This is a genomic window from Pseudomonas sp. NFIX10 (assembly GCF_900111955.1).
Lineage (GTDB): Bacteria > Pseudomonadota > Gammaproteobacteria > Pseudomonadales > Pseudomonadaceae > Aquipseudomonas > Aquipseudomonas fluorescens_AA.
In genome coordinates, this window is sequence record NZ_FOKH01000003.1 from 223,004 (window position 1) to 280,139 (window position 57,136).

At 60.9% G+C, this 57,136-nt stretch carries 49 protein-coding genes and 3 pseudogenes (2 of these 52 cut by a window edge); 22 read left to right on the forward strand and 30 right to left on the reverse strand.

What is annotated here, in order from left to right; genetic code table 11:
- Both metC and BM321_RS04545 read left to right on the forward strand, forming a co-directional pair.
- Positions 1-392, forward strand: the 3' end of a protein-coding gene (gene metC, locus BM321_RS04540) for a cystathionine beta-lyase (protein ID WP_092441673.1). 2,377 nt of this gene lie to the left of the window's left edge; only the last 392 of its 2,769 coding nucleotides appear in the window; the start codon falls outside the window, past its left edge; it ends in the stop codon at positions 390-392.
- Between the two features lie 261 nt (positions 393-653).
- Entirely contained in the window at positions 654-1,172 is a 519-nt protein-coding gene (locus BM321_RS04545; RefSeq protein ID WP_092441674.1) for a hypothetical protein, read from the forward strand.
- A 28-nt stretch (positions 1,173-1,200) separates the two neighbouring features.
- On the opposite strand, the gene BM321_RS04550 is transcribed toward BM321_RS04545, so the two are convergent.
- Positions 1,201-3,060: an ABC transporter ATP-binding protein gene (locus BM321_RS04550; protein WP_092327693.1), complete on the reverse strand. Its 1,860-nt coding sequence runs from the start codon at positions 3,058-3,060 to the stop codon at positions 1,201-1,203.
- A 145-nt stretch (positions 3,061-3,205) separates the two neighbouring features.
- Positions 3,206-4,090 carry a LysR family transcriptional regulator gene (locus BM321_RS04555; RefSeq protein WP_092441675.1) on the reverse strand — a complete coding sequence of 295 codons (885 nt, stop codon included), beginning with the start codon at positions 4,088-4,090 and terminating at the stop codon, positions 3,206-3,208.
- 115 nt (positions 4,091-4,205) lie between these two features.
- On the opposite strand from BM321_RS04555, the gene argC reads away from it, so the two are divergent.
- Complete coding sequence (argC, locus tag BM321_RS04560; protein WP_092441711.1) at positions 4,206-5,135, forward strand: N-acetyl-gamma-glutamyl-phosphate reductase; 930 nt, start codon at positions 4,206-4,208, stop codon at positions 5,133-5,135.
- A 73-nt stretch (positions 5,136-5,208) separates the two neighbouring features.
- Here argC and BM321_RS04565 read toward each other — a convergent pair whose 3' ends face one another.
- The 4 genes from BM321_RS04565 to BM321_RS04580 all read right to left on the reverse strand — a co-directional run bounded on the left by BM321_RS04565 (position 5,209) and on the right by BM321_RS04580 (position 9,606).
- A complete protein-coding gene (locus tag BM321_RS04565; protein WP_092441676.1) occupies positions 5,209-6,228 on the reverse strand; it encodes an SMP-30/gluconolactonase/LRE family protein in 1,020 nt (339 codons plus the stop codon).
- A 37-nt stretch (positions 6,229-6,265) separates the two neighbouring features.
- On the reverse strand, positions 6,266-7,654 hold the full coding sequence (locus BM321_RS04570) for a tripartite tricarboxylate transporter permease (RefSeq protein WP_218190439.1): 1,389 nt from the start codon (positions 7,652-7,654) through the stop codon (positions 6,266-6,268).
- On the reverse strand, positions 7,651-8,127 hold the full coding sequence (locus BM321_RS04575) for a hypothetical protein (RefSeq protein WP_256573365.1): 477 nt from the start codon (positions 8,125-8,127) through the stop codon (positions 7,651-7,653). Before BM321_RS04575 ends, BM321_RS04570 begins: the two co-directional genes overlap by 4 nt.
- Positions 8,128-8,319: 192 nt before the next feature.
- Positions 8,320-9,606 (reverse strand): hydroxymethylglutaryl-CoA reductase, degradative, encoded by a 1,287-nt coding sequence (locus BM321_RS04580; protein WP_092327697.1) that lies wholly within the window; start codon positions 9,604-9,606, stop codon positions 8,320-8,322.
- Between the two features lie 135 nt (positions 9,607-9,741).
- On the opposite strand from BM321_RS04580, the gene BM321_RS04585 reads away from it, so the two are divergent.
- Positions 9,742-11,112: an aminotransferase-like domain-containing protein gene (locus BM321_RS04585; protein WP_092327699.1), complete on the forward strand. Its 1,371-nt coding sequence runs from the start codon at positions 9,742-9,744 to the stop codon at positions 11,110-11,112.
- Between the two features lie 183 nt (positions 11,113-11,295).
- Positions 11,296-12,642 carry an MFS transporter gene (locus BM321_RS04590; RefSeq protein WP_092441677.1) on the forward strand — a complete coding sequence of 449 codons (1,347 nt, stop codon included), beginning with the start codon at positions 11,296-11,298 and terminating at the stop codon, positions 12,640-12,642.
- A gap of 69 nt (positions 12,643-12,711) precedes the next feature.
- Here BM321_RS04590 and BM321_RS04595 read toward each other — a convergent pair whose 3' ends face one another.
- Positions 12,712-13,617 (reverse strand): LysR family transcriptional regulator, encoded by a 906-nt coding sequence (locus BM321_RS04595; RefSeq protein ID WP_256573363.1) that lies wholly within the window; start codon positions 13,615-13,617, stop codon positions 12,712-12,714.
- 93 nt (positions 13,618-13,710) lie between these two features.
- On the opposite strand from BM321_RS04595, the gene BM321_RS04600 reads away from it, so the two are divergent.
- Together BM321_RS04600 and BM321_RS04605 are read left to right on the forward strand one after the other, a co-directional pair.
- Positions 13,711-14,337 (forward strand): RraA family protein, encoded by a 627-nt coding sequence (locus BM321_RS04600; protein WP_218189369.1) that lies wholly within the window; start codon positions 13,711-13,713, stop codon positions 14,335-14,337.
- 16 nt (positions 14,338-14,353) lie between these two features.
- Positions 14,354-15,223, forward strand: coding sequence for an NAD(P)-binding domain-containing protein (locus BM321_RS04605; protein ID WP_158264736.1), 870 nt, complete (start codon positions 14,354-14,356; stop codon positions 15,221-15,223).
- A 61-nt stretch (positions 15,224-15,284) separates the two neighbouring features.
- On the opposite strand, the gene BM321_RS04610 is transcribed toward BM321_RS04605, so the two are convergent.
- The 5 genes from BM321_RS04610 to BM321_RS04630 all read right to left on the reverse strand — a co-directional run bounded on the left by BM321_RS04610 (position 15,285) and on the right by BM321_RS04630 (position 19,323).
- Positions 15,285-17,051, reverse strand: a complete 1,767-nt coding sequence (locus BM321_RS04610) for a S8/S53 family peptidase (RefSeq protein ID WP_092441680.1) — start codon at positions 17,049-17,051, stop codon at positions 15,285-15,287.
- Positions 17,052-17,147: 96 nt separating this feature from the next.
- The gene (locus BM321_RS04615) at positions 17,148-17,531 is read right to left on the reverse strand and encodes a DUF6630 family protein (protein ID WP_371856608.1); all 384 of its coding nucleotides are present in this window, start codon (positions 17,529-17,531) and stop codon (positions 17,148-17,150) included.
- Positions 17,532-17,747: 216 nt separating this feature from the next.
- Positions 17,748-18,041 carry a hypothetical protein gene (locus tag BM321_RS04620; protein ID WP_092198000.1) on the reverse strand — a complete coding sequence of 98 codons (294 nt, stop codon included), beginning with the start codon at positions 18,039-18,041 and terminating at the stop codon, positions 17,748-17,750.
- A 164-nt stretch (positions 18,042-18,205) separates the two neighbouring features.
- Positions 18,206-18,940 (reverse strand): arsenical resistance protein ArsH, encoded by a 735-nt coding sequence (arsH, locus tag BM321_RS04625; RefSeq protein ID WP_092441681.1) that lies wholly within the window; start codon positions 18,938-18,940, stop codon positions 18,206-18,208.
- A gap of 221 nt (positions 18,941-19,161) precedes the next feature.
- Positions 19,162-19,323: a DUF2986 domain-containing protein gene (locus BM321_RS04630; protein ID WP_092441682.1), complete on the reverse strand. Its 162-nt coding sequence runs from the start codon at positions 19,321-19,323 to the stop codon at positions 19,162-19,164.
- A 91-nt stretch (positions 19,324-19,414) separates the two neighbouring features.
- Here BM321_RS04630 and BM321_RS04635 point away from each other — a divergent pair.
- From BM321_RS04635 to treA, 6 genes and pseudogenes are all read left to right on the forward strand, one after another.
- Positions 19,415-19,561 (forward strand): annotated as a pseudogene (locus tag BM321_RS04635) (LysR family transcriptional regulator); the annotation flags it as partial.
- A gap of 308 nt (positions 19,562-19,869) precedes the next feature.
- The gene (locus BM321_RS04640; RefSeq protein ID WP_092441683.1) at positions 19,870-20,352 is read left to right on the forward strand and encodes a formate dehydrogenase subunit gamma; all 483 of its coding nucleotides are present in this window, start codon (positions 19,870-19,872) and stop codon (positions 20,350-20,352) included.
- Entirely contained in the window at positions 20,346-21,905 is a 1,560-nt protein-coding gene (locus BM321_RS04645) for a formate dehydrogenase beta subunit (protein WP_092441684.1), read from the forward strand. Before BM321_RS04640 ends, BM321_RS04645 begins: the two co-directional genes overlap by 7 nt.
- Positions 21,902-24,778, forward strand: coding sequence for a formate dehydrogenase subunit alpha (gene fdhF / locus BM321_RS04650; protein WP_092441685.1), 2,877 nt, complete (start codon positions 21,902-21,904; stop codon positions 24,776-24,778). Before BM321_RS04645 ends, fdhF begins: the two co-directional genes overlap by 4 nt.
- Positions 24,775-24,996: a formate dehydrogenase subunit delta gene (locus BM321_RS04655; protein ID WP_092327716.1), complete on the forward strand. Its 222-nt coding sequence runs from the start codon at positions 24,775-24,777 to the stop codon at positions 24,994-24,996. The genes fdhF and BM321_RS04655 overlap by 4 nt, the downstream gene beginning before the upstream one ends.
- Positions 24,997-25,334: 338 nt before the next feature.
- Complete coding sequence (treA, locus tag BM321_RS04660) at positions 25,335-26,930, forward strand: alpha,alpha-trehalase TreA (protein WP_092441713.1); 1,596 nt, start codon at positions 25,335-25,337, stop codon at positions 26,928-26,930.
- 177 nt (positions 26,931-27,107) lie between these two features.
- Here treA and BM321_RS04665 read toward each other — a convergent pair whose 3' ends face one another.
- Entirely contained in the window at positions 27,108-28,061 is a 954-nt protein-coding gene (locus tag BM321_RS04665) for a sensor domain-containing diguanylate cyclase (RefSeq protein ID WP_092441686.1), read from the reverse strand.
- A gap of 3 nt (positions 28,062-28,064) precedes the next feature.
- Positions 28,065-29,075: a response regulator gene (locus BM321_RS04670; protein ID WP_092441687.1), complete on the reverse strand. Its 1,011-nt coding sequence runs from the start codon at positions 29,073-29,075 to the stop codon at positions 28,065-28,067.
- A 353-nt stretch (positions 29,076-29,428) separates the two neighbouring features.
- Here BM321_RS04670 and BM321_RS30655 point away from each other — a divergent pair, with 353 nt between their 5' ends.
- A complete protein-coding gene (locus BM321_RS30655; protein WP_092441688.1) occupies positions 29,429-31,801 on the forward strand; it encodes a bifunctional diguanylate cyclase/phosphodiesterase in 2,373 nt (790 codons plus the stop codon).
- A 10-nt stretch (positions 31,802-31,811) separates the two neighbouring features.
- Here the strand turns inward: BM321_RS30655 and BM321_RS04680 are convergent, their stop codons facing one another.
- From BM321_RS04680 to BM321_RS04695, 4 genes and pseudogenes are all read right to left on the reverse strand, one after another.
- Positions 31,812-32,249, reverse strand: a complete 438-nt coding sequence (locus BM321_RS04680) for a type 2 periplasmic-binding domain-containing protein (RefSeq protein ID WP_092327722.1) — start codon at positions 32,247-32,249, stop codon at positions 31,812-31,814.
- A gap of 11 nt (positions 32,250-32,260) precedes the next feature.
- The gene (locus BM321_RS04685; protein WP_092441689.1) at positions 32,261-33,493 is read right to left on the reverse strand and encodes a porin; all 1,233 of its coding nucleotides are present in this window, start codon (positions 33,491-33,493) and stop codon (positions 32,261-32,263) included.
- 91 nt (positions 33,494-33,584) lie between these two features.
- A complete protein-coding gene (locus tag BM321_RS04690) occupies positions 33,585-35,447 on the reverse strand; it encodes an ATP-binding protein (protein ID WP_092441690.1) in 1,863 nt (620 codons plus the stop codon).
- Positions 35,448-35,881: 434 nt separating this feature from the next.
- A pseudogene (locus BM321_RS04695) lies at positions 35,882-36,034 on the reverse strand (toxin-antitoxin system YwqK family antitoxin); the annotation flags it as partial.
- Between BM321_RS04695 and BM321_RS04700 the strand changes: the two are divergent.
- Positions 36,021-36,563: pseudogene (locus BM321_RS04700) on the forward strand (type VI secretion system ImpA family N-terminal domain-containing protein); the annotation flags it as partial. The pseudogenes BM321_RS04695 and BM321_RS04700 sit on opposite strands and share 14 nt — an antisense overlap.
- On the opposite strand, the gene BM321_RS04705 reads toward BM321_RS04700, so the two are convergent.
- Complete coding sequence (locus tag BM321_RS04705; RefSeq protein WP_092441691.1) at positions 36,560-37,513, reverse strand: 2-hydroxyacid dehydrogenase; 954 nt, start codon at positions 37,511-37,513, stop codon at positions 36,560-36,562. The pseudogene BM321_RS04700 and the gene BM321_RS04705 sit on opposite strands and share 4 nt — an antisense overlap.
- Positions 37,514-37,963: 450 nt before the next feature.
- On the opposite strand from BM321_RS04705, the gene BM321_RS04710 reads away from it, so the two are divergent.
- Positions 37,964-39,244, forward strand: coding sequence for a serine/threonine transporter (locus BM321_RS04710; protein WP_092441692.1), 1,281 nt, complete (start codon positions 37,964-37,966; stop codon positions 39,242-39,244).
- Between the two features lie 257 nt (positions 39,245-39,501).
- Here the strand turns inward: BM321_RS04710 and acnB are convergent, their stop codons facing one another.
- Positions 39,502-42,111 (reverse strand): bifunctional aconitate hydratase 2/2-methylisocitrate dehydratase, encoded by a 2,610-nt coding sequence (gene acnB / locus BM321_RS04715; protein WP_092441693.1) that lies wholly within the window; start codon positions 42,109-42,111, stop codon positions 39,502-39,504.
- A 407-nt stretch (positions 42,112-42,518) separates the two neighbouring features.
- Between acnB and BM321_RS04720 the strand changes: the two genes are divergently transcribed.
- Positions 42,519-42,989 (forward strand): DUF1289 domain-containing protein, encoded by a 471-nt coding sequence (locus BM321_RS04720; RefSeq protein WP_092327733.1) that lies wholly within the window; start codon positions 42,519-42,521, stop codon positions 42,987-42,989.
- A gap of 26 nt (positions 42,990-43,015) precedes the next feature.
- Here BM321_RS04720 and BM321_RS04725 read toward each other — a convergent pair whose 3' ends face one another.
- A complete protein-coding gene (locus BM321_RS04725; protein WP_092441694.1) occupies positions 43,016-43,879 on the reverse strand; it encodes a universal stress protein in 864 nt (287 codons plus the stop codon).
- Positions 43,880-44,057: 178 nt separating this feature from the next.
- On the opposite strand from BM321_RS04725, the gene BM321_RS04730 reads away from it, so the two are divergent.
- A complete protein-coding gene (locus tag BM321_RS04730) occupies positions 44,058-44,663 on the forward strand; it encodes a MiaE family protein (protein ID WP_092441695.1) in 606 nt (201 codons plus the stop codon).
- Positions 44,664-44,786: 123 nt separating this feature from the next.
- On the opposite strand, the gene BM321_RS04735 is transcribed toward BM321_RS04730, so the two are convergent.
- The 3 genes from BM321_RS04735 to BM321_RS04745 form a co-directional block, all read right to left on the reverse strand.
- Positions 44,787-45,275, reverse strand: coding sequence for a GFA family protein (locus BM321_RS04735; RefSeq protein WP_092441696.1), 489 nt, complete (start codon positions 45,273-45,275; stop codon positions 44,787-44,789).
- 200 nt (positions 45,276-45,475) lie between these two features.
- On the reverse strand, positions 45,476-46,090 hold the full coding sequence (locus BM321_RS04740; protein WP_092441697.1) for a DNA-3-methyladenine glycosylase family protein: 615 nt from the start codon (positions 46,088-46,090) through the stop codon (positions 45,476-45,478).
- A 23-nt stretch (positions 46,091-46,113) separates the two neighbouring features.
- Positions 46,114-47,196, reverse strand: coding sequence for a bifunctional transcriptional activator/DNA repair enzyme AdaA (locus BM321_RS04745; protein WP_092441698.1), 1,083 nt, complete (start codon positions 47,194-47,196; stop codon positions 46,114-46,116).
- 146 nt (positions 47,197-47,342) lie between these two features.
- Here BM321_RS04745 and BM321_RS30435 point away from each other — a divergent pair, with 146 nt between their 5' ends.
- Both BM321_RS30435 and BM321_RS04755 read left to right on the forward strand, forming a co-directional pair.
- Entirely contained in the window at positions 47,343-47,819 is a 477-nt protein-coding gene (locus BM321_RS30435; protein WP_092441699.1) for a hypothetical protein, read from the forward strand.
- A 175-nt stretch (positions 47,820-47,994) separates the two neighbouring features.
- On the forward strand, positions 47,995-48,582 hold the full coding sequence (locus tag BM321_RS04755) for a LysE family translocator (RefSeq protein ID WP_092165353.1): 588 nt from the start codon (positions 47,995-47,997) through the stop codon (positions 48,580-48,582).
- Positions 48,583-48,621: 39 nt separating this feature from the next.
- On the opposite strand, the gene BM321_RS04760 is transcribed toward BM321_RS04755, so the two are convergent.
- The gene (locus BM321_RS04760; protein WP_092441700.1) at positions 48,622-49,446 is read right to left on the reverse strand and encodes a helix-turn-helix transcriptional regulator; all 825 of its coding nucleotides are present in this window, start codon (positions 49,444-49,446) and stop codon (positions 48,622-48,624) included.
- Between the two features lie 414 nt (positions 49,447-49,860).
- Between BM321_RS04760 and BM321_RS04765 the strand changes: the two genes are divergently transcribed.
- Positions 49,861-50,682 carry a lipid II-degrading bacteriocin gene (locus BM321_RS04765; protein ID WP_092441701.1) on the forward strand — a complete coding sequence of 274 codons (822 nt, stop codon included), beginning with the start codon at positions 49,861-49,863 and terminating at the stop codon, positions 50,680-50,682.
- Between the two features lie 6 nt (positions 50,683-50,688).
- Entirely contained in the window at positions 50,689-51,102 is a 414-nt protein-coding gene (locus tag BM321_RS04770; protein WP_092441702.1) for a hypothetical protein, read from the forward strand.
- Between the two features lie 94 nt (positions 51,103-51,196).
- On the opposite strand, the gene fabI is transcribed toward BM321_RS04770, so the two are convergent.
- The 5 genes in view from fabI to BM321_RS04795 are tightly spaced (at most 20 nt apart) and all read right to left on the reverse strand, a layout consistent with a single transcriptional unit that may run on beyond the window.
- A complete protein-coding gene (fabI, locus tag BM321_RS04775) occupies positions 51,197-51,991 on the reverse strand; it encodes an enoyl-ACP reductase FabI (protein ID WP_025213267.1) in 795 nt (264 codons plus the stop codon).
- Positions 51,992-52,011: 20 nt separating this feature from the next.
- Positions 52,012-53,622 carry an ABC transporter ATP-binding protein gene (locus BM321_RS04780; RefSeq protein ID WP_092441703.1) on the reverse strand — a complete coding sequence of 537 codons (1,611 nt, stop codon included), beginning with the start codon at positions 53,620-53,622 and terminating at the stop codon, positions 52,012-52,014.
- Between the two features lies 1 nt (position 53,623).
- Entirely contained in the window at positions 53,624-54,643 is a 1,020-nt protein-coding gene (locus BM321_RS04785; protein ID WP_092198157.1) for an ABC transporter permease, read from the reverse strand.
- Position 54,644: 1 nt separating this feature from the next.
- Positions 54,645-55,718 (reverse strand): microcin C ABC transporter permease YejB, encoded by a 1,074-nt coding sequence (locus BM321_RS04790; protein WP_092198160.1) that lies wholly within the window; start codon positions 55,716-55,718, stop codon positions 54,645-54,647.
- A gap of 4 nt (positions 55,719-55,722) precedes the next feature.
- Positions 55,723-57,136 carry the 3' portion of an extracellular solute-binding protein gene (locus BM321_RS04795; protein ID WP_092327750.1) on the reverse strand. The gene runs 440 nt beyond the window's last position, so the window shows 1,414 of its 1,854 coding nt (coding positions 441-1,854); its start codon lies beyond the right edge, outside the window; it ends in the stop codon at positions 55,723-55,725.

The window sequence follows — 57,136 nt, forward strand, 5'->3', positions numbered from 1 at the left end:
GCCAGGCCCTGGAAATCGCCCATTGGCTGCAGGCGCAACCGCAGGTGAAGCGGGTCTTCCATCCCGCGCTGCCCGAGCATCCTGGCCACGGCTTGTGGCAGCGGGATTTCAAGGGCAGCAATGGGTTGCTGTCCTTTGAACTACGCGAACACGACGACGCTTACCTGGAGCGATTCATCGACGCGTTGCAGGTGTTTGGGTTGGGCGCGTCCTGGGGCGGATTCGAGAGCTTGGTGACCGTTGCTGATACCCAAAATCGGCAACGTGGCGAGGATCGGGCATTGAACCCGGTGGTGCGCTTGCATGTGGGGTTGGAGGATGTCGAGGTGTTGATCGAGGACTTGCGGCGGGGATTTGCGCAGGCTGCTGCCAGTGCATCGATTGCGAACTGACCCAGCGCTATCGCGAGCAAGCTCGCTCCCACAAGGGGCCTGCATAGGTTTCAATACTGTGCAGCACCACAAATCCAGTGTGGGAGCGAGCTTGCTCGCGATGGCGGCAGTACATCCAACCCCAATGCGCACTGACCCACCGCTTTGGCGAGCAGGGTTGTGCACCCCACCACAAAAACCTATCGACACTGGGCTACCAAATCCCTTGGCAACCGCTACCATTGGGCGCAGACCTCCCGACGCCCCTGGACATTCACTTTCATGAAATTGCGCCTGTTGACCGCTGCCCTGTTTTTCACCTGCACCCTGACTCACGCCGCTGAATCGAAACCCGTTCCGAAAGCCCTGGAGGCACAGATCGGGCACTTGGTCGCGCTGATCAAGGACAGCTATGCCACCGGCTACCCGGAAGCGACGCTGGTGCAGACGCTGGACACTGGCGAGGACAGCCAGGTCACCCTCGCGGTCTTCACCATCGAGGGTTTCGGTATGGGCAACAACTACAGCCAATACCTGGCGGCCTTTACGCCCGAAGAGAACGAGGACGGCGTGCCGCACTACAGCCTGTTGGACGTGATGCGCATCGGGGGCGACAGCTGGCGTGCCATCGACAAACTGGATGCCAGGCTGGTCAGCGACCCGACGGGTGAGCAGACGCTGATCGACATTCCTGTGATGGAAAATACCGATGACGATGCGCCGAACTTCCCGAGCAGGGCTGCTGTGATTCACCTATCGCTGGAGGGGGCACAGTCGCTGCGATTGGTAGAAAAAAGGTAAGTCGCGTTGTCCCCCGGGCCATCCATGCTCATACCTGATCCATCGCCTCGCTCACCCACCGGTCCTCACCCAGGAACCCGCCACTCTGATGGTGCCACAGCCGCGCGTAGATGCCGTTCCTGGCGAGCAATTCGGTGTGGGTGCCCTGTTCGATGATGCGTCCATCATCCATGACGATCAGTCGATCCATCGCCGCAATCGTGGACAGCCGATGGGCGATGGCGATGACGGTTTTACCCTGCATCATTTCATCGAGGCTTTCCTGGATGGCCACTTCGACTTCCGAATCCAGCGCGCTGGTCGCCTCGTCAAGGAGCAGGATCGGGGCGTTCTTGAGCATCACTCGGGCAATCGCGATGCGCTGGCGCTGGCCGCCCGACAGCTTGATGCCGCGCTCGCCGACCAAGGTGTCGTAGCCGGTGTGACCCTGGCGGTCGCTCAGTTGGCTGATGAACTCATCGGCCTGGGCATTGGCCGCGGCACGGCGGATTTGTGCGTCGCTCGCATCGGGTCGGCCATAGGCGATGTTGTCGCGAATGGAGCGGTGCAGCAGGGACGTATCCTGGGTGACCATGCCGATGGCGCTGCGCAGGCTGTCTTGCGTCACGTGCGCAATGTCTTGCCCGTCGATGCGGATCTGCCCGCTGTCGACATCATAGAAGCGCAGCAGCAAGTTGATGAGCGTGGATTTGCCCGCGCCGGAGCGGCCCACCAGGCCGATTTTCTCCCCCGGGCGAATGTTCAGGCTCAAGCCATCGAGCACCTGGCGTTCGCCATTGTAGTTGAAGCTCACATTGTCGAAGGTGACCGCTCCGCCTGAGGTCACCAGCACCCCCGCGTCCGGCGCATCCTGCACCTTGGGGCCGCGAGTAAGGGTGGCCATGCCATCCTGCACGGTGCCGATGCTCTCGAACAGCGAGGTCATTTGCCACATGATCCAGTGCGACATGCCGTTGATACGCAACGCCATGGCGGTGATCGCCGCCACGGCACCGGCGCCGACGTCGCCCTGGTGCCACAGCCAGAGGGCATAACCGCCTGCCGCCATGATCAACCCCACCACCAACGCCTGGTTGACGATCTCGAATTGGCTGACCAGACGCATCTGGCGAAAGCCGGTCTGTTTGAAGTCCTCCATGGCCGCGCGGGCGAAGTGCGCTTCACGATTGGAGTGGGAGAACAGCTTCACGGTCGTGATGTTGGTGTAGGCGTCCGAGATACGTCCGGTCATCGAAGAGCGCGCATTGGCCTGTTCCTGTCCGACTTTCCCCAGGCGGGGCACGAAGTAGAGCATGGCCAGCCCGAACAGCACGATCCAGGCCACGAAAGGCAGCATCAGTTTCAGGGCGAAGCCACCGGCCAATGCGATGATCGCGATGAAATACACGCCGATTCCGGGGGCGATCTCGATCAGGGTGAACAGCACGTCACGCACGGCCAGCGCAGTCTGCATCACCTTGGTGGTGACCCGGCCAGAGAACTCGTCGGAAAAAAACGACAGGCTTTGCCGCAGCATCAGGCGGTGAAAGTCCCAACGCAGCCGCAACGGCAGATTGATCGCCAATACCTGGTGCTGCACCATGGTACGCAACGCTACCAGCCCGATGCTGGCCAGCATGACGAGGCCCATGCCCCACAGCACGCGACTTTCCTGCGCCGCCGCCTCACCGCCGGCCTGCCAGGTCGAAAGCAGGTCCACGACCTGGCCGAGGAAGGAAAACAGCCATGCTTCATAGATCGACACACCGGCGCTGAGCAGCGCAAACGCGAGGATGTAACCGCGGGCGCCCCGTGTGCAGGCCCAGAGAAACCGGGCCAGGCCTTCGGGCGGCGGGGGGACCTCGTCGGGCGGGAAAGGGTCGAGCCTTTGTTCAAATACGCGAAGCATGGGGGTCTCCGAAACGATCGATCAGGAGATTCTGCCACTTAAAGGCTGCTTTGAGGGTTCTGTGGCGCTGTGGTCGAATTGAGCGCTCTCAGGGATTGGCCCTCATCCGGCGCCGGATCGCCGTGCGCAGATGCATTCGAGGGCATTACTGCGCACTTAATTCCCACAACACATCCAGTACATGTTGCGTAGACCGCTCGATGTCCAGACTGCGGTGGGCGATACCCAGTTGACGCCACAACAAGGGCTTTAATGGCCGCATGACGATCCGGGTATCGGGCAATGGCGTGGAGGCCTCATGGGGCAACAACGTCGCACCATATCCCGCCGCCACCAGGCTTTTGATCGCATCGTTGTAGTTCAGTTGAATGCGCGGCACCGGCTGTCGGCCGTCACTGGCGAACCACTCCGACGTCAAGCGCGAAAGGCGAGTGGCGGGGTCATTCAAAATCAACGGCTGAGCGGACAGCCAACCGGGTGTCACGGTATCCGGGCATTCCCAGCGAGCCGGCAAGAAGGCCATGACCGGGTCCCGTCGCCACGGCTCGATCCGCAGGCCCTTCATCGGCGACTGCGGCAGCGCGACCAGACCGATCTCCAAGGAGCCCTCGGCAAGCTTCTTCAAGGTTTCCTGGGAGGTGAGCACCGCGACCTGCACATCGATAGCGGGGTGGCGTTGGCTCAACGTTTCCAAAGCGTTTGGCAGCAACTGGGCGATGGCCCCGGTGGAGGCGCCTAGCCGTACACGTCCGACCAATCCCTGTACCTGACGCTCCACGTCCTCGAGCGCCTGCTCCGCATCCGCCAACAGGCGCCGCGCGCGCTCCACCAGGGTATTTCCTATCGCTGAAGGCTGAACGCGCCCACGTGTGCGCGACAAGAGCTTGCCGCCCACCCGCGACTCCAGGTCGGCGATATGCAGGCTGACAGTGGGTGGCGCAAGGTGCAGCACGCGCGCGGCTTCGGCAAACGATCCCAGGTCGGCAATCGCCACCAACGTACGCAGCCGGTCCAGGCTGATTTCCCGCATAAGTGAGCCCTTGTTCAGGAAAACTGAATTCCAGCGTTAATAAATTCAACTTTTCCTATCTTAGCGCCTCGCTGAACATTGGAACTCCTGATTTTCAATGTTCGAGAGCATGGCCATGGCAAGTCCCCTTGTATTCATCGATGGCGACCAAGGCACCACCGGGTTGCAAATCCATCAACGTCTGCGCGACCGGAGCGATCTGCGGCTTATCACCCTCAGCGCCGAATATCGCAAGGATCCGCAACGCCGCGCTGAAATCATCAACGATTGCGACATCGCAATTCTTTGCTTGCCCGACCCGGCTGCGCGCGATGCGGTCGCGAGCATCAAAAACCCGGCGGTACGCGTGATCGATGCAAGTTCCGCGCACCGTACCCATCCAGACTGGGTCTACGGTTTCGCGCAGATGAACTCGCAGCAGGCCGGACGAATCGCCACGGCGCGGCGGGTCAGCAACCCCGGGTGCTATCCCACGGGCGCGATAGGGCTGCTACGTCCACTGCTGGAGGCTGGGCTACTGCCCACGGACTACCCGATGAATATTTACGCCGTGTCGGGCTATTCCGGAAAAGGGCGTGCCGGCGTAGAAGAATATGAGGGGGAGGGCGCATCGCAGGCGCCGGCGTTTCAGGTCTATGGGCTGGAGCTGGCACACAAGCATATTCCGGAGATCCAGCAGCAAAGCGGGCTGACGGAACGGCCGATGTTTGTGCCGGCCTATGGCGCTTTTCGGCAGGGGATCGCGCTGACCATACCTGTGCAAACCCGCTTGTTGGCGCCTGGCGTGAGCGCGGTGCAGTTGCATGCGTGTCTGACCCAGCACTACGCCGATGCGCGCCATGTACACGTGATGTCGACGCAGGAAGCTAAAGAGTTGACGTTCCTCGATCCCCAAGCGCTGAACGGCACAGATGATTTGCGATTGTCGGTGTTCGAGAACGATGAGACCGGGCAGGTTTTGCTGGCCGCGGTGTTTGACAATCTTGGGAAGGGCGCCGCGGGCGCGGCGGTGCAGAATCTGGACCTGATGCTGGCAGGCGCATGACCGCGCCAATCAGTGAAGCCCTCGGTATCGAAAAACCGACACAGCTGCCGTGACGAAGTGCGTCGGGATTTCGCTATTGATGGGAGTACAGTTTCGCAGCATTGGCAAAGCCTTTGGCTCTGAAAATAGCGCTGCCTTCGCCGAGACTGCCGTCATTGCTCACGAGATAAACCTCGTTGGTATCGGGCTTGAGTGCCATGCTCGTTGAGCGAAGAAAGTGGCCCTTTTCGCGCCCAGGAATCAAGATCTGGCCGATGGGCAAACCGTTAGGATTGAGTACCAGCACGCGGCCTTGGCTGTACAGGGCCACGTACAGATTGCCATCTTGATCGACACGCATTGAGTCAGGTGACGGGCCGCTGAACCGGTAGACAACGGCTTCCCCGAAGGGCGCGATTGTCTTGGCATCTTTCAGTTCGATTCGGTGCAACAGTCCCGTCGCGAACTCCGTGACCCAAAGGGTCTTGCCGTCGGGAGAGAGCGCAATGCCGTTGGCGATCGCGAGATTGGGCAGGATCGAGACGATTGTCTTGCCGCCAGCTGGAACGTAATAGACGCCGCCGGTGGGCTGAGTCGATGTGCCCTTGAAGTCGGTGAAATAAAATCCCCCCGTGCTGTCGAACACGAGGTCATCCACCAGATGGTTTTTGCTTGCGGGGATGATGACTTGCTTTCCCGAGCCGTCCGGTTTGTAGGCTGTCAGGTTGCCGGTATTTTTGAAATTACCCAGCCCTGCCACAAACAATCTGCCGTCTTTATGAATAGCCAGTCCCGCACTTCCCAGCGCGTTTTTCGGCACGACGACACTGAGTTTCTTTTCGGGATCGACCTTTAGAACCTGCCCCCCGAACACCTCGACAAGCAGCAGATTGCCGGCCCTGTCGAACGATGGCCCTTCCAGTTGCAGAGGGCCGTCGGACACCTTCAGCCACAGATCGGCTGTCACCGTCGGCAACTCTTTTTCGGGTGACCCAATGGCCTGGAGTTGCTGGCCCTCTGCCGGGTAGTTCAGGGTGGGGATAGCATCCGCGTGGGCTTGTACGATGCCAGCGCTGAAGGCCAGGCACAGGGAAGCCAAGAGGTATTTGCGCATGTTGGTTACCTTCGTGTTGTTGTTATGTTGAAGTGGCTCATACGCTCAATAGGGCGACGATGGCGGGCACCGTCAGTACAGCGGTGTAGTACCCCATGAACTGCACGCCGATGTTGAAGCCAAGGAAGCGCGATAGAAAACCACCCAGCAGGCCGACGGTGACAATGACCAGTAAGCCGAGTGCTCCGCCCTCCCAGATGCCGATCACCAGGATCAGGCCGACAAATGTCGAGATCACCGCTTCGTGACTGATTTTGCGTGAGACGAAGGACGCTGCCCGGTGGGCGTAATTCATCGTGAAGGGATAGGCAATGAGGATCGCCACGATCACCGCCAGCATCCCATAACCCAGAAACTCCCACGTGCTGAGCAGGGTATGGAGGTTGTTGACCTGCCCGGTGGCGGTGTCAACGCTGAAGCGAGGCGGGGCGTTGAACAGCGGTGCGGCCGGCCCTGCGGCGACCGGACTCAACGGCAAGCCAAACGCGATCAACGGGATCAAGGCTTCAGCGATGTAGGTCGCTTCAGTGACACCGTTACGGGCCGTGATCACCGTTGTCAGCCGATGGTAGACATGCTTGACCCGTGACCCGACGAGTTCGCCCATGATCACGGTCATCGCGACGGGGCTGAAGACGAACGTTGCGCTGGAGATAACGGCCGTGATCGCAGTCCACAGGCTTTGTTTGCTGTCCAGCACCTTGAGCGGGTTGGGGAAAAAACCGCCCCAGCCTTTCACATCCGCAGACAGCGAGAAGGTGCGCACTTGCTGGCGTCTCATCGTCTCCCGTTCAGCGGGGGCGAGCATTGAAAATAGCGCGGCAATCAGCGGGCCAATGGCGATACCGAGGAAATAGCTGACGCTCAGCTTGACGCCGTATTGTCCGGTGATGCTTTGCAGGCCGACGATGACCATCACGAAGGGGACAAGCGCGAGCACCGCCGCAAGCCGCCCCTTGGAAAACCATGCAATGGCGATCGCAGCGAGCAGGAACACCCAGGGGGCGGCGCGTTTGATCGTGTCGCCAAAAGGCGCGAGCATCACGGCGAAAAGCACCGCCGTGGGCACTGCGATCAGCGCCGCGATCACAGCGCCTGAAATCATCTTGCGCAGGGCGACGTGGGGTACGCCCAGGTTGCGCAGGAAGTTGGCCTCGCGCATCAGGGGGGTTGCCAGGGTGTCGCCGGGGATGCCCAGTAATGCCGTGGGCACGGCGTGAGTCATGTGTTTGGCCACTGCACCTGCGAGAAAGAACGTCAGGACACCGGGCGCAGGTACACCCAACAGCACCACGAGCAATGTGAGTGGGGCGAGGGTGGTGGTTTCATCGCTGCCCGAGATGAGGCCAATCCCGGCGAAGATCACTGCACCTAATATGCCCATCCCGAACGCAATGAGAATCTGCTCCAACAGGGGTGTCATCATGACCGGCCACCGTTGGCCCGGATCGGAGCGACCGGGGCTATCGTTGCGTCTTTTTGAGCGTTAGCGGCACGCGTGAGGTTTGTCTCGTAATCTGCAAACACCTCATAAAGGTCCATTTCATGCAGTTCAGCGAGTGCTTTTGCGGGTAGATCCGACAGGTTTCCAAGGTCTCCGAACTCGTCCTGCAATTCCGCTAAAACCTTTGCTCGCCACGCAGGATCTGCCTGGTGCTCTACCACATTGCGCTTGGGTTTGAAGAGCTTTGCACTGATGGCTCCCCCCACCAGGCAGCCGACGATGCCCACCAGCATGGCGTAGGCCTTGGCCATTTGGACGTTGTCTACCCAACCCACGAGCAAGTGTTGCGCCAGGAAAAAAGCCCCCAGGCTGACGGCTGCGCCTATGGCAATGGCGTAAATCAGGTGACGACCGTTTACGGTGTCACCCCATAATTCATAGAGATCGGATTTCAAGGATTTCTCCTACTGCCCTTGCGAGCTTTTATTGTTATGAACATCAAGGAACGTAGCGGAGTCAGGCCTCTCGTCGTCGTTTTGCCAAGAGCGCTCGCGCAACCCTGGACGCCGTTTCATGACCCAGATGAGCGTCAATGAACTTCCCGGCATCAACCAGCAATCGAACGGGCAGTTCGAGATGGCTCTTCATCACTCGGCCCGTTTTTGCTTGAGAAGCTCCGCCGCTTTGTCGGAGCGAACGTCCCGTGCATCGACCATCTCTTTGACCAGCCAAGTCACTTCATCGCCTTTCGCGCCGGCTGACAGCGCAATATTGCGTGCATGCAACGCCATGTGGCCACGCTGGATGCCTTCCGTAGAGAGCGCTCGCAATGCGCCGAGGTTTTGGGCCAAGCCGACAGCGACCGCGATTTCGGCGAGTTCCTGAGCGGTTTTCACCCCCAGAATGCGCAAGGAGAGTTGCGCCAGTGGGTGGGTTTTCGTAGCGCCGCCGACCAGCCCGACAGGCATCGGCATTTCGAGAGTGCCCACCAGATTCCCTTCGCTGTCTTTTTCCCACGTTGTCAGCGAGCCGTAGTGCCCATCGCGGCACGCGTAGGCGTGAGCCCCCGCTTCCACTGCGCGCCAGTCGTTACCTGTGGCGACGATCAGCGGGTCAATCCCATTCATGATGCCCTTGTTGTGGGTCGCGGCACGGTAGGGGTCGATGACGGCAAAGTTGTAGGCGTCGAGAATGCCTTCGATCACGTCCTCACCTTTATAAGCGGCAGTGGTGAGCAACGCTGGGGCGATGCGGACCTGGGCGCGGGCCAGGCGCAAGTCGGCGAGGTTCGAGAGAATGCGCAGGCGTACCTTCCCGCCGGTGATTTCCTCCATCAACGGGGCGACCGCTTCCGCCATCGTGTTCACGGTATTGGCACCCATCGCGTCACGCACGTCCACGATCAAGTGAGCCACGAGCATGGGGCCTCTCGGGCTTTGGGCAAAGGTGTGGACTTCGAGGTCCCGGCAACCGCCCCCTAGCTTATTGAGCAATTGATCCTTGCGATTTGCCAATTCAATGATGTCGTCTTTGCGACGCAGGAGGCTGAGCCGGGCATTGAAGGGGTCTTCAATGTCGACGATCTGGACTTGTGCGCGCATCAGCGGTTGCGAACTGGACGTCAGGAATCCACCCGCGTCACGGGCAAGCTTGGCCATGAAAGAGGCTGCGGCAACAACTGAAGGCTCTTCCACGACCAGTGGGACAATGACGTCTCGGCCATTGATCTGGAAATTGCTGGCGACGGCGTACGGTAATTCGAACTTGCCGATCACGTTCTCGATCATGCCATCGGCTATTTCGAGCGGGAGCGCGCCTTCCTCGCTAAGCAGGGCAACGTCAGCGGCCGGGAGGTCGAGCAGGTCTTGAAGGTGATTGAGGCGCTCGGCAGGCGTCAAGCTGCGAAAATTGGGAAGGCGAGAGTCGATGCTCATCTGGGAAAATCCTGTCGCGGTTGTTGTTTTAAGTTGAAGTCACACTATTCCGCTCTGTGCCTATAAAGAAGGTACAGTTTGGACGGACAGTACCTAAGCTGTACCCTTGACGCTGGCCCCGGAAGGATTCTCGACATGAGCAGAATGACCCTGGCTCAGCAGCTCACCGCTTCGTTGGCAGCCCGGATCGACGACGGGACTTATCGTGTGGGCGACCGTTTGCCGTCACTTCGTGAATGCATGCGTTTGTTGGGACATTCAAAAAATACGGTCATCACGGCGTATGAAGCGCTGGCGTCTCAAGGCTTGGTTGAAGCCAGGCATGGGCAGGGCTTTTTCGTCAAACAAGGCACCAGCGGTCACTACGAACCTGAGGAACCACCGCCCTATGCCAGGGCGATGGATACCATTTGGCTAATGCGCCAGCAATTCGTCCGCGAGCCTGGGCATTCGCCCCTTGGGGAAGGATTCCCTCCCGTAGAGTGGTTAATGGACATGCGCCTGGACAAGTTCACCCGGCAAATCATGCGGATGGGGGTTACCACGTTGTTCAGGTACGGAAATCGCCTGGGCAATGCCAGCCTGCGCCAGCATCTGGTGCAAAAATTGGCGTCTTACGCCATTAGCGCGAATCCCCGGCAAATCGTCACGACTCACGGTGCGAATCATGGGCTGGACCTGATCATCCGACGCTTCCTTGCGTCCGGGGACACGGTACTTGTCGAGGATCCAGGCTATTACCCCTTGTTCGGCAAGCTGCAATTGCAGGGGGCTCGAATGCTGTCCGTGCCGCGTTTGCCCGACGGTCCGGATCTTGATGCCCTGGAAGCACACCTGCGCCTGCATAAACCGAAACTGTTTTTCCTGCAGTCCGTTGGCCATAACCCGACAGGGTCTGACATTTCGCCGGGTAAGGCGCATCGACTGGTTCAATTGGCGCAGGAGCATGATTTCATTTTGGTGGACGATGACGCGTTGGCTGATTTCAAGCCCGCCGCAGCCATCAGAGTGTCGGCATTGGACCAACTGAAGCGTTCGCTGTACGTGGGGAGCTTTTCGAAATCCGTTTCCGCAGCCCTGCGAGTAGGGTTCATCGCGGGCAGCAAGGAGGTTATCGACGAGTTGGGCGACCTGAAAATGTTGCTGCACACCAGTTCTTCCGAGCTTTGCGAGCGAACGGTCGATGTGGTGTTAATGGAGGGGCATTTCCTGAGGCACTTGATTCGGCTTCAGGAACGGGTCAAATCGGCTACCGCCGCAGGGTTGGAAATGCTGGACGAGATGGGGGCCGAGGTGTTCTGTCGTCCTGAGCAAAGCCTGTATTTATGGGCTAGGTTTCCTCATTTCGACGATGCCAGGGAGTTGACCCGGCTGCTGTTGCCGAAGGGGTTCATGATCGCTCCCGGGCACATTTTTTCGCCTGAGCAATCACGTATCAATCCATGGACGAGACTCAATGTGGCGTATCTGAACGACCCTGTCTTCAAGTCCACGCTGCAACAATGAGAGGTGGATAGCGGGGGGGGGGGGAGGTCTGCTGCGGTTCTGCTCATGCAGGTGGAGGGGGACCCATGGGATGGGATTAATCATTCTTTTTGGGCATGATTAGGGTTTCTTATTTATCGCTTTTTATCCCTTTGTGGAATGTCGACCATGACACCTCCAATAAGCATAAAAAAAGGAGGCCCCATGACTTCAATCGCCACCACTGACGCTGCCGCGCGAGCGGCACGCTCCAAATATCGTTGGGTTGTTCTCTCGGTCATCGTGGTTGTGTACATGCTGGCGGCTGCGGATCGCGCCAATATCGGTATTGCTCTGCCGTACATCCAGAAGGAGTTCGGCGCGAGTAACGCGCAGGCCGGCCTGCTCGTCAGTGCGTTCTTTCTGTTCTACTCCTTGGGGCAGATTCCCGCTGGCTTCCTGCTCAGTAAGGTCGGTGTTCGTTTGGTGGCGCCGGTGTCGATTGCGCTGACTTCGGTTGTCACCCTGCTCATCGGTACCGCCCATAGCTTCGGTTTGTTGAAAGTCTATCGCTCCGCTCTCGGCGTAGCCGAAGCGGCACTGCCTTTATCGATGCTCAGTACGATCAATCGTTGGTTTCCGGCGCGTGAGAAGGGGCTGGCAACGGGGGCGTTCCTGTCGGCTGCGAAAATGGGCGCAGTCCTGGCTCCGCCCATCGGTGCTGCGCTGATCATGCTCGATGGCTGGCGTACGATGTTTTTTGTCTTCGCCATTCCCGGTTTTCTGCTCGCATTGATCTGGTGGTGGTTAGTGCCCAATGATCCTCGCGCCAGTCAACGGGTCAACGAGGCAGAGGCGAGTCATATCGAGGATCAAAGCAGGAGCGACAATGAGCCTGGGCGCACACAGAAGAGCTTTGGAGCGCTGGACACGTTTCTGCGATACAAGCGCACCGCCCCCCTGGCGACCTCGCGCTCAGTGTTTGCATCGTGGAACATCTGGGGATGCGGTCTGGGTTATCTGCTGATGACCGGCGTGGTCAACGTGCTGCTTGCCTGGTTGCCCAAGTACCTGGGTGAAGTGAAGCATTTCGAACTGATGCAGATCGGCTTCGTGGCGTCGTTGCCCTTCGCTGGCGGCGTATTGGGCAACATAGTCGGCGGCTGGCTTTCCGATACGGTTCTGGATCGCCGTAGAAAACCGACCATGATGATCAGCGCCGTAGCCACCTGCCTGATGATGGTCGCATTGGTCTACGCGCCGAATGATCTGCTCTCCGTCAGTCTGCTGCTGTTTGGTACGGGCTTCCTGCTGAACATCGGCTATTCGTCGTTCTCGGTCTATTCGATGGGCCTGACCACGCGGAGCACTTACCCGGTAGCGGCTTCGCTGGTAAACAGCGCCGGACAGGCAGGCGGGGCCATGGCCCCCCTGATCACCGGCATGCTGCTGGACAGCTACAGTTGGACAGCCGTTTTCGTCTTCCTCGGTGTATGTTCCTTGGCGGCGCTGGTTTTCGTGTTGTCCATTTACGAGCCTGCCGGACTCAGCGAGCAGAACACGACGAACTAGGTTAGCGACCCGTTGGCGATCCTGCTGATCTGGCAAACAAGGAGCATTGAAGCCATTCAGCGCTCCTCCTCAGCTTTGCAGTTGGCGGGAGAAGTCGCACAATTCTGTCGCCCGGGATACCACCTCGGTGACGAAGGCCGAGGGCCGGTCATTTCGGTACATGGCCATATAGGGCACAGTCGGCAGCTCAGGGTCTGTCTTGATGATGAGCAACTTCCCTTCGTCGACCAGTGGGCGAAAGCATTCAAGCGGCAGGTAGGTCACGCCTAGCCCGGCGGCAGTCAAGCCAAGCATTGCAGTGAGGCTGTCGGAGGAAAGTGTCTTGGGAAGGTCGATGCCCAGTGCTCCCAGCCACTTGTTCACGAACAGTCCGGAGCCTGAACGCTTTCCCTGCACCAGTACCGGATATTTGGCGAGTTCGGCCAATGCCATGACCCCTGAATCTGCGATCAGACCGGGCGCAGCCATCCAGGCGTTCTCCACGATGGCCAACTGGACCGCCGTCACTTCTGGTGCTGTGAACGTGTCGGGAATGATGATGAGGTCCACCAGATCGTCCATGAGTTTCTCGTGAAGATTGCGGCTCATGTCTACTTCTGGCTCAACCGTCAGCCCTGGAAAATCCTCCACCAGCCGTGCGATCAATCGGGGCAGCCAAGTGAGAGCGGTGAGTTCCGTTACGCCTAGTCTCAGGCGCCGGGTCATCACATGCGTGCCATCTTTCAATGAAGAGATCCGGTCAGCGAGGCTGAGCATTTCCCGGGCAATGACCAGTAGCTCCTCGCCGGTTGCAGTGAGCCGTGCGCCACGCTGCGTGCGATCGAAAAGTTGAAGACCGGTGGTCGATTCCAACTCCTGCACCCGTTTGGAAATGGCGGACTGGGTGGTATGCAGGTGTTCCGCCGCGCGCTCAAAGGTGCCTAGGCGCTCAATCCAGTGAAGCGCGGTGAGTTGCCGAAGCGTGATCACGTTCATTCCTTTAATGCATGTATGGTCATAGAATAATATCGCTTTTTCTATTTGGCAGCCTCTTTATCCTCGCAGCTATCAGACACCCGAGGAGTCCACATGAACGCTATCGCTCCATCGTCCGACATCAGCACCCTGCTGGCGGCCTATACCCGCACGTCCACTTCCATCATCAGCGATTGCCTGGACCGTTTACCCGGCGCGCTGCTTAAGCCATTCCATCGAATAGAGGGCACTATGGCGGGTATCGCGCTGACGGTGAGAGTCCCTTGCGGGGATAACCGTGCGATTCATCAAGCGCTGGAAATCCTCAGTCCCGGCCAGGTATTGGTGGTCGATGGCGGAGGCGATATCAGCCGGGCCTTGATGGGGGACATCATGGCGGCAATCGCCGAAAAGCGCGGTGCGGCCGGTGTCGTAGTGGACGGTGCCATTCGTGATCTGGCGACGATAGGGAAAGGAACATTCCCAATGTTCGCGCGAGCGGGATTCCATCGTGGCCCGTACAAGAACGGCCCTGGTGAAATCAACGTGCCGGTCAGCATCGCAGGCATGCTCGTTTCACCTGGCGATATCGTGGTGGGTGATCACGATGGCATCGTGGCGTTCCCGGCATCGGAAGCAGAAAGCCTGCTGCAACGGTGCTGGGCGACCGAGCAAAAAGAGGCAGAGATGTTGGCACAAATTGCTGCCGGCACTTACAAAGGCGCCTATGCGGCGCACTGAATCGGAAACCTCAACAATGAAAATCGGAATTATCGGAGCTGGCGAAGTCGGCCTCACCTACGCGCGGCCTTGGTCAAGCGCGGGACATGACATCGTTTTGTGTGATTTGAAGCCGTCCCCTCGTGCCCAGGCGTTCGCAACGCAATTGGGGCTGGATATTTCGACGTCCATCCCCGATGCAGTGCCCGAGTGCGATGTGGTGGTGTCGTGCGTCTTCGGAACGGTCTCCCTGTCGGTTGCCGAACAGGCGCTCGGCAGCATGCGCAAGAACGCGCTGTTCGTGGATATGACCACCGCCGATCCAGCCCAGATCAGAATCGCCGCCGCACACGCCTTGGCGTTGGGCATTGCCTATGTTGACGTCGCCATTCTTGGCGCTATTGCCCTGACCCACGAGAAAACCAATCTGCTCGGTGCGGGGGCGGGGCTGGACCGGGCGATTACGCTGTTCGCGTCCGCTGGAGCCCCACTCAAGGCCGTGGAAGACGGTGTCGCGGGTGACGCGGCGGCGCTGAAGATCCTGCGTAGCGTTTTTACCAAAGGGCTGGAAGCCCTGACGATTGAATGCTTCATGGCTGCTGAAAAACAAGGGGTGACTGGCAAGCTGCACGACGCCTTGAGCGACATTGATCAAGCGAGTCTGCCCGACTTTCTCGGTGCCCTGATCCGCACGCACGTTGTCCATGCTCCGCGCCGCCTGAAAGAGGTCGAAGAGGCCGAGCGTCAGTTGCGTGCCGCCAATATGCCTGTAGCGGTGCTTCCCGGTGTGAGAGACCTGTTTCAACGCACCGCCGGGCAGATCGAATCGAGCCCATCCGATGTCGCTGCCCCAACGGTGCAAGAGGCACTGGATTGGCTCTTTAAGGCGAATGGCATCAGCAGGTAACGGCTTGCAACTTTCCTTCGAGCTCGGTGCGATCCATCCACTGGCCCCATGACCCACTGGTTCAGCGCACGCGGTCACGGCTTTGCGCGGCCAGGTCCAGGGCCTTTTGCATGTCCAGCCGCGCCGAGCGGCCGACGTCCTTGTCGTTGAGTTGGTAGCGACGCTCCGACGGCAGGATGGGAGCGGTGAGGTCTTCGGCGTCCATCTGTTCGAAGTCGTGGTTATCGCCGATGGTCATGGCGCTGCGGCGCAGCAGCATGCGCAACTGCTCGGGTTGCAGTTGCGGGTTGATGGACAGCATCGCCGCCAGCAGGCCCGCGACCATGGGCGTGGCGTAGGACGTGCCGCAATGCACCGCGCTGTCCTGGCCGGCGCTGGTCGTCGAGGCGTGGGCGCAAGCGGCGGCGGTGATGTCGACGCGCATGTCGATGTTCGAGGAGCTGCGCTTGACCGCATAGGCCGGGTCGTCGACGGCGACGCCGGTGCGTTCGCTGCGCTGGTGCCCACCGACCACCAGCAATTGCTCGGTGATGAAGGAGGAGGGCAGGCGGTATTCATCACGGCCCGAGAACGAGGAGCCATTGCCGGCGGAGTTCACCACGATCACGTCGGGATGCGCCTTGCGCAGCCAGAGGAAAAACTCTTCCAGCAGTTCTTCGTAGCCGCCCATGGCCAGGCCCGAGCGCAGCAGCGAGTCGACGTCATCGCCTTTGATATCTTTGGCGCCGACGCGGTGAATGCCCCAACTCCAATTGAGCACGCGCACGCCATCTTCCACGAGGTTGACCGAGGCGGCGATGTTGGCGGTGATCCCAGCATCGGAATTACGTTCGACGATGACCTCGAAGCCCCCGCTGGCCTTGTCCAGGCCACGGAGAAAGCCGGTGTTGCCGCTGTCGTCCCAGCGTGCGGCGAGGATGCCGGCGACAGTTGTGCCGTGGTTGTCCGGCCTGTCCGCATCACGGGCGTAGACGCAGGTGCGCGGTGGCGAGCAAGCGCCGAGGTAGTCCGCGAAATCCGTCGTGTCGAAATCCACATCGCGCTCGATCAGGCCGATGCGCACCGGTTGCGGCTGGATGGGCGGCTGTCGCCCGGGGATGCGTCGTTGGTAATAATTCACCGCGTCGAGAAAACGATTCGCAGCCCATTCGTCGGAGTCCAGGGCCGGTTTCTTCGGTTCTTCAGGCTGGGCAGGGGCCTGCTCGGTTTCTTCGGCCGAGGACTCCTCGGTGACCACGGCATCCACGCTGGTCTCGCTGCCCAAACGCAGGACCAAGGCGTCACGCTGCACCAGATCCTTGGCTGGCAGGCGAAGTTGATACAGGTTCAGCGGCGCGATGCTACCGACCACTTTCGCCCCATATTTCTGGGCCAGACGCTCGGCTTCCTGACGACCATCACGGTCTTCTTCGATCAGCACGCTGACCAGGTCGACGTAGGTGGTCAGGCCGTCCATGTTCTTCGCCACTTCGTCCGGTCCGGCGGCCAGCACATGACTGTTGCGCAAGGTCAGCCAGGCGGCATTGCTGGTGCGGGGGCCGTCTTCCAGCCAGAGCGGGCCACTCTGGTAATCGGCGCTGTCCAGGCGCAAGCGCAGGGTTTCCCCGTCACGCTGGACCGTGTCCGCGGGTAGCGCCTTTGCGCCCAACTTGAGTTGTGGCGTCCGGTCGCCCAACCCGCGTGCTGTCAGGCACCAGTCCTGGTGCTGGCTTTCCAGCAGGTCGCCACAGCGTTTCAGGCTTTCCAGGCGCAGTGGTTCCGGCGCAGCGGTTGCCGTGCCGGCAGCCAGGGTGAACAAGGTCGCGAGGGCAGTGGGGCGTATGAGCATGGGCCAGGTTTCTTTGTCGAGGGTCCTGTTGCTCCGACTGTCATGCTGTTCGCTTCGTTCAGCGGAGAACGATGCTCGGCGAATACATCTTCTGGTTCAGAAGCGCTCGAGGTGCGCTTCAAGACCTGCCTGCCGCGCCAGTTCGATCATGGCTTCGACCTGGTCTGCCTCGGCGATGAACCCGATGTATTCGTCGCCACCGGAGTCCAGGTGCAGGTAGCGTTTATCGAACGCCGCCAGCCATTGGTCGAAATTGGCCAGCGTCTCCAACATCGACAGCGTGCCCTCATGGCGGTAAGGGTAAGTTTCTTTCACCCCGCTGGCGTTGACCAGATAAGGCACCAGATATTCGAAACCATCAAAGCCTTTCCAGTCGACGCCTAGCAAAGCCAAGTGTTCGAGTTTCTGGCCCTTGTCTGCATCCAACAGGCCTTCCACCAGGGCCGTGGCCGGCTCCTGGCCCGTAAATGCGCAGCGCACGCCTGACCAACCGGGCGCGTTCGCCCTCTGGCATGCGAGCCAACAGGGCTTGAGCAAAGGCCTTGAGCCCGGAGCGATAGGGGTGCAACTCCCGCATGATCGCCGCGTCGCTGACAGTCGTTTCTTCCGGTGGCGGCAGGCTGAAGCGGCCGCCGAACAAGCGATCAAGAATGCCCATTTCCTTTCCTCAGGTTGTCCATTTTCCCCTGCCAACCGTTATGCGCATCCCACATGAACGCGATACCTGATATCCCGATCAAAATGGTCTTCCGGATTTTCGTAAGCCTCCAGTGTTTCCAAGAACCCCGTCCGCTCAAGACTGGTCAAATCCTCAAGGGTCCAATCGAAGGGGAAGTCGCTGGAAAAGCTTTCGCCCTGATATTCAACCCATTGAAAAACCGGGAAGGGCAGGTAACCGAGCCACTCCGATCGATAGGTGATCTCGTCGGATTCGCTACTCCTCACCACGGCGCGGATCTTGTTCTTGATGGCTGCTTGGCGTTCATCCATGGTGTTTCGATCCCTGACTCGGGGTTGGGCTGGAGGGTTTGGATGTAATAGCGCTCACCCATGCGTTCCTTGCGGTTCAAGGGTGTATTTTGCCTCGAAAACCAAACGCAGCACATCCTGATTCCGAAGCAGCGCAAGTTCTGCGCCCATCTCTGCCGCTGTGCCTAGATAGACCCCTGGTTAACGCGTTTGGAGAGCGCTTCGGCGCTTTCCTTGCGCTCGGAGTAGCGGTCGACCAAATAGGCTTCTCTGCCACGCACCAGCAAGGTGAACTTCATCAGTTCCTCCATGACATCGACAACCCGGTCGTAATAGGACGATGGCTTCATGCGCCCGGCTTCGTCGAACTCAAGGAAGGCTTTGGGGACGGAGGATTGATTGGGGATCGTGACCATGCGCATCCAACGACCCAACACGCGAAGTTGGTTCACCGTATTGAAGGATTGCGAGCCGCCGCACACTTGCATCACCGCCAACGTCTTGCCCTGTGAGGGGCGAACCGCGCCCAGGGCGAGCGGGATCCAGTCGATCTGGGCCTTGAACACCGCCGACATCGAACCATGGCGTTCTGGCGAGCACCATACCTGGCCTTCCGACCACACCACCAAGTTGCGCAGTTCCTGCACCTTGGGGTGATCGACGGGCGCATCGTCCGGCAGCGGCAGCCCGGAGGGATCGAAGATTGCGGTTTCGGCGCCCATGAGCTCCAACAGGCGTGCCGCTTCGCGGGTCAGCAACTGACTGAAGGAGCGTTCGCGGGTTGATCCGTACAGTAGAAGTATGCGCGGCTTGTGCTGTGGTTCTGCGCTCTGCGCGAGCTTTGCCGGCGTAGGTACATCGAAAAGTGACAGGTCCAGGTTTGGAAAGTCATTTGGGGGTTCGCTGGAAAACTCAGTCATTGCACCTCTCCCGTCCGGTCGAAAATCTGATATATGGAAAAATGCATATTCGTATTTCCATATATTTAGCGCAAGACACAATGTGACTGACGGTCCGAAATTTCGCCGAGGGCAGATGACTTCGAGAGGAGGGGCGCCAGCCTGGCAGGACTGAAGCGCAAGCGTGAGATCAGCAGCCAGGCGCGGCGGTTTTGGCGCAGCGCTTCAAGGGGGGGCGTGGATCAGTTTTGCGCAGGTGTGATGGGCGCATCACTGGCTTCAGCCGCCAGTTTCAGTCGGTCGGCTTTGCTGATGTATTGATTCTTGCTTTTGGGTGCCAGCTTGGCACTGGCCTTTTTGGCGTTAGCCTTCAATAACTGGTTTATTTTCTTGCGGCGATTCATGTCGTTCTGCTCAGCGTGTCAATGGCCGGATGGTATCAGCTTTCCGTTTTCTCAGGATTTTTCCTGATCACTGCCATGGGCTTCACGCAGCGCTCGCCAACTTCAAAAGGGGCGGGTGATGCGCGTGCTGGAAGATTGGTGTCCGCCGTTTTCAGGCTACTATTTGTACTATCCCAGCCGGCGGCAACCTTCGCCTGCATTCACGCTGGTTGCCAATGCATTGCGCCAAGCCCATTAAGGCGCAGTGACGGTTCGAATAAGCGGATACGGCGTATGCCTATACTTGTTCAGGCACGCTGATTAACGGCGACGGCTTTCAAGGAGTCGCTTTCAGGACACGTTTCGTCGTCCATGTGCAATCGCCAACCCCCGGGAGTGGCAAGCTGTGAAGATGCCCCGGACCAGGTGCGCCAAAGACACCTGGCCGGAGAGCGAGAATGGCGATCGGATGTGCCACGCTACCGTGACGTGGGCCGGACGCCGCAGCCAAGACTCCGGACGGCTGCCGCCATGCGGCGGTGTCGTTCGAGATGCCGAGGTACGTTTATGCCTGATGAGACGCTTCACCTGCCTTTGATCCATAGCGTGCTTGCGCGCGAAAAGGACACCCCCGGTGCCTTGCTGCCTATTCTCCATGCCATCCAGGCAGGCTGCGGGTATGTCCCCGACAGCGCCGTCCCGGAGATCGCCCACGCCCTGAACCTCAGCCTGGCTGAAGTGCGCGGGGTCATCAGTTTCTACCACGATTTCCGCACCACGCCGCCGGCGCGCCATACGCTTCGCCTGTGCCGGGCCGAGTCCTGCAAGAGCATGGGCGCCGAAGCCCTGGCTGCGCAGTTGCGCGAGCAATTGGCGCTGGACGATCACGGCACCAGCGCCGACGGCAGTATCAGCCTGCGGCCGGTCTATTGCCTGGGGGCCTGCGTCTGCTCGCCGGCCCTGGAGCTGGACGGGGAGCTGCATGCCCGGATCACGCCCGAGCGTCTGCGTCAGTTGGTCAATGATTGCAGGGAGGAGGGCGCATGCTGACGCTCTGTATCCCCCGTGATTCGGTAGCCCGTGCCGTGGGCGCGGACAAGGTGGCCGATGCGCTGGTCCGTGAGGCTGAACGTCGCCAGCTGCCGCTGACGGTGTTGCGCACCAGTTCCCGTGGCCTCTACTGGCTGGAACCGTTGGTGGAGCTGGACAGCGCCGGCATCCGGCTGGGCTTCGGCCCTGTCACGCCGGCCGATGTGCCGGGCCTGCTGGATGCCTTGGCAGGCGATCCTGGTAGCCATCCGCTGGCCCTGGGGCCGGTGGAGGAGATTCCCTATCTCAAGAGCCAGCAGCGCCTGCTGTTCGCGCGGGCCGGCATCACGCAACCGCTGTCTCTGGACGACTACCGTGCCCGGAGCGGCTTCCTGGGCCTGGCCCGGTCCATCCAGATGGACGGCGCGGATGTCGTCGCCAGCGTGCTGGACTCCGGCCTGCGTGGCCGGGGTGGCGCGGCGTTCCCGGCGGGCATCAAGTGGCGCACGGTGCGTGATGCCCAGGGGCCGCAGAAGTACGTGGTCTGCAACGCCGACGAAGGCGACTCCGGCACGTTCGCCGACCGTATGTTGATGGAAGGCGACCCCTTCCTGCTGATCGAAGGCATGATCATCGCCGGCATCGCCGTAGGCGCGACGATGGGCTATATCTACGTGCGCTCGGAGTACCCGGACGCCGTCAGTACCCTGAACGACGCGCTGCACATCGCCCGTGAGGCCGGTTACCTGGGGGCGAACGTCGGCGGCAGTGGTCGCACCTTCGAGCTGGAAGTGCGGGTCGGTGCCGGCGCTTATATCTGCGGCGAGGAAACGGCGCTGCTGGAGTCCCTCGAGGGCAAGCGCGGCACGGTGCGCGCCAAGCCGCCGCTGCCGGCGCTGCAAGGCCTGTTCGGCTTGCCGACGCTGGTGCATAACGTGCTGACCTTGACCTCGGTGCCGATCATCCTGGAAAAGGGCGCGCAGTTCTATCGCGACTTCGGCATGGGCCGCTCCCTGGGCACGATGCCGTTCCAACTGGCCGGCAATGTCCGTCGCGGCGGCCTGGTGGAACGCGCCTTCGGCCTGAGCCTGCGGGAATTGGTGGAAGGTTACGGCGGCGGTACCGCCAGCGGACGCCCGCTCAAGGCCGCGCAAGTGGGCGGGCCGTTGGGTGCCTGGGTGCCGCCTTCGCAGTTCGATACGCCGCTGGACTACGAAGCGTTCGCCGCCATGGGTGCGATGCTCGGCCACGGTGGTGTGGTGGTCGCCGACGACAGCCTGGACATGGCCCAGATGGCCCGGTTCGCCTTGCAGTTCTGCGCCGAGGAATCCTGCGGCAAGTGCACGCCATGCCGGATCGGCTCCACCCGTGGGGTGGAAGTGGTGGATCGCCTGATCGCCAGCACTGAAGCCGGTGCCCGTCAGGAACAGGCCCTGTTGCTGCAGGACCTGTGCGACACCCTGCAATACGGTTCGCTCTGTGCCCTCGGTGGGATGACGTCCTACCCTGTCGCCAGCGCCCTCAAGCATTTCCCCGCCGACTTCGGTCTGGCGACCACGGAGGCCGACCAATGATTACCATCTTCGATCCTCGCACCGACATCGACCTGGGCACCCCGGCGCGTGAAAGCGACGTGCAGGTCAGCCTGACCATCGACGGGCGCGAAATCAGCGTCGCCTCCGGCACGTCGGTCATGCGTGCCGCGGCCTTGCTCGGCACCACCATTCCCAAGCTCTGCGCCACCGATAGCCTTGAAGCCTTCGGCTCCTGCCGCATGTGCCTGGTGGAAATCGACGGCATGCGCGGCTATCCCGCGTCCTGCACCACGCCGGTGACCGAGGGCATGGTGGTGCGCACGCAAACCTCCAAGCTCGCCACGCTGCGCCGCAACGTGATGGAGCTGTACATTTCCGACCACCCGCTGGACTGCCTGACCTGTTCGGCCAATGGCAACTGCGAATTGCAAACCGTGGCGGGGCAGGTGGGCCTGCGCGAAGTGCGCTATGGCTACGAAGGTGCCAACCACCTGGACGAGGCCAAGGACGTTTCCAACCCGTATTTCGACTACGACCCGAGCAAGTGCATCGTCTGCAGCCGCTGCGTGCGTGCCTGTGAGGAAATCCAGGGCACCTTCGCCCTGACCATCAGCGGGCGCGGCTTCGATTCCCGGGTGGAGGCGGCCGGGGGGGACAACTTCCTCGATTCCGAATGCGTGTCCTGCGGCGCCTGTGTGCAGGCGTGCCCGACGGCGACCCTGATCGACAAGAGCGTCGTGGAAATCGGCCAGCCGGAGCGCAGCGTCATCACCACGTGCGCCTACTGCGGCGTGGGCTGCTCGTTCCGCGCCGAGATGAAAGGCGAACAACTGGTGCGCATGGTCCCGGACAAGAACGGCCAGGCCAACCACGGCCATTCCTGCGTCAAGGGCCGCTTCGCCTGGGGCTACGCCACGCACCCGGATCGCATCACCAAGCCGATGATCCGCAAGCACATCAACGACCCGTGGCAGGAAGTCAGCTGGGACGAGGCGGTCACCTACGCCGCCAGCGAACTGCGGCGGATCCAGCTCAAGTACGGGCGCGACTCCATCGGCGGCATCACGTCCAGTCGCTGCACCAACGAAGAAACCTACCTGGTGCAGAAACTGGTGCGCACCGCATTTGGCAACAACAACGTCGACACCTGTGCCCGTGTCTGCCATTCGCCTACCGGTTACGGCCTCAAGCAGACCCTGGGCGAATCCGCCGGGACCCAGAATTTCGACTCGGTGATGAAAGCCGACGTGATTCTGGTGATGGGCGCCAACCCCACCGACGCGCACCCGGTGTTCGGCTCCCAGCTCAAGCGCCGCCTGCGCCAGGGCGCGCGACTGATTGTCATCGACCCACGGCGCATCGACCTGGTGGATTCGCCCCACGCCCGCGCCGAGCTGCATTTGCAACTGAGTCCCGGCACCAACGTGGCGATGCTCAACGCGCTGGCCCATGTCATTGCCACCGAAGGCTTGATTGACCAGCCCTTTGTCGAGGCCCGCTGCGAGGCGTCGGACTTCGCCCGCTGGCGCGATTTTGTCAGCCAGCCGGAAAACTCCCCCGAGGTCCTGGGCCCGGTTTGCGGTGTACCTGCCGAGCAGATCCGCGCCGCGGCACGGCTCTACGCCACCGGCGGTAACGCGGCCATCTACTACGGCCTCGGCGTCACCGAGCACAGCCAAGGCAGCACCTCGGTCATGGGCATCGCCAACCTGGCCATGGCGACCGGCAACATCGGTCGCGAAGGTGTCGGGGTGAACCCGCTGCGTGGGCAGAACAATGTCCAGGGTTCCTGCGACATGGGCTCGTTCCCCCACGAGTTGCCAGGCTATCGGCACATCTCCAACGAAGCGGTCCGTGCCGAGTTCGAGCAGGCCTGGAACGTTACCTTGCAACCTGACCCGGGCCTGCGTATCCCGAACATGTTCGAAGCGGCCCTGGACGGCACCTTCAAGGCGCTTTATTGCCAAGGTGAAGACATCGCCCAGAGCGACCCCAACACCCAGCATGTGACGGCCGCGCTGTCCGCGCTGGAATGCGTGATCGTCCAGGACATCTTCCTCAACGAGACGGCCAAGTTCGCCCACGTGTTCCTGCCTGGCAGCTCGTTCCTGGAGAAGGACGGCACCTTTACCAACGCCGAACGCCGCATCTCCCGTGTTCGCAAGGTGATGGACCCATTGGCCGGCAAGGCCGATTGGGAAGCCACCATCGCCCTGGCCGATGCCCTGGGCTACAAGATGCACTACAACCACCCTTCGGAAATCATGGATGAAATCGCCCGCCTGACGCCGACCTTCACCCGCGTCAGCTACGCCGAACTGGAGCGCCACGGCAGCCTGCAATGGCCTTGCAACGATGCCGCGCCGGACGGCACGCCGACCATGCACATCGAGCAGTTCGTGCGCGGCAAGGGCCGCTTCATGCTCACTGGTTACGTGCCCACCGAAGAGAAAGTCAACAACCGCTACCCGCTGCTGCTGACCACCGGCCGCATCCTCAGCCAGTACAACGTCGGCGCCCAGACCCGGCGCACCGAAAACGTCGCGTGGCACGAAGAGGATCGTTTGGAAATCCATCCGACCGATGCCGAGAACCGCGGGATCGTCGACGAAGATTGGGTCGGTATCGGCAGCCGTGCCGGGCAGACGGTACTGCGCGCCAGGGTGACCGAGCGGGTGGCGCCGGGTGTGGTCTACACCACGTTCCACTTCCCCGAATCGGGCGCCAACGTGATCACCACCGACAACTCCGACTGGGCCACCAACTGCCCGGAATACAAGGTGACAGCGGTGGAGGTCGTGCGGGTCAGCCAGCCTTCGGAATGGCAGAAGCGTTACCAGGCCTTCAGTGATGAACAAGGCCGCCTGCTGAGGGAGCGTCGCCATGCCGAAAAAGCCGAGGTGCGTCGATGAGTTCTGACAGCTTGATCAAGATGGCCAACCAGATCGGTCAGTATTTCGCCAGCGAGCCGGACCATGCCGTGGCGGTGCGTGGTGTGTACCAGCACATCAAGAACTTCTGGACGCCAACCATGTGTCGCGACTTGATGGCCTGGCAAACGAAACATCCTGATGCTGTCCTGCACCCGTTGGTGTTGGCGGCATTGATGGAGTTTGAAAAAGCGGCCTAGGAAAGTAATGCCTGTCAGTCAAGCCTCAAACCTGTGGGAGCAAAGCTTGCTCGCGATGGCGGCAGACCCGTCAATGGCGTTGTCGACTGGCTAACCCAATCGCGAGCAAGCTCGCTCCCACAGGAGGCTTGTGGCTGGCCGCAAAATCGAGGTGCACCACCGATCAAATTGTGGGAGCGAGCTTGCTCGCGATGGCATTTGATCAGTCAATCAAAAGCCCAGGACCGCCAGGTCTGGTCGCCCGTGGGCGTCGCCCGACACTGCATCGTTGACTGAACCCATGTCCATCCCGGCAGGTCACTCGTTCGTCAGGAACGAAAAACAGGATGGACCCTTTGATGCGACCGATCGACCTCACCAGCCTTTCCTTTGCCGCGCTGCTGTGCGTGGCCTGTTCGAGCCAACCGCCTGCCACATGGAGCTACGTCGACGCCCAGGGACGGGCCAATCTTCCCCCCGACCAGGCCTACCCCGAGCTTTTTGAAGCGGTGCAGCGTGGGCAGGTGTTCAGCGACCAGAAGCATTTCGTGGACGCACTGCCCAACCGTGATCCGGCGCAGATCCGCGCCGACTACCTGGCCCGACGTGGCCGCGACGGCTTCGATATCAAGGCTTTCGTGAAAGACAACTTCATTGAATCTGGCCAAGCCGAAAGCCCGGCGCCCAAGCCCGGCGCTCCGATCCAGGAACACATCGACAGCCTCTGGCCGATCCTGAGCCGATCCTACAGCCAGGTGCCGGCCTACAGCAGTTTGTTGCCCTTGCCGCAGCCCTATGTAGTACCTGGCGGACGCTTTCGCGAGATGTATTACTGGGATTCGTATTTCACCATGCTGGGTCTCGAGCAGAGTGGCAATAAGGCCCAGGTCCGCCAGATGACCGATAACTTTGCCTACATGATCGACACCTACGGCCACATTCCCAACGGTAATCGCACCTACTACCTGAGCCGGTCGCAGCCGCCATTCTTCGCCTACATGGTGGAATTGCAGGCGCGTATCGAAGGTGACCAGGCCTATGGGCGATACCTGCCACAGTTGCAGAAGGAGTATGCCTATTGGATGGCGGGTGCCCAGGCGCTCAAGCCCGATGCTGCGGATCGGCACGTGGTCAAACTCGCCGATGGCAGTGTGCTCAACCGCTATTGGGATGCCAGCCCGACGCCTCGACAGGAATCCTGGTTGCAAGATGTCCGTACCGCCGAGCAGGCGCCGGACCGGCCCAAGGAGGAAGTCTGGCGTGACCTGCGCGCTGGCGCCGAAAGTGGCTGGGACTTCAGTTCGCGCTGGTTGGACGATGGCCAGAACCTGGCGAGTATTCGCACCACGGCCATTGTGCCCGTGGACCTCAATAGCCTGATCTATCATCTGGAACGGACCATCGCCAAAGCCTGCGAGACGGTGCAGAACACCCCGTGCGTCCAGGCTTACGGCCGGCGCGCCGAATTGCGCCAGCGGGCCATCGAGCAGCACTTGTGGAATGCCGACAAAGGTTTCTACGTGGACTACGACTGGCAACGCCAGCAACAACGCCAGCCGCTCACGGCCGCGACGCTTTTCCCGTTGTACACGGGCCTGGCCAGCGCCGAACATGCCAATCGCACCGCCGATGCGGTCCGTGATGGTCTGTTGCGTGCCGCCGGTATCGCCACCACCCAGGTCAACACTGGCCAGCAGTGGGACGAACCCAATGGCTGGGCACCGCTGCAATGGGTCGCGGTGGAAGGACTGGACCGCTACGGGCACACCGCGCTGGCGCAACAGATAGGCAACCGCTTCTTGCAGCAAGTCGAGAACCTCTACCGCAAGGAAAACAGGTTGGTGGAGAAATACGACCTGTCCGGACGGGGCGACGGCGGAGGAGGTGGCGAATATGAATTGCAGGACGGCTTCGGCTGGACGAATGGGGTGACGCTCAAGTTGCTGGGTAAATAGGGTAAAGCTGGCAAGTAGATGCCAATGAACCCATGTGGGAGCGAGCTTGCTCGCGATGACGGCGTGCCAGCCACCCTCAATGCTGCTGAACCACCGCTATCGCGAGCGAGCTCGCTCCCACAAGGGAGGTGTGGGGGGCATCAATTCTCACCGTCATCCTGGAAAAAAGTGGGCACGTTAATCGTGTACTGTCACCCGATTGCGCCCGGTCTTCTTCGAGGTATACAGCGCCTGGTCGGCCCTGGCGATCAGCTCGGCGTGGTCGTTCGAGGGCTGGCTCAGGTCCGCCACTCCCAGGCTGACGGTGAAGCGGATAGTCTGGCCGTTGAACTGCACTTCCAGCGCTTCGATAGCCTTGCGCAGGCGCTCGGCGAAAATTTGTGCGCCGGCCTTGTCGGTGTCCGAGAGCACCACGCCGAACTCTTCACCGCCATAACGCCCGGCCACGTCGGACTCGCGCACGTGCTCGTGCAGCAGCCTGGCGACGTGCTCGATGACCTTGTCGCCAGCCTGGTGACCGTAGGTGTCGTTGACCCGCTTGAAGTGATCGATATCGAGCATGACCAGGCTCAACGCATGGCCGTAGCGCTGGTGTCGGGCGTAGGCGGCTTTCAGGTTGCTCTCCCAATGACCACGGTTGTACAGCCCCGTCAGCCGATCGGTGCTGGAGAGTCGTTGCAGCTGTGCGTTGGCGGCCTGGAGCTGATGCCGGTTGGTGGCGACATCGGTGACGTCATAGATCACCAGGCAGATATGCTTGATGGTGTTGTCGGGCGAGCGCAGCGGCAACAGCGTGGTGTTCTGGTACATGAACGCTTCCTGGCCGGTGATCGGCTGGTAACTCTTGAAATGCATCAAGTACGGCCGCTGCTCCCAGACGGTGAACGCTGGCGTGCCCAGGGTCGCGACGCTTTCTACCTTGCGGCTGAACCATTGGCGATCGATTTCAGGGAACAGGCTGAAAAAATCCTGGTTGTGCGCGTCCTTGGGTTGCACCCCGGAGCGGTTCTCCATGAAGGTGTTCCAGACTTGCACGCGGTACTCGCGGTCGAGCACCACCACGCCGACGTCGATGCTCTGAACGATGGCCAGCAACCAGTGGAATTCGTTCAGATCGATGGATTCGCTCATGGCTCAGTTCATCAGGTAGGCGAGTTTGTGGGTCAACCGTTCGATGGAGTCCTCTGTGAACAACAGCAACAGGTCGAAACGAATATCGTGCCCTTCAAGGCTGTAGCTGATTTCCACCGCCAGGGTCTTTTTCCAGTGTTTGCTGTTGTCCCGGATCAGTTCCTCGATGGCCGCGTGCTGGCCGAGAATCTGCGGGTGGCCTTGGGAAAACACCACGTCGATCTGTTCGGCAATGCTGCTCAGGCAGGCGCCGATCAGGACGCTGGAAAGGTCCAGCAACATTTCCAGGTCCGAATAGTCGGCGCTCTGGCGCTGCATCAATTGCGCAATGTCGGCGACTTCCGAGTCATGGAAGATCAACAGGGCTTCGCCAGCGATGCCACTGCCGATAAACCCCTGGCAAATCGCGGTGAGTTGCTGGGAGCTGCCGACGTCGGTCAAGGCCATGTGCAACTCCCCGACCTCGAGGAGGTTCACGTTCGGCACCGGCAATTGCACGAAGACCCCCAGCACCTTGGCGATCAGGGCCGCCGCCCGGCCAATGGCCACGTTGACCGTCTCGCGGAACGCATCGTGGAAACTGATGGCCGTGTTCGTGGCCGAACGATTCTGCAACGGCACCTGGTTGCCCTGGGCCAGTAGCCCCAGCCGCGCCAGCGTCTGGCGCAAGTCGTTTTCATCGAACGGTTTTTTCAGGAACGCCAGCGCGCCCAGTTCATGCACGCGGCGCACCGCCTCATCCTGGACGTCACCGGAAATCACGATGACCTGCGCTTTCAAGCCTTCGTCACGCAAGGCGCTCAACACCTGGTAGCCATCCATTTCCGGCATGGTCAGGTCGAGCAACACCACATGGCCCAGGCCCTGGCGTATGGCATCCATGGCCTGGCGCCCATTGCTCGCCTCGGTGACCGAAACCGGCCAGTCTGTCGGCAGTGCACGCAACACCTGCTTGCGCGCCATATTGGAGTCGTCACACACCACCAGGGGAATCAACGACACAGGAATGACCATGGGCGATCATTGGCAGGGAAGGAGGGGCTGCTGACATCATTCATAGGCTTGCAAAGACCCTTTGATTAACGAACCGGGTTTATCAAGCTTAGCGTCCTGCACGAAAACTGCGGACACGGTTGCATTAGAAACTGGACCAATAAGTCAAGGGCGTCAACTGCACTTCGTCATTCATACCCCACGCAAAGCCGCGGTCGGCGTGCGATTGGCCGTGGCGGGAACGGTTTGTGGTCTATAGTTTTCAGCAGGTCCGGAATCTTTCCGTGCCGGCGATCAGGGACTGCGGACGCCTCGCGCCGTGGCTGCATCGGATACCGCAGGCTGTCAGCAGTGAACAAGGCAGGGAGCACACCATGGCGCTCCAACGGGCGAGTGTAATGACGTCGGCCCCGGATATCGTCCATCATGAAAACCCCCTGGCCGATGGGACGAGCCATTGGTTCAGGCGCGGTTTCGGCCAGGCCAGGGAAGCCTACATCCTGTTCCCGCTGCTGGCTGTTCTGCTGTTGGTGGTGATCTGGTCGGGCACCCTGTACCTGATCAAGGTCGAACAGGCCCGCGCGCAGCAGGCGATCGCCGAGGCGAGCCTGGAAGTCGGCGCTACCTATGAAGCGCAGATCCTGCGGGCTGTGCGTGAAATCGATCAGACCCTCAAGCTGGTCAAATACACTTACGAGTCCGAGCGGCAGCCCAATCCGCTGCCCAAGCTCAAGGCTCGCGCCTTGTTGCCTTCTCCCTACTTGTTCGACGTCAGTGTGGTCGACGCCAGCGGCCGGGTCGTCGCCAGTACCCAGCCGAGCGAAGCCGGAAGCCGAATGGCCAAGGATGAGCTGCAAACGCTGGGCCCGGACACGGCGCTGTCGATCAGCCGCCCGTGGAAAAGCCCGGTGACCGGGGAGTGGAAATTGCGTTTCAGCCGACGGCTCGATGGTGGGGAGGGCGCGTTCGCCGGGATCGCCATGGTCGAGGTCGATGCGGCCTATTTCGTCAGCAGTTATGACGCCTCGAAACTCGGCAACCACGGTTTGCTCGGCCTGTTAGGAACTGACGGTGTCTTTCGAGCACGGCGCAGTGGGGAGGAGGTATCGGCCGGCGACTCGATCGATTACGCAACCGTGGTACCGGACACTGAAAACACCGAAGCCGTACGCACAACCAATGCAGGGGACGGTGTGTGGCGCTACACCAGTGCCCGCCAGCTCTACGACTTTCCACTGGCGGTGATCGTCGGGTTGTCCGAGGAAGAACAACTGGCCACAGTGAACCAGCAAGCGCGTATCTATCTGTGGCGCGCCGCGGGCGGCAGCCTGATGCTGGTGTTGCTGGCGGGGCTGCTCGCCCGGATGAGCTGGCAACTGGTGCAAAGCCGCTTGCGCGCCGGCGAAGCCAAGATCGCCTACGCGGAAAGTGTCGAGTACCTGGCCTATCACGATGGCCTTACGGCCTTGCCCAATCGCAGTCTGTTCAGCAAGCTGTTGAGCCAGAGCATCCGCGAGGCCAGCCGTTATGATCGGCAACTGGCGGTGCTGTTTCTTGACCTCGACCGCTTCAAGCAAGTCAACGATACGCTGGGGCACGATGCCGGCGATCAACTGCTCAAGGAGGTCGCGCTGCGCCTCGAGGCATGTCTGCGCGGCAGCGATACGGTGGCCCGATTGGGCGGCGACGAATTCGTGATCTTGCTGCCGGAGCTGTCTCAGGACAACGATGTGGCGACTACCGCCCAAAAAATCCTGACCGCCATTGCCCGGCCCTTCAACCTCCAGGGCCAGGAGTTCCGTGTGACCGCCAGCGTTGGTATCAGTGTGTTCCCACAGGATGGCCTGGATGAGCAGACACTCAAGAAAAACGCCGATATCGCGATGTACCAGGCCAAGCAATGCGGCAAGAACAACTTCCAGTTTTACTCCGCGAAGCTGAACGCGGACTCACTGGAAAGGCTGACGCTGGAGCTGAGCTTGCGCCACGCGCTGGAGCGCCAGGAGTTCCAACTGTATTACCAGGCCAAGCGGGACATTCCCAGTGGCCAGATCTCCGGTATGGAAGCGCTCCTGCGTTGGAATCATCCCGACCTGGGGATCGTGGCGCCCATGCAATTCATCCCGGTCGCGGAAGAGACCGGTTTGATCGTGCCGATCGGCAAGTGGGTGCTCAAGACTGCCTGCCGGCAGAACGTCGCCTGGCAACGACAAGGGCTGCCACACCTGGGGGTCGCCGTGAACCTCACGGCACGGCAGTTTGCCGATGAGAACCTGCTGACGGACCTGGCCGAGATACTGGCCGAAACCGGTATGGACGCGCGCCTGTTGGAGCTGGAGATCGCCGAGAACCTGCTCATGCAGGACGTCAAGAGGGCGTTGGGTGTGTTGACCGGGCTCAAGCGCCTGCAGGTGCGAATCGCCATCGATGATTTCGGGATCGGTTATTCGTCGCTCTCGGCGCTCGAGCAGTTTCCGCTGGATGTCATCAAGATCGACCGCTCGTGTGTCTGCGATATCAGCAGCGTGTCAGAAGACAAGGCCCTGACCGAGGCCATCATCGCGATGGGCCGCACCCTCAGCCCGACCGTGGTGGCCCAAGGCGTGGAAACCAAGGAGCAGGCCGATTTCCTGCGGGACAACGCCTGCGATGAGTTCCAGGGTTTTTACTTCAACAAACCGGTGCCCGCCGATCAGTTCAAGCTGTTGCTGCAAGCCCAGGCGGCTGACACGGGGCTCGGTACGTAGAGGCCCGTACTCATTGCGACTCGAGCGGCAGTGCCCTGACGCTGCCGTCCAGCTCCCGTGCCTCGATATAGCCGATGGTGTCGGGGTTCTCTGCGATACGTTTCTTGACCTCCGCCCCGCTCGAAACCGCCTGCGGCGGCTGGCCCCTGCCGGTGAAGATGATTTTCGACCAATGCGCCTTGAGCTGGGCTGCGGACTTGCCGGTGAACGTTGTGTAGAACTCATCGCGGGTCGGTGAATCTTCTGTCTGGTCAATGGGAATCGCCTGTCCGCCGCTGGGAAAACGACTGGCCTTGCCCAGGAAAATATCCGCCACCTGATTGCGCGCGAGCGTTTTCACCGGGCTGGACGCGGCGACGACCACCACCACGTCGGCCTTGACGGCAACGCTGGCGGCGCACAGGGCGAGCCCCGCCATGGCGAATCCGATGAGTCTCACAACCCACATGGCCTGCTCCATCAGAAGACAAAATCAACAGCCAGGCTGATGACGTTGAGCGAACCCCCCGACGTGAAGTCCGGTTGGGGGTTGATCAACGGACCGACCGAGTTGCCCTTGAAACGTGTGTGATCGAATTGCACTTTGGCGTCCATGTTCTTGGTGAAATCCCAGCGCATACCCAGGGAAAGGGTCTGCTGGCCTTCGTTCGAGCCCAGGATGCTGTTGAGCGCACCGTTGAGTTCGGCGGCCGTGCCCGCCAGGGCCGGCGGCAAGGCCGATAGCGTCAGGCCCGGGCTGGAGACTTCGGTTTCGGTCCTGGAACGCGCGTAGGTGACATAGGGGGTGAATGCTGCGATGCGGTACCCGCCGCTGATGTACCAGGCGCTGGTCCTGCCCAGGCCGGAACGGCTGTCCAGACGCCCCCATTCACTCATGACGAACCAGTCGCCTGGATCGTAGCTGGCACCCACGCCGATAAAGTCGATGGGGGTGTCATCGGAATCGTAGCGATCGGCGATGGCGATGCCTTCCGGACCGAACTCTCTGAACGTATCGAAGAGTGAATTGAATGGCTCCAGGGTCAGGTCGGCCTTCATGTAGGTGATGCGGGTGGTGAGGACGCCGAGCTCGGTGGTGTTGGTGACCCCCCAGAGATTTCTCGTCAGCGCCTTGCCGGCCCCGTCGGGCTGACGGCTGTCGGTCTGGCCGTAATGGGCCTGCACCGTGTTGGTGATTTCATCGACACGAAACCGGTAGCTGCCATCGATGCCGTCGCTGCTGGAGATCGGCATCAGGCTGTAGACCTCCATGGGCGCCCGCACCCAGGGCTGGGTGTAGCCCACTTTGCGGGTGTCGGACACCAGGAACGTCGGCAACACGGTACGGCCGATGCGTGCGTTGAAATCCGGCGTGAACTGGTACTTGATGTTGGCCCACTCGACGAAGGGCCGGTAACTGTTGTCGTAGCGTTGCTCGGAAATGACCTGCACCACGGCCGACAGCTGCGGAGTGAAGGTGGCGGTCAGTTGGGCGCCTATCAGGCTGTCGACGTCGGCGCTCCAGTTGCGCGAATGCCCCGCGCCGTTGGGCTTGAAGATACTGGACGTGAAGTCGGCTTTTTTCTCGCTGGAATGAACGATCCCCACCGTGCCGAAACTGCTCAGCGAGAACATGTCGGCTGCGTCGGCACTGGCGCCGCCGGCATACAGCGTCACGACTACCAAGGCCAAGGTATTGGGCTTTTTCACCATGGGGGTCAAGGTAACCTCGTTGCGTGGATCGCCATTCGTCTGTTCCTTGTAACGTTGGCTGAAGCTGCGTTATCACGCGCCGAAGCGTAGCCTAGATCGCCAGTTTGAGCGTAAAGGTCGCTCCCGTTCCCGGGCCATCGCTATGGGCCTCCAGCGAGCCGCCCATCTCCATGGCCGCCAGGACGCAGCTATGCAGGCCAAAACCATGGCCATCCTTGCGTGTGGTAAAGCCATGGGCAAAGATCCGCGTCAGGTTCTCGGGCGCTATGCCTTCGCCGTTGTCGATGACCTTGATCACCAGGGTGTCTTCTTGGGGAATCTCGCTCTGCAGGATGAGTATAGGGGGCGGCTCTGGCCGGTCATCCATCGCCCTGCTGGCGTTTTTTATCAGGTTGATCAGGATCAGCAGCACCCGGTGCTTGTCCAGTTGCAGCAAGGGTGTTTCGGCCAGGTTTCGCACCACGGTGATCCGATGCGCCGCGATGATGCCGGCGTTCATGCGCAAGGCATCCTCGATCAGGTCCTTGATCTGCACGGTTTCGGCAAGGCTGGATGTGCCGGCGTAAGATTGCTGGGCGGCGACGATTTCCTTGATGTGATCAACGCTTTTGCTCAGTTGGCCGAGTTCTTCGGTCATGCTCTGTTGCTCGAGCGCAAGCGCGTCCACCAGTTGGTTCAGGTAGCCGGGCAGCAGCTTGCCTTTCTCGTCGTGGGAGATGAAGTCGCCGAGGTCATCGGCGTGCTCGTTCATCATTTGCACCGCTTTACCGAGCCCCAAGGCCTTGCTGGTGCGCAGCTTGCGGGTGACCAAGTCGGCGGAAATATTCACGCTGTTAAGCACATTGCCTACGTTGTGCAGGACATTGGTGGCGATTTCGGCCATGCCGGCCTGGCGAGCGGCGGCGGCCAGTTGAGCCTGGGCTTCGGCGGCGCGCAAACGGCTCTGCGCCAGTTGCCAGCTCATCCGGGCGAGCACGCCCACCAGCAGCACCAGCACCAGGCTGCCGCCCGCCGCGCGCCAGAGGTAGGTACGCGCCTGCTGGTTCACCGCGGCCAGTTGTTCTTCTTCGGACAACCCGACAATCACCGCCAGCGGGAAGTCATAGAGCTGGCGGGCACTGGTGTAGCGCCGCACCCCGTCCCAACCATTGACCGAGAGCACCGCCTCGGTGTTTTCCGCGTCCGGCACCACTGCCGTGTAATCGACCGTATCGCCGGCCAGTACCGTTTCTCCGGTGCGCCGCACGCGGAAAAGGCCGTCAGTGCCCAGCAACCCGAGCGCACCCTGTTCGCCGAGTTTCGCGGCGTCGTAGCTACTGACGAAATAGGCGGCGTCGACCTCGACCCTGGCGATCCCGGAAAGCGTGCCGTCCGCGGCGTCGAGTCGCCGGCTGAAGCGCAAGCGCCATTCTCCGGTGATTGGACTTTTCCACGGATGACTGATGGACAATGAGTCGCTGTGCCGCAGTGTTTGCTGCTCATTCGGGTCAGCGATATTTTCCCGGCCGTTGACCCGTGTACTCGTCACGAGCCTGCCGTCCGGGTTGACCACGCTGACGTCGAACACCAAGGCCGGCGGCAACAAGGCCCGCTCCTGGAGCCGGCGCAGGGGATTAGGCTCGCCCTCGGTCTCGTAGGTGTATTTGACCAGCTTGAGGGTTTGATCGATTTCATGGATGGCGCGCAACATTTGCGCTTCGTAGGTGGCGCCCATTTCCAGGCTGGCCGTCGCGGCGCTTTGCTGTGCGCGAAGATGTTCGACCTTGATCAGGTAGAGGGTGGCGCTCCAGATGGCGAGCAACAGCAGGACGGCCAGCAGCGGGAACAGGATGTAGGCTTCCTTGGCCTGGTCGAAGGCGCGCCGAAACACGCCGGCCTCGCTATCGTCATCGGCCTCGGCACGATGAGCAGTGCCAGGGGCCAACCTCAGTGTCTCAGGCCGCTGGATCGGCATGGTGTGCTCCCTGCATTGTTCGACCGACGGCTGGTGGGCGTCGGCGCGGTACGGCTCGAGGGGTGTAGCTCCTGATGGCCCGAGCGAAAGATCCTGGGATCTGTCAGGAACTATAGACCACAAACTCTGCATGCCAATGTGCGAAGGTAGGCCCGATGGACTGGGACACTGAGGATTTTGTGGTGAGGGGATTTTGTGGGAGCAAGGCTTGCCCGCGATACACACGACTCGATTTCAGGAGGACCGCGTCGCATCCATCGCGGGCAAGCCTTGCTCCCACAGAGAATCTGGGCGTTCATGAGCTTTGTATTCAACGCAGGGCCCTTGTGGGAGCGAGCTTGCTCGCGAGGGCGGCGGCACAGTCAACGTCGATGCAAACTGACCCGCCGCTTTCGCGAGCGAGTCCGCGCCCACAGGAAAGTCAGGGTGCATGTTCAAGCGGGGTCATTCCAGCGCTTGAACCACCAGCGCAGCCGGGAGATCGGTTTGCCCTCGGCGTCCAGTGGGCGGCCGTCTTCGGCGTAGGCTTGGGCCGGTTCCAGCCGTTGACCGTTGAGGTAGCGGGCTTCGACCGCCCTGTGGCCGGACCTGGAACGGCTCGCGACCACGCTGCTGCTGGAGCGCAGCAAAGACTTGATGATCAGTGCCTGGCTGGGGCAGGCCTGGTTGCATCGCCAGGGCAGTCTGTTGCTGAGCTTGCAGCACCTGCAACGGCTCGAAGCCTGGCGCGACGCTTACCTGGGCAACCTGGCCCCGGGCTACAAATCCCTGCAGGACGTGATTCAGGCGTTGCTGACACTGGTAGAGGAGTTCATCGCGATGCACCCACAGCAACCCACCGTCGTGCCGGTGCAAGCGTCCCCGGCGACGACATCGACGCCCCAGCCGCAGGCGGTCGCCCAGGTCTTCCAGGAGCCGGCCAATCGTGAAGAGGCCTACCGACAGCTACTGGTGATCGCCGGTTACCTGGCCCGTACCGAGCCCCACAGCCCGGTGCCCTATCTGATCCGGCGTGGCGTGGAGTGGGGCAACAAGCCGCTGAGCGAGCTGCTGGGTGAACTGATCAGTGCCGATGCCGAATCCCGGCGGTTGTGGACCTTGCTGGGGGGGCTTTAAAGCTGCGCGTCGGGTAGCGGCACCGGCGTCAACACCGGTTTGCCGGCAAAGAACGCGTTCAGGTTCTGGCCCACCAACTCCACCGTGCCACGCGTCGCTTCCGGCGACAGGCCGGCCACATGGGGCGTCAGTACGACGTTGGGCAGGCTTTTCAGCGCGTCTGGCACTTCGGGTTCGTGATCGAACACGTCCAGGGCCGCGCCGGCGATCCGGCGCTGTTCCAGGGCGCTGATCAGGTCGGCGGTGGCGACCACACTGGCGCGGGCGATGTTCACCAGGAAACCATGGGGCCCCAGGGCGTCGAGGGCCTGTTTGTTGATCAACTGCCGGGTATCCAGGCCGCCGGGCGTGGCGACGATCAGGAAGTCCGAGACCCGGGCCAGTTCCGTGGGCGTGGCGCAGAAGGTGTAGGGCACGTCGTTGCGCACCCGGCGATTGTGGTAGCTGACGCTCATGTCGAAGCCGAGGGCAGCGCGCTTGGCAATGGCCATGCCCACCGCGCCCAGGCCCAGCACGCCCAAGCGCTTGCCGGCCAGGGAAGGGCGCATGACCTTGGCCCACTCGCCACGGCGCACACTCGCATCGGCCCGGGGGATGTCGCGCACCAACGCCAGCAACAGCGCCATGGCATGGTCGGCCACCGACGAGGCGTTGACCCCGGCGCCGTTGGTTACCACGATGCCCCGGTTGCGCGCGGCTTGCAGGTCCACCTGCTCATAGCCAGCACCGATCACGCAGATGATTTGCAGGTTGGGCAGGGCGGCGATTTCCTCGGCCGTCAAACCCAGGGGGCCGCGGGTCAGCACCGCGCTGAAGCGTTCACCGTGTTCGAAAATCGCTGTCTTGCGTTCGGCCGGCGTGGGCGCCAATTCCAGGTGGTAACCCTGCCGCTCGAGAATCGGCAGGTATTCATTGACGGTTTCAACCAGTACCAGAACGGTTGCGGTCATGCTGGGCTCCTGTGGGCGCTGGATCGATTGTGGGTATTCAACCTGATTGTAGGAGCCGGGGGCAGGGGGGCTTGGCTTTTTATGTGCATTTTCGGTTGCTGGGGGCCTTTGTGTGGGAGCCTGGCAGATGGCCTGTCTCGCTGCTTGTACTCCGATCCAATATCCAATGGTGGGAGCGAGCTTGCTCGCGATGGCGCCGGTCTGTTCACATCGATGCAAGCTGATCCACCTCTATCGCGAGCAAGCTCGCTCCCACAGGGAATGCAGGGACATATAGGGACAATTCCACCGCGGCGATTTGATCCGCACAACCGCTCCTCAGCTAAGTCTTTGCTTCTGCTCGTGAATCCCGGACAATCGCGCCCCTGTTTCGGCCAGGGCGCTGCCTGTCGGGGTTTTCCGACTCGTCCCGGCCGGGTGCATGTGACCGGAAAGCGGAGATCCGACCGGATGAATGATCAGGCCAATAGCGTCGAAGAGCGCTTTGAAACGACAGTCCCAGCCACCCTCAGCCAATGGAGTCGCCAGGACACCACCTGGATGCTGGGTCTGTTTGGCACCGCCATCGGTGCAGGCACTCTGTTCTTACCCATCAATGCGGGCCTGGGTGGCTTTTGGCCGCTGCTGATCCTGGCGTTGCTGGCGTTCCCCATGACGTTCTATGCCCATCGGGGCCTGACCCGTTTCGTGTTGTCCGGTCGCGACGGCGCGGACATCACCGAGGTGGTGGAGGAGCATTTCGGCCTCAAGGCCGGTGCGCTGATCACGCTTTTGTACTTCTTCGCCATTTTCCCGATCCTGCTGATCTACAGCGTGGCGCTGACCAACACGGTGGGCAGCTTCCTGGAACATCAGTTGCATATCCAGCCGCCCCCTCGGGCCGTGCTGTCCCTGGTGCTGATCCTCGGCCTGCTGGCGGTGGTCCGTTGCGGCGAGCAGGCGATCGTCAAGGCCATGAGCCTGATGGTCTACCCGTTCATCGTGGCGCTGCTGTTTCTGGCGGTGTTCCTGATTCCCCACTGGAGCGGCGGTATCCTGAGCACTGCGTCGACGCCGCCTGAACCTTCGGCGTTGTTGCATACCTTGTGGCTGGCGATCCCGGTGATGGTGTTCTCGTTCAACCACTCGCCGATCATCTCGGCGTTTGCGGTGGACCAGAAGCGTCGCTACGGTGGCAACGCCGAGGAGCGCAGTGCGCAGATCCTGTCGCGCGCCCATGTGCTGATGGTGGTGATGGTGCTGTTCTTCGTGTTCAGTTGCGTGCTGACCCTGACCCCGGCGCAATTGGCCGAGGCCAAGGCGCAGAACCTGTCGATCCTGTCGTACCTGGCTAACCATTTCAGCAACCCGACCATCGCCTTTGCCGCGCCGTTGATTGCGTTTGTCGCCATTTCCAAGTCGTTCCTGGGGCATTACATCGGCGCCAGCGAAGGCCTCAAGGGCCTGATCGTCAAGAGCGGCCGCCGTCCGGCCCCCAAGACCCTGGACCGCCTCACCGCAGCGTTCATGCTGGTGGTGTGCTGGATCGTCGCCACCCTCAACCCGAGCATCCTGGGCATGATCGAAACCCTGGGCGGGCCGGTCATCGCAGCCATCCTGTTCCTGATGCCGATGTACGCTATCCGCAAAGTACCGGCCATGGCTCGCTATCGTGGCCAGGCCTCCAATGTCTTCGTCGTGCTGGTGGGGCTTGTGGCGATTACCGCGTTGGTTTATTCGTTGATGGCCTGACTATCACCTTGTGGGAGCGGGCTTGCTCGCGAAAGCGGTGGGTCAGTTTGCATTGATATTGGATGTGCCGCCGTCATCGCGAGCAAGCTCGCTCCCACACTGGTTTCGGATGTCCACAGGGCTTACATCCACCCCAAATCCCCTGTGGGAGCGAGCTTGCTCGCGATGGCGGTGGTTCGGCTGGCATCGAAATGACAGGCATAAAAAACGCCGCCCCTCGCAAGAAGGGCGGCGTTTTCAGTCGGGCGTTCTAAGCTTTACGCTTGAACGACCGGGATGTTGGCGTTTGCAGCCGCTTCACGGAACTCGGCGATCTGGTCGAAGCTCAGGTAGCGGTACACGTCCGCCGCCATGCTGTCGATCTTGCCGGCGTATTCCATGTACTCCTCGACGGTCGGCAGGCGACCCAGGATCGAAGCCACGGACGCCAGTTCGGCCGAAGCCAGGTAGACGTTCGCGCCGTCACCCAGACGGTTCGGGAAGTTACGGGTCGAGGTCGACACCACGGTGGAGTTCGGCTCGACGCGCGCCTGGTTACCCATGCACAGCGAGCAGCCTGGCATTTCCATCCGTGCACCGGCCTTGCCGTAGATGCCGTAGTAGCCTTCTTCGGTGAGCTGGTGGGCGTCCATCTTGGTCGGCGGCGACAGCCACAGACGGGTTGGCAGTTGCCCCTTGACCTGCTCCAGCAGTTTACCGGCGGCGCGGAAGTGACCGATGTTGGTCATGCACGAACCGATGAACACTTCGTCGATCTTCTCGCCAGCAACGCTGGACAGCAGACGGGCATCGTCCGGATCGTTCGGCGCGCAGAGCACAGGCTCGTTGATGTCCGCCAGATCGATTTCGATGACTTCGGCGTACTCGGCGTCGGCATCGGCTTCCATCAGTTGCGGGTTGGCGATCCAGGCTTCCATCGCTTGGGCGCGACGTTCCAGGGTACGTGCATCACCGTAGCCTTCGCCGATCATCCAGCGCAGCAGGGTGATGTTCGATTGCAGGTACTCGGTGATCGACTCTTTCGACAGCTTGATGGTGCAACCGGCAGCCGAACGTTCGGCCGAGGCGTCGGACAATTCGAAAGCCTGTTCCAGGGTCAGGCCTTCCAGGCCTTCGATTTCCAGGATGCGACCGGAGAAGGCGTTTTTCTTGCCTTTCTTCTCGACGGTCAGCAGACCGTTCTGGATGGCGAAGTACGGAATGGCATGAACCAGGTCACGCAGGGTGATGCCAGGTTTCATTTTGCCTTTGAAGCGCACCAGGATCGATTCCGGCATGTCCAGCGGCATGACGCCGGTGGCAGCGGCGAACGCGACCAGGCCGGAGCCGGCCGGGAACGAGATGCCCATCGGGAAACGGGTGTGCGAGTCACCACCGGTACCCACGGTGTCTGGCAGCAGCATGCGGTTCAGCCACGAGTGGATGATGCCGTCGCCCGGACGCAGGGAAACGCCGCCGCGGGTCATGATGAAGTCAGGCAGGGTGTGGTGGGTGGTGACGTCGATCGGCTTCGGATAGGCCGCGGTGTGGCAGAAGGACTGCATCACCAGGTCAGCCGAGAAGCCCAGGCACGCCAGGTCTTTCAGTTCGTCACGGGTCATAGGACCGGTGGTGTCCTGGGAACCCACGGTGGTCATCTTCGGTTCGCAGTAGGTACCCGGGCGCACGCCTTGGCCTTCCGCCAGACCGCAAGCCTTGCCGACCATCTTCTGCGCCAGGGTGAAACCCTTGGTGCTTTCGGCGGGGGCTTCAGGCTTCTTGAACAGGTCGAACGGTGGCAGACCCAGTTCGGCGCGTGCCTTCTCGGTCAGGCCACGGCCGATGATCAGCGGGATACGACCGCCGGCACGGACTTCGTCCAACAGGACCGGGGTCTTCATTTCGAAGGTGGCCAGGACCTCATCGGTACCGTGCTTGCAGACTTTGCCAGCATGCGGGTACAGGTCGATCACGTCGCCCATGTGCATGTTGGACACATCGAATTCGATCGGCAGGGCGCCGGCGTCTTCCATGGTGTTGTAGAAAATCGGCGCGATCTTGCTGCCGAAGCAGAAACCGCCGGCGCGCTTGTTCGGAACGAAAGGAACGTCGTCGCCGAAGAACCACAGCACCGAGTTGGTCGCCGATTTACGCGACGAACCGGTACCGACCACGTCACCGACGTAGGCGATAGGGAAGCCTTGGCCACGCATCTCTTCGATCTGCTTCATCGGGCCGGTCTTGCCTTGTTCGTCAGGCACGATGCCGTCACGGGCCATTTTCAGCATGGCCAGGGCGTGCAGCGGGATGTCCGGGCGAGACCAGGCGTCAGGGGCAGGGGACAGGTCGTCGGTGTTGGTTTCGCCGGTGACCTTGAACACCCGCAGGCTGATCTTGTCGGCCAGCACGGGACGGTTCTTGAACCACTCGCCATCGGCCCAGGATTGCAGCACGGCCTTGGCGTGAACGTTACCGTTCTTGGCTTTCTCAGCCACGTCGTGGAAGGCATCGAACATCAGCAGGGTGTGCTTGAGTTCCTTGGCGGCTACCGGCGCCAGTTCGGCGTCGTCCAGCAGTTCCACCAGGGTCACGATGTTGTAGCCGCCCTGCATGGTGCCGAGCAGTTCAACGGCGCGCTTCTTGTCCAGCAGAGGGGATTGGGCCTGGCCCTTGGCCAGGGCGGAGAGGAAACCGGCCTTGACGTAGGCGGCTTCGTCGACTCCAGGCGGAACGCGGTTGGTGATCAGGTCAACGAGGAAAGCTTCTTCGCCAGCCGGAGGATTTTTCAGCAGCTCGATCAGGCCTGCGGTTTGTTCGGCGTTGAGCGGCTGGGGAACGATACCCAGGGCTGCACGCTCTTCGATATGTTTGCGGTAGGCTTCAAGCACAGTTATTACCCTCATCAGTGGTCCCAAATGGGTGTCCGGGACGCTCATCCAGGAACCCACGGTACTCATGCGCGTCGACGGTTTTTTGAACCATCACGCCAGAGTTTCCGCACGTTCCTCACAGAAGCTGCTTTCAAAGTTTTACGCCTGCAGAACGGGAGCTGATGAGGGTTGGCGTTGGGCTTTCCCCGCTGGAAAGACCCTTCGCCAACACCGCTCTGAAGGAACGACTGTGCTCGTGACGCTTTGAAAACAGCTTCTAACGGACATTGGCGCCTTAAAAGGCTGGCTGATTCTACGGGAAAAAAAAATTAAAGGTAAGTTGGGCGCTCAAGTTTGAGGGGTGATCAATCTTAGACAAAGGGCTAACATGCCAGCCTGTCCTGCTTTTGCGTGTGTTTTTCCTTATGCCCAACCAGCTCATCAAGACCCCCTGCGTCGGCCTTTGCTCCACTGTCTACGGTGACCTGGTGTGCCGTGGCTGCAAGCGGTTCCACCACGAAGTGATTCACTGGAACGGCTACAACGAGGATGAAAAACGCGCGGTGTGGATGCGGCTCGAACAACTGTTGGTGCAGGTGATGGAGGCCAAGCTGGAGGTTTTCGACCCCGGGTTGCTGCGCCAGCAACTGGAATCGCGCAAGATCCGTTTTGTGCCGCACCAGTCGGAATATTGCTGGGCCTACCAGTTGATCGCCCGGGGCGCGCGGGTGATCAACAATCTGGAGGCCTACGGCATGGTGCTGATGCCGGAGTTTCGCGACTGGGACCTGCCGGACCTGCGCGATGCCATTGATCGGGAGTTTTTCCTCCTGTCCGAAGCCCATTACCAGCGGTACATCGCGCCGGGGTTCCTGAAGGATGCGATCGGCGGCTGACCCCCGGCCATTTGTGCAAAGGAGCTTTACTCCTTGACCGCCAACTCCACCAGATGATCCTCGACTTCCTGGGGCTTGAGCACCAGCACATCGCTTTCCAGCGTATCGAGCACGGCCTCGGCGGTGTTGCCGATCAGCACCCCGGACAACCCCGAACGGGCCACGGTGCCGATCACCGTCACCGCCGCCTGCAGCTTGCGCGCCATGTACGGAATCAAGACATCCGCCGGGCCTTCTTCGATATGCAGATGCTGGTCGTCGATGTCGAACTCGGCCTGGAACGCCCGGCATTGCTCGCGATACCGGGCCTCGATGGTTTCCTTGAGCTGGAACGTCGGGTCGGCGGACGAGAGCATCGGCGAGGGATGGGCGCTGATCACGTGCAGGTGCGCCTTGGCGAGGAGCGCGATGTCGTAGCCATGGTCGATGATGGTGGCGTGCAGGTGACGGTGTGCACCGTCGGCATTGCCAACGTCGACGGCGGCCAGGATCACCTTGTCTTTCCAGGAACCGGCGGTTTTCACCAGCAGCACCGGGGTGGGGCAATGGCGTAGCAGTTTCCAGTCCGCCGGGGTCAGCAGGGCTTTTTTCAATGGGCTGTCGGGAAAGTGCTGTTTGATCACCAGCCCGCAACCTTCAGCCATCTGCACGTCGATGATGGTTTCGTAGAGGCTTTCGTTCCAGGCCTGTTCGGTCGTCACGCTGTAGCCATCCGCCAGCAGCGCGGCCTTCAGCACGCCGAGCATGCCGGCGTGATCGTGCTTTTTGTCGCACACCAACAGGTGCAGGTGTGCCTGGGTCACACCGGCGATCAGTTTGGCGCGCTTGAGCGCCAGGCTTTCCGAATGTTCGGGCTCAATGACCACCAGGATGCTGCGAATGGCTTGCATGATCGGTGTTCTCCTGCAATGAAAAGGCTGGCGTTGCTCAACTATAGTTGCTGTGGGGCAGTCTAGTTGCCGTGGGTGAGTCATTGACTTGATGCATATCAATGGCGGTGGCTGGTGGTCTGGAGGCAGGCCGGTATAATCGGCGCCCTTCGCTCGACTACCTTTGCCCGTGAGCCCCATGAATCTTCCCGAAATCCACGAATTCCTTGGTTGCCGCACCCCTGATGCGTGGGTCCAGGCCGCGCTGGCCGACCAGGAAACGTTGCTGATCGACCACAAGAACTGCGAATTCAAGGCCGCCAGCACCGCCCTGAGCCTGATCGCCAAATACCACTCCCACGTCGACCTGATCAACCTGATGTCGCGCCTGGCCCGGGAAGAGCTGGTGCATCACGAGCAGGTCATGCGCCTGATGAAAAAACGCAAGATCGGCTTGCGCCAGCTCTCCGCCGGGCGTTATGCCTCGGGGCTACGCAAGGTGGTGCGCAGCCACGAACCGGTCAAGCTGGTAGACACCCTGGTGGTCGGAGCCTTCATCGAAGCCCGCAGCTGCGAGCGCTTCGAAGCTTTGGTGCCGCACCTGGACGAGGAACTGGGCAAGTTCTATTTCGGCTTGCTCAAGAGCGAGGCCCGGCACTTCCAGGGCTACCTGAAACTGGCCTACCAATACGGCGACGCCAAGGACATTGCCCAGGTGATCGACAAGGTCCGTGGGGCCGAGCGGGAACTGATCGAATCGCCGGATGTGGAATTCCGATTCCACAGTGGTGTGCCGGCTCGATAGTGCAAAGGTGCCGGTACTGACGTCATCGCGAGCAAGCTCGCTCCCACAGGGGATTTGTGAACTGCCCAAGTCCAATGTGGGAGCGAGCTTGCTCGCGATGGGGCCTTATGCAGCACTGCATCTCTAAGTGACCAGCCCCAGGCGTTCATGCCACTGGGCAATGGACTCCTCGGGATAGACATCGAACTGCTGATCGCCCTTATGCGCCTCGACCTCTACCCATGGCGCCTTGGAACCAAGCATCAAGTGGGTGTGCTCCGGCGGTACCGGCAGCGGTGTGTCGATGGCGGAGGCAAACGGGTGCACCAGGTCCGGCCATTCGGGGCTGAACAGCCACAACCCCGAACCGCACAGGGAACAGAAATGCCGTTCGGCACTGCTGCGGTGGGCGCGTTTATCGCCTTCGTCCTTGAGCCGTGCATGGTAGATCGAGATGTGCTTGCGACCGCGCACCTTCAGGCTTCGGGCATCACCCCCCAGGTTGATCGCATACCCGCCGCCGCCCTGGGTCTTGCGACAGATCGAGCAGTAGCAGCGTTGATAAGGGTAGGGGTGGGCACAGGCCAGGCTGAACGACACGGCGCCGCAGTGGCAGGATCCTTCGAGCTGCATGGGAATCTCCAGTGGGATTGGAAATGACTCAGTACAGCCTAGACAATCGGTGTTTTAACAGTTTAATTGGGGGTGGCCATGCGACCGCCTTCGCGAGCAAGCCCGCTCCCACAGGGGATTTGTGTCGGTCATAGATCTTGTGCCCACTCCAGGTCAGTGTGGGAGCGGGCTTGCCCGCGAAGGCGTCGGTACAGCCAAGATCACTTCGGCACCCGCCACAAATACCACGCCGCCACCGTCCGATAAGGGCGCCAGGCCAGGCCGATCTCGACCATCTGCTTGCGGCTGGGTTGTTGCGCCAGCCCCTTGAGCCGTCGATAACCTTCGCGCACCCCAAAGTCATCGGCCGGCAGGATGTCGGCTCGTTCCAGGCTGTAGATCAGCAGCATCTCCACGGTCCAGCGCCCGACGCCGCGCAGGCTGACCAAGCGCTCGATCAATGCTTCGTCCTCCATTGCCCGCGCCGTGGCAAAATCCGGCACCACCCCGTCCAGGGCCGCTTGGGCGATGCCCTGGATGGTCGCGATCTTGCTGGCGGAAAATCCACAACCGCGCAATTGAGCAATGTCTGTCGCCAGGATTTGCGCAGGTGTGGGGAATGTCTGTGCCGGGAACAACGCCAGCAACCGGCCCAGAATCGCATCGCCTGCCTTGGCGTGCAGTTGCTGGTAGGCAATCGCCCGGACCAGGGCTTCATAGGGATCGCGGGCCGGCTTGGGTTGCAGCAGGCAAGGGCCGATCGCCACGACATGTCGTCGCCAGTCTTCGTCGAGGTTGGCCAGGAAAGCACTGGCGTCGTGATAGGGCACAGGCATCAGGTGTTCGTTCTCCGGGGCGCTCAAAACGCCAGAGGCAGTGAAACCTGCACCGCGGCTTTTTCCAGCCGCAACAGAAACGCCTTGCGCGGCTGGCCGCCACCATAACCGGTCAACGAGCCATCCGCACCGATCACCCGGTGGCAGGGAATGACGATGGCCAGGCGATTCTGCCCGTTGGCCAGGCCCACGGCGCGGCTGGCACCTGGGCTGCCCAGGGTCGTGGCGATGCCGCCGTAGCTGCGGGTTTCGCCGTAGGGGATTTTTTGCAACTCAGCCCAGACCCGCACGGCGAAGGCGCTGCCGGGCATGTGCAGCGGGACATTGAACGTCGTGAGCTTGCCGGCGAAATAGTCGGCCAGTTCGGTTTCGATCTGTTGCAGGTGAGCGTTGTGCCCCGGCGCGACCGTGTAGCCGTAGCGTTGCTGCAGCTCTTCCAGCTCCTTGGTCAGGGCCGGACGGTCGAGGAATTCCAGCAGCACCAGGCCCCGTCGTTCGGCCATGGCCAGCATCGGCCCCAGCGGCGTGGTCAGGCGGGTGAACAACAGGGGTTCACTGAGGGCGGCGCGGCCGGGTGTGATGCGGAAGGATTTGACGAAGGCGTCCCGAAAGCCGCTCAACGACTCATAACCGGAATCGAACGCGGCATTGTCGATGGAAGTGCCGTCCTTGATACCGCCCAGGGCGATGCCCAGGCGGCGGGTACGCAGGTAGGCGTGAAAGGTCATGCCGAAATGTTGCTTGAACCAGCGCCGCAGTTTCAGCGGTTCGATACCTTGTTCCAGCAGCAGGGCGTCGGTCCAGCGCAGGTCGGGCTCGGTGTCCACCGCTTTGAGCAGGGCCTGGATCCAGTCCGGCGCGATGGCGGCGGCATCCAGCGGCTTGCAGCGCAGGCAGGCGCGGTAGCCGGCCGACATGGCTTCGTCGGCATGGGCGAAGAACTCCACGTTCTCCGGCTTCGGCTTGCGCGCGGTGCAACTGGGACGGCAGAAGATGCCGGTGGTCTTGACCGCAGTGAAGAACACCCCCTCGTAGGCGGTGTCTCGTTCGAGCATGGCGCGGACCATCTCGGCGTGGGGCGGGAGCAGCGAGTCTTGTAGGTTCATGGGGCAAAGCATAGAACCGTGCCCGGGACGACTCCACCGGAAAATCGACAGTGAATTTTCCCGCAGTTGGTCGGATGCTCAATGAACAAAATTTGAACCTCTGAGTCTTAAAGGTTCAACCGCTGTTTTTGTCTTTCGGAGACATCATGACCAAACATAAGAAATCCCTGATTGCCGTTGCTGTCTGTGCCCTGGCGTTCGGTGCCTCGGCCTTGCTGCCTGCCGACCTGTCGCCTATCGGTTCCAGCTACGCCGCCGGCGGTGGCAATGGGGGTGGTGGCGGTAACGGTGGAGGAAACGGCGGCGGTAATGGCGGTGGTCACGGTGGTGGTGTCGGCGGTGGCCAGGGCAGTGGCAAATCCAGCGATTCCAGCGGTCTTGGCAAGGGATTGGCCAGCGACCATGCCGGCACCCGCACCCGCGATCATGGCCTCAGCGGCAAGCATACCGGTGCCACCCGCACCGACCGAACCAGCAAGGCTTCGCTCACGTCGGGCATCGCCAAAGACCGCGATACTCGCGGCTTGACCAAGGCTTCCGCGATTTCCACGGCTACTCCGGGTACCCATAACACCAAGGGCCTGACCAACGCGACCAGTTCTTCGATCAAGAACGACCGCTGATTGGGCAAAAAAGCCGCGATGCCTGATCCAGGCATCGCGGCTTTTTTGTGAGCACAGGCTTTGTTTCGGGGGATGAGCTCACCGTGGATCCCCTCATGAGGCAGTTTTCTTCAATACCGGCAGCAGCGGGCGATTTACCTTGATCGCCACCTCACAGATATGAAGAAGGTTTGCGATGAGTCTGATTCTTTCCATGGCGGCGTTTGCCTTGGTCGCCTCCATTACGCCGGGGCCGGTCAACATTGTGGCCCTCAGTTCCGGGGCCCGGTACGGGTTTCGAGCGACCTTGCGCCACGTGGCCGGCGCGACCCTGGGTTTTGTCTTGTTATTGGTGTTGATGGGGCTCGGGTTGCATGAAGTGCTGCAACGCTGGCCTGGGCTCACACGGGTGGTGCAACTGGGCGGCGTGGCGTTTCTGTTGTTCATGGCCTGGAAATTGGCGATGGACAACGGGCACCTGGGCGCCAAGGACGAGGACCGGGCCCCGTCGATGTTCTACGGCGCGCTGATGCAATGGCTCAATCCCAAGGCCTGGCTGGCTTGCGTCGCAGGGATGGGCGCGTTCGTCGCCGATGGCGAGGCACGGCTGGTGTGGCAGTTCGCGGCAGTCTACCTGGTGATCTGTTATGTCTCGGTGGGCTGCTGGGCCTATGCCGGCAGCTTTCTGCGTAATTGGCTGGGGAATCCGGCGACCCTGCGCCTGTTCAACCGGGCGATGGCGGTGTTGCTGGTGGCCAGTGCGGTGTATTTGGTGTTGCCTTGAGTCGGGCCCACAGAAGTGTGTTTAGGCCAGCGCGTCGCCTCAACCGCGATACTGGCCCGGAGTAGCCGCCAGGTGTTGCTTGAAGGCCCGCTGGAAATGCGCCTGGTCGGCGAACCCGCTGTCCAGCGCCACATCGGCGATCAGCTTGCCCTCGCGTAACTGGCGGCGGGCGAACTGGATTCGGCGGTTGACCAGAAAGGCATGGGGCGTCATCCCGTAATGACGCTTGAAGGCGCGGCTCAGGTAAGACGGCGAGAGTTGCGCCGCGGTGCAGATGTCTTCGAGCTTCAACGCTTCGCTGCAATGGTCGTGGATGAACTGCGCCGCGCGCATCAAACCCGGGTGGCTGCCCCGGTCCGGACGGCCGGCAGGGTTGAGCCGTTGTTGCAGGTCGGTGAAAAACGCCTCGGCGGCGGTGCGCTTGCGGTCGGTGCCGAGCCGCTCATCCACCAGTTGCTCATACAACCCTTGCAATGCGGCAAACAGCTCGACATCACGGCTGTGGGTCGTGGAAAAGCTCTGGAAATCCAGGGTTTGATCGAAGCCGATACGACGTTGCAAATCCCTGAGCCACTGGGTATCGACGTACAGCATGACATACGACCACGGTTCATCGTCGATCGGGTTGCACGCATGGACATCGCCGGGGTTCATCAGCACCACCGTGCCGCTCTGCACTTGGAAATTCGACCGCTCATGAATATAGGTGCTGCGCCCGGCGGTGATCGCTCCGATGGAAAAATGGTCGTGGGAGTGACGTGAGTAGCAGACCTTGCGCCCATCGGCGATGGCCCGGGCTTCGATGAAGGGCAGGGCCGCGTCGCGCCAGAAGCGTGGGGCGGCGTCATGGGTGGCGTGCTTCATCGGTCAGCGTCCTCGTCTTGAACCTGTGAAGCAGTGTATTAGCCCTGGCCGGCAAATGCCCGATTGATTTGGCCGTTCGGTTTGAATGGTAGTGGTCCTGAGCCAGACTCCCAGCGCCATCGGTCAATCGACAATCTATTGGCCGAGGCCGATGCGGCGATGTATGCGCAGAAGCAGGCGCTTCGACGATAGAACCGCTTGGTATTCTCTGAATATTGAACATGGTTTTTTCTATTCTTAAGGGCGTGGGATATAGGTACAGGTTTCGCAGGCAACGACATAGGTGGACTAGCGTAACGCTATATATATGTACCGCACGAGGGGCGCGGGATATACGCAAAATGAGACTTCACATCATGTGATGCAAGCTCATGACTATAGCGTTATGAATCATTGGATTTGACTGGTATCCGTATGAATACTGAATTGCCCCCGACATTTGTTTATCCCGATGAATATGGCACCTCGCGTGGAAGAGGAGGCACTCCAGCTCCTTTTTCAATGGCAATGGTTGGGAAAATGATTCAAGAGCGCAACGTGGCTTACGAACGGGGCCATTGGCCTCAAATGCTACAGCGGCATTTACAAGAAATGCGTAATAATCGACCGGTTCGTTATGGGTTGGATGGCTTTATCATTGGTGATTTAAAAGTCGCACATGGTGCAGATTTATTAATGCTGAAGAATCCAAAACTCAGCACTGCGGATGCTTGGCGGCTCGGGATAAAGGAGGGGGCCAAAATAAACAACACGGAAGAGCTGGCCGTTGAGCAGGAGTTCTCCGGTGGTGTTTTTACTCCTTTCAAGGCTTTTGGCCACTGGCTACTTGGAAAAGGTAAGCCTGCCAGGGTTCGGCTCGACAGAATCGGTATCAGACCAGCACCTGACAAAATTCCGGATTTGATGGCGATTATCAATACTGCAGGAGTGGGGGTGACCACCATCAATCTGAAAGCGCCTTACTCGACGGCCCAAGATTCGAACGTCGCAAGAATTTACCTTGGAAATATTACGCTTCAGATTAAGGGTGAAGTCATTCGGTATACCTCTGGTAATCTCAAATTCGCCGGCACCGTCAAGGCCTATTCAGATCGATATGACGCGAACGCCAGCAGCCATCGTGCAGCGTTCGACGAGAGGGCGACGACTGCCCTGCGTGAAGTAGGAAGAGTTGCCCGAGCACAGGACTATGAAATTCGAATGACTGGTGAACTACCCATTAATTTTTCAAGGTGATCAGGTATGAAGTACAGTGGGCAAGGATTGGGATTTGCGGTTGTTTGCGTATGGGTGGCCTACGCAATGTTGTTCTTCTTTGCAACAGACGGTGCAGTGGAGAATCCAAGAGATCTCAACGATACCCAGGGTATTCCATCTGTTGCGATGTACCTTGTCATATTAATCGTGCTGATGGCTACGTCAGTGGCGCTGACGGGATTGGGCAGTGTTATCCAAGCGTTTCTGAAACATCAATCCTTCAGTTTACGTATGGGGTTGTATGTGCTGACGAATACTCCTCTTTCTTTGACGTCACTCATGGGGGCATTAATCTCGGTGATTTACACTTATGACACCGTCTCCGGGGTAGTCGCGACACTGTTGTTTTCACTTTCCTTTGCCCTGGTGTTGTTAGCGGCTCCTGGAAGGTCGAAATAAAAACGCCGCTTGCCCTCTACCAGGCAGGCGGCGCTTCTTTTTGTCGAAACCGGGCTACCCATGATTGCATTGCTGCAAGGGCGCCCCGTGAAGATTACTCTTCGAGGTTACCCATGGCGGTGGTGTTGAAGCCGCCGTCCACGTACATGATTTCACCGCTGATGCCCGACGCCAGGTCCGAGCACAGGAAGGCGCCGGCATTGCCGACTTCTTCGATGGTGACGTTGCGACGCAGCGGGGTTTGCGCTTCGTTGGCGGCCAGCATCTTGCGGAAGTTCTTGATGCCGGAAGCGGCGAGGGTGCGGATCGGGCCGGCCGATACGCAGTTGACGCGGGTACCGTCCGGGCCCAGGGAGCCGGCCAGGTAACGTACGCCGGCTTCCAGGGAGGCCTTGGCCATGCCCATGACGTTGTAGTTCGGCATGGTGCGCTCGGCGCCCAGGTACGACAGGGTCAGCAGGCTGCCGTTGCGGCCTTTCATCATTTCGCGACCGGCCTTGGCCAGGGCCACGAAGCTGTAGGCGCTGATGTCGTGGGCAATGCGGAAACCTTCGCGGGTGGTGGCTTCGGTGAAGTCGCCGTCCAACTGGTCACCCGGGGCGAAGCCCACGGAGTGCACGATGCAGTCCAGGCCGTCCCACTTCTTGCTCAGCGCTTCGAAGACCTTGGCGATTTCTTCGTCGCTGGCCACGTCGCACGGGAAGCACAGCTCAGGGCTCGAGCCCCAGCCTTGTGCGAACTCTTCGACACGACCCTTGAGTTTGTCGTTCTGATAAGTGAAGGCAAGCTCAGCGCCCTCGCGATGCATGGCGGCGGCGATGCCGGATGCGATGGACAGCTTGCTGGCGACACCGACGATCAGTACGCGCTTACCGGCGAGAAAACCCATGTGTTGCTCCTCTTTTCAGGTTATTCGGCAGTTGTTGGGGCCAGGAAGGCGGCCTCCAGCAACTGCTGTGTATAGGGGTGCTGCGGCGCGGCGAATATGCTGCGGGCATCACCTTGTTCGACCACTTGGCCATGCTTGACCACCATCAATTGGTGGCTCAGCGCTTTGACGACAGCCAGGTCATGGCTGATAAACAGGTACGTCAGGTTGTACTTGGTTTGCAGCGACCGCAACAGCTCCACCACCTGGCGTTGCACGGTACGGTCCAGGGCCGACGTTGGTTCATCCAGCAGAATCAACGCCGGCTTGAGCACCAGGGCCCGGGCAATGGCGATACGCTGCCGTTGCCCTCCGGAAAATTCATGGGGATAGCGGTTCCGGGTTTCCGGATCCAGGCCTACCTCCTTCAATGCCGCGATTATCGCCTGTTCCTGTTCAGCCGCGGTGCCGATCTTGTGGATCCGCAGGCCTTCGCCGACGATCTGGCTGACACACATACGTGGGCTCAGGCTGCCGAACGGGTCCTGAAACACCACTTGCATCTCCCGGCGCAGTGGCCGGACTTGTTGCTGCGTCAGGCTGTCCAGCGACTTGCCTTCGAAGCGGATCCCACCCTGGCTGCCGATCAATCGCAGGATTGCCAGCCCCAGGGTGGATTTGCCGGAGCCGCTTTCGCCGACGATACCCAGGGTCTGGCCCTGGGGCAGGCTGAAGCGGATGCCGTCCACGGCCTTGATGTAGTCCACCGTGCGTTTGAACAGGCCTTTCTTGATCGGGAACCAGACTTTCAGGTCCTCGACCTGCAACAGCGGCGGGCCGACGACGTTGGTCGCCGGGGTGCCGCTGGGCTCGGCGGCCAGCAGTTCCCGAGTGTACGGATGCTGCGGCGCGCGGAACAACTCTTCGCACGATGCCTGTTCGACGATGCAACCGCGCTGCATGACACATACACGATGCGCAATTCTTCGCACCAGGTTCAAATCGTGGCTGATCAGCAGCAACGACATACCCAATCGCGCCTGCAACTCCTTGAGCAGTTGGAGGATTTTCAGCTGGACGGTGACGTCCAGGGCGGTGGTCGGCTCGTCGGCGATCAGCAGTTCCGGCTCGTTGGCCAGGGCCATGGCGATCATCACTCGCTGGCGCTGGCCGCCGGACAACTCGTGGGGCAGGGCCTTGAGGCGCTTGTGGGGCTCGGGAATGCCGACCAGCTCCAGCAACTCCAGGGTCCGGCGGGTCGCGACCTTGCCGGTCAGGCCCTTGTGGATGCCAAGCACTTCATTGATCTGTTTTTCAATGCAGTGCAGCGGGTTGAGGGAGGTCATCGGCTCCTGGAAAATCATCGCGATCCGGTTGCCACGGATATGGCGGATGGTCTTTTCCTTCAATCCCAGCAAATCCTGGCCGGCGTACTGGATGGTCCCGGTGGGGTGATGGGCCAGCGGGTAGGGCAGCAAGCGCAGGATCGAGTGGGCGGTGACCGACTTGCCCGAGCCGCTTTCACCCACCAGGGCCAGGGTTTCGCCGCGCTTGATGTCGAAGCTGACGCCCTCGACCACGCGCTGGTGGCGTTCACCGACGATGAACTCCACCGCCAGGTCGCGCACTTCGATCAGATTGTCCTGGTTCATATCACTTCCTCGGATCGAAGGCATCGCGAGCGGACTCGCCGATGAACACCAGCAGGCTCAGCATCACGGCCAACACGGCGAACGCACTGATGCCCAGCCAGGGTGCCTGGAGGTTGGATTTGCCCTGGGCCACCAGTTCGCCCAGGGACGGCGCGCCCGGCGGCAGGCCAAAGCCGAGGAAATCCAGGGCGGTGAGGGTGCCGATGGCGCCGGTGAGGATGAACGGCATGAAGGTCATGGTCGAGACCATGGCGTTGGGCAGGATGTGCCGGAACATGATCGCGCCGTTCTGCATGCCCAGCGCCCGCGCGGCGCGCACGTATTCGAGGTTGCGCCCGCGCAGGAACTCGGCGCGGACCACGTCCACCAGGCTCATCCAGGAAAACAGCAGCATGATGCCCAGCAGCCACCAGAAGTTCGGCTGTACGAAGCTGGCGAGGATGATCAGCAGGTACAGCACCGGCAGCCCGGACCAGATTTCCAGGAAACGTTGGCCAGCCAGGTCGACCCAGCCGCCATAGAAGCCCTGCAAGGCGCCGGCGACCACGCCGATGATCGAGCTGAGCAGGGTCAGGGTCAGGGCGAACAGCACCGAGATACGGAAGCCGTAGATCACCCGGGCCAGGACATCGCGGCCCTGGTCATCGGTGCCCAGCCAATTCACGGAAGAGGGCGGTGCCGGGGCAGGGACCTTCAGGTCGTAGTTGATGCTCTGGTAGCTGAACGGAATCGGTGCCCACAGCACCCAGGCGTCCTTGGCCGCCAGCAATTCACGGATGTACGGGCTCTTGTAGTTGGCTTCCAGCGGGAACTCGCCGCCGAACGTGGTTTCCGGGTAGCGCTTGAGGGCCGGGAAGTACCAGCCGTTGTCGTAATGCACCACCAGCGGCTTGTCGTTGGCGATCAACTCGGCACCCAGGCTCAGCCCGAACAGGATCAGGAACAGCCACAGCGACCACCAGCCACGCTTGTTGGCCTTGAACAGTTCGAAACGACGGCGATTGAGAGGGGAGAGGTTCATCTCAATGCTCCCGGCTTTCGAAGTCGATGCGCGGATCGACAAAGGTGTAGGTCAGATCGCCGATCAGTTTCACCACCAGCCCCAGCAAGGTGAAGATGAACAGGGTGCCAAACACCACCGGATAATCGCGGTTGATGGCCGCTTCGAAACTCATCAGGCCCAGACCGTCGAGGGAAAAGATCACTTCCACCAGCAAGGAACCGGTGAAGAAGATCCCGATGAACGCCGAAGGGAAGCCGGCGATCACCAGCAGCATGGCGTTGCGGAAGACATGGCCGTAGAGGACCCGATGACGGGTCAGGCCCTTGGCCTTGGCGGTGACCACGTATTGCTTGTTGATTTCGTCGAGGAAGCTGTTCTTGGTCAGCAGGGTCATGGTGGCGAAGTTGCCGATCACCAGGGCGGTCACGGGCAAGGCCAGGTGCCAGAAGTAATCGAGGATCTTGCCGCCCATGCTCAATTCGTCGAAGTTGTTGGAGGTCAACCCGCGCAACGGGAACCAGTCGAAATAACTGCCGCCGGCAAACACCACGATCAGCAGGATGGCGAACAGGAACGACGGGATCGCGTAGCCGACGATGATCGCCGAACTGGTCCACACATCGAAATGGCTGCCATGCCGCGTGGCCTTGGCGATCCCCAGCGGGATCGACACCAGGTACATGATCAGTGTGCTCCACAGCCCGAGGGAGATGGACACCGGCATCTTTTCCTTGATCAGGTCGATGACCTTGGCATCGCGGAAGAAACTGTCGCCGAAGTCCAGGTGGGCATAGTTCTTGATCATGATCCACAGGCGTTCGGGGGCCGACTTGTCGAAGCCGTACATGCGTTCGATTTCCTTGACCAGCCCTGGGTCCAGGCCCTGGGCCCCACGGTAGGAGGAGCCGGCCACCGACACTTCGGCACCGCCGCCGGCGATGCGGCTGGTGGCGCCCTCGAAACCCTCGAGCTTGGCGATCATCTGTTCCACCGGCCCGCCGGGCGCGGCCTGGATGATGACGAAGTTGATCAGCAGAATGCCGAACAGGGTCGGGATGATCAGCAGCAGTCGCCGAAAAATGTAAGCCAGCATCTTGTTACTCCACGCTCGCAGGGACGGCGATTTGCTGCTCGATGACCTGCTTTTCTACTTCATCGGCCGGCTTGACCTCCGGCTTGACCCACCAGGTGGTGGTGCCGATGTCATAGGTTGGGGTGATTTTCGGATGACCGATGTGGTTCCAGTAGGCCACGCGCCAGGTCTTGATGTGCCAGTTGGGAATCACGTAGTAGCCCCATTGCAAGACCCGGTCCAATGCCCGGGCGTGAGCCACCAGGCTCTTGCGCGAGTCGGCATTGATCAGTTGCTCTACCAGTTGGTCCACGGCCGGGTCCTTCAGGCCCATGGTGTTGCGGCTGCCGGGCTTGTCGGCGGCGGCGGACATCCAGAACTCACGCTGTTCGTTACCCGGCGAGCTGGATTGCGGGAAGCTGCCCACCACCAGGTCGAAGTCCCGGGAACGCACGCGGTTGATGTACTGGGACACGTCCACCCGGCGGATCACCAGGTCGATGCCCAGGTCGCTCAGGTTGCGCTTGAAGGGCAGCAGTATCCGCTCGAACTCGGTCTGGGCCAGCAGGAACTCCAGCACCACCGGTTTGCCTTGGGCGTCGACCATCTTGTCGTCGACGATGCGCCAGCCGGCTTCTTGCAGCAATTGGTAGGCCTTGCGCTGCTGGTCGCGGATCATGCCGCTGCCGTCGCACATCGAAGGCTGGAAGGCTTCGCTGAAGACCTGCTCGGGGATTTTGCCGCGCAGGGGCTCGAGAATCTTCAGTTCGTCTTCGCCGGGCAGGCCGGTGGCGGCCATTTCCGAATTCTCGAAATAGCTGCGGGTGCGGGCGTAGGCGCCGTTGAACAGTTGCTTGTTGGTCCACTCGAAATCCAGCAGCAGGCTCAAGGCCTTGCGTACCCGCACATCCTGGAAGACCGGCCGGCGCAGGTTGTAGACAAAGCCCTGCATGCCGGTGGGGTTGCCGTTGGGGATCTGTTCCTTGATCAGCCGGCCTTCGGTCACGGCCGGGATGTTGTAGGCGTTGGCCCAGTTCTTGGCGGTCATTTCCAGCCAGTAATCGAACTGCCCGGCTTTCAATGCCTCGACCGCGACGGTGTTGTCGCGGTAGTAGTCGGTGACCAGCACGTCGAAGTTGTAGAACCCGCGATTGACCGGCAGGTCCTTGCCCCAGTAGTCCTTCACTCGCTCATAGCGGATCGAGCGGCCGGCCTTCACTTCGACGACCTTGTAGGGGCCGCTGCCCAGGGGAATCTCCAGGTTGCCCTTGTTGAAGTCGCGCTCGGCCCACCAGTGCTTCGGCAATACCGGCAATTGGCCGAGGATCAGCGGCAGCTCGCGATTTTGGGTGTGCTTGAACTTGAACAGGACCTTGAGCGGGTCTTCGGCGATGACTTCGGCGACGTCGTTGTAGTAGCCGCGGAACATCGGTGCGCCG

Coding starts and splice junctions, on each gene's coding strand:
- BM321_RS04545 (WP_092441674.1), top strand. CDS start 654: ATGAAATTGCGCCTGTTGACCGCTGCCCTGTTTTTCACCTGCACCCTG.
- BM321_RS04550 (WP_092327693.1), bottom strand. CDS start 3,060: ATGCTTCGCGTATTTGAACAAAGGCTCGACCCTTTCCCGCCCGACGAG.
- BM321_RS04555 (WP_092441675.1), bottom strand. CDS start 4,090: ATGCGGGAAATCAGCCTGGACCGGCTGCGTACGTTGGTGGCGATTGCC.
- argC (WP_092441711.1), top strand. CDS start 4,206: ATGGCAAGTCCCCTTGTATTCATCGATGGCGACCAAGGCACCACCGGG.
- BM321_RS04565 (WP_092441676.1), bottom strand. CDS start 6,228: ATGCGCAAATACCTCTTGGCTTCCCTGTGCCTGGCCTTCAGCGCTGGC.
- BM321_RS04570 (WP_218190439.1), bottom strand. CDS start 7,654: ATGATGACACCCCTGTTGGAGCAGATTCTCATTGCGTTCGGGATGGGC.
- BM321_RS04580 (WP_092327697.1), bottom strand. CDS start 9,606: ATGAGCATCGACTCTCGCCTTCCCAATTTTCGCAGCTTGACGCCTGCC.
- BM321_RS04585 (WP_092327699.1), top strand. CDS start 9,742: ATGAGCAGAATGACCCTGGCTCAGCAGCTCACCGCTTCGTTGGCAGCC.
- BM321_RS04590 (WP_092441677.1), top strand. CDS start 11,296: ATGACTTCAATCGCCACCACTGACGCTGCCGCGCGAGCGGCACGCTCC.
- BM321_RS04595 (WP_256573363.1), bottom strand. CDS start 13,617: ATGAACGTGATCACGCTTCGGCAACTCACCGCGCTTCACTGGATTGAG.
- BM321_RS04600 (WP_218189369.1), top strand. CDS start 13,711: ATGAACGCTATCGCTCCATCGTCCGACATCAGCACCCTGCTGGCGGCC.
- BM321_RS04605 (WP_158264736.1), top strand. CDS start 14,354: ATGAAAATCGGAATTATCGGAGCTGGCGAAGTCGGCCTCACCTACGCG.
- BM321_RS04610 (WP_092441680.1), bottom strand. CDS start 17,051: ATGCTCATACGCCCCACTGCCCTCGCGACCTTGTTCACCCTGGCTGCC.
- BM321_RS04620 (WP_092198000.1), bottom strand. CDS start 18,041: ATGGATGAACGCCAAGCAGCCATCAAGAACAAGATCCGCGCCGTGGTG.
- arsH (WP_092441681.1), bottom strand. CDS start 18,940: ATGACTGAGTTTTCCAGCGAACCCCCAAATGACTTTCCAAACCTGGAC.
- BM321_RS04630 (WP_092441682.1), bottom strand. CDS start 19,323: ATGAATCGCCGCAAGAAAATAAACCAGTTATTGAAGGCTAACGCCAAA.
- BM321_RS04640 (WP_092441683.1), top strand. CDS start 19,870: ATGCCTGATGAGACGCTTCACCTGCCTTTGATCCATAGCGTGCTTGCG.
- BM321_RS04645 (WP_092441684.1), top strand. CDS start 20,346: ATGCTGACGCTCTGTATCCCCCGTGATTCGGTAGCCCGTGCCGTGGGC.
- fdhF (WP_092441685.1), top strand. CDS start 21,902: ATGATTACCATCTTCGATCCTCGCACCGACATCGACCTGGGCACCCCG.
- BM321_RS04655 (WP_092327716.1), top strand. CDS start 24,775: ATGAGTTCTGACAGCTTGATCAAGATGGCCAACCAGATCGGTCAGTAT.
- treA (WP_092441713.1), top strand. CDS start 25,335: ATGCGACCGATCGACCTCACCAGCCTTTCCTTTGCCGCGCTGCTGTGC.
- BM321_RS04665 (WP_092441686.1), bottom strand. CDS start 28,061: ATGAGCGAATCCATCGATCTGAACGAATTCCACTGGTTGCTGGCCATC.
- BM321_RS04670 (WP_092441687.1), bottom strand. CDS start 29,075: ATGGTCATTCCTGTGTCGTTGATTCCCCTGGTGGTGTGTGACGACTCC.
- BM321_RS30655 (WP_092441688.1), top strand. CDS start 29,429: ATGGCGCTCCAACGGGCGAGTGTAATGACGTCGGCCCCGGATATCGTC.
- BM321_RS04680 (WP_092327722.1), bottom strand. CDS start 32,249: ATGTGGGTTGTGAGACTCATCGGATTCGCCATGGCGGGGCTCGCCCTG.
- BM321_RS04685 (WP_092441689.1), bottom strand. CDS start 33,493: ATGGTGAAAAAGCCCAATACCTTGGCCTTGGTAGTCGTGACGCTGTAT.
- BM321_RS04690 (WP_092441690.1), bottom strand. CDS start 35,447: ATGCCGATCCAGCGGCCTGAGACACTGAGGTTGGCCCCTGGCACTGCT.
- BM321_RS04705 (WP_092441691.1), bottom strand. CDS start 37,513: ATGACCGCAACCGTTCTGGTACTGGTTGAAACCGTCAATGAATACCTG.
- BM321_RS04710 (WP_092441692.1), top strand. CDS start 37,964: ATGAATGATCAGGCCAATAGCGTCGAAGAGCGCTTTGAAACGACAGTC.
- BM321_RS04720 (WP_092327733.1), top strand. CDS start 42,519: ATGCCCAACCAGCTCATCAAGACCCCCTGCGTCGGCCTTTGCTCCACT.
- BM321_RS04725 (WP_092441694.1), bottom strand. CDS start 43,879: ATGCAAGCCATTCGCAGCATCCTGGTGGTCATTGAGCCCGAACATTCG.
- BM321_RS04730 (WP_092441695.1), top strand. CDS start 44,058: ATGAATCTTCCCGAAATCCACGAATTCCTTGGTTGCCGCACCCCTGAT.
- BM321_RS04735 (WP_092441696.1), bottom strand. CDS start 45,275: ATGCAGCTCGAAGGATCCTGCCACTGCGGCGCCGTGTCGTTCAGCCTG.
- BM321_RS04740 (WP_092441697.1), bottom strand. CDS start 46,090: ATGCCTGTGCCCTATCACGACGCCAGTGCTTTCCTGGCCAACCTCGAC.
- BM321_RS04745 (WP_092441698.1), bottom strand. CDS start 47,196: ATGAACCTACAAGACTCGCTGCTCCCGCCCCACGCCGAGATGGTCCGC.
- BM321_RS30435 (WP_092441699.1), top strand. CDS start 47,343: ATGACCAAACATAAGAAATCCCTGATTGCCGTTGCTGTCTGTGCCCTG.
- BM321_RS04755 (WP_092165353.1), top strand. CDS start 47,995: ATGAGTCTGATTCTTTCCATGGCGGCGTTTGCCTTGGTCGCCTCCATT.
- BM321_RS04760 (WP_092441700.1), bottom strand. CDS start 49,446: ATGAAGCACGCCACCCATGACGCCGCCCCACGCTTCTGGCGCGACGCG.
- BM321_RS04765 (WP_092441701.1), top strand. CDS start 49,861: ATGAATACTGAATTGCCCCCGACATTTGTTTATCCCGATGAATATGGC.
- BM321_RS04770 (WP_092441702.1), top strand. CDS start 50,689: ATGAAGTACAGTGGGCAAGGATTGGGATTTGCGGTTGTTTGCGTATGG.
- fabI (WP_025213267.1), bottom strand. CDS start 51,991: ATGGGTTTTCTCGCCGGTAAGCGCGTACTGATCGTCGGTGTCGCCAGC.
- BM321_RS04780 (WP_092441703.1), bottom strand. CDS start 53,622: ATGAACCAGGACAATCTGATCGAAGTGCGCGACCTGGCGGTGGAGTTC.
- BM321_RS04785 (WP_092198157.1), bottom strand. CDS start 54,643: ATGAACCTCTCCCCTCTCAATCGCCGTCGTTTCGAACTGTTCAAGGCC.
- BM321_RS04790 (WP_092198160.1), bottom strand. CDS start 55,718: ATGCTGGCTTACATTTTTCGGCGACTGCTGCTGATCATCCCGACCCTG.